Below are 57671 nucleotides of genomic sequence, written 5' to 3'. Positions count from 1 at the left end.
GACCCGTCAACCTGATCCTGGCGTTCGCCCTCGGCGCCGCCCTGCCCCGAGCGGGAGGCATCGCCGCGGCCCTGGTCGTCGGGTTCTTCGCCTACGGTGTCAGCCTCGCCCTGTTCATCATCGGCATGCGGCACGTGGGAACCGCCCGTGCCGGCGCGTATTTCTCCGTCGCGCCCTTCTTCGGCGCGGTGCTCGCGATCCTGCTCGGCGAGGCCGTCACCTTGCAGCTCGTCGTCGCGGGACTCCTGATGGTACTCGGCGTCTGGCTGCATCTGACCGAACACCACGGCCACGAACACACCCACGAGGCCGTCGTGCACGACCACTGGCACACCCACGACGACGAACACCACACCCACGAGCACGCGGAACCCCTCCCGGCCGGCACTCGCCACAAGCACGAGCACGCCCACGAACGACTCACCCACACCCACGAGCATTACCCCGACTCCCACCACCGCCACACGCACTAGCCGGGCACCGCTCCCGTGCTCACGGTCTGGCGCCGGCCAGTTCCTCATGACGATGGAAGAAGCCGGCGAGCGAGACGCGGGCGTGGCTGCCGGCGTTCTGGTCGACGCGCGTGATGAGGTGCGGGGCGCGAGGGCTGATGAACACGATTCGGTTGGGTGCAGGCAGGATCGCGGTCGCGATGCTGGACTCCCTCACCAGCGGCGCTTCGAGCGCATTCGACAGCCATGGCAGGGACACGGTGGGCTGAGCCGGAAATCGAGTACAACCTCACCGCCCTCGCGCGCGGTCGGCTCTCTGAACCGATCGTTAAACCTGTTCGACATGACGCTCCGTGCATGGGGTCAGTGTCGGCCGAAGTGCGCCGGATGGCTCACGTGAGTCAGCATGCGCCGTCTTCGTCGGAAAGTCAAGTAACCGATTAGATCTTCGATGAACATCGGGTACTGATCCGACCTTGATGCTCCAAATCTGTGAGCTTTTCGATTGTTTTCGGTGGCGACCTCGCCTCGTAATCGGTTACACTGAGAGCCATACGACACGTTTGCGCTCGCCTGCGACGCACACATCGACTGTATGAACGGAGGACTCTTGGGAGTCACTGTCAAAGACCTGGCGCGCGTCGCGGGAGTGTCGACCGCTACAGTCTCGCGCGCGCTCCGCGGCTTCGATTCGGTCGACCCGGAGACACGTCAGCTCGTGCTCGACGTGGCGAAACGGCTCGACTACGTCGGCTCGCCTGCCGCTGCCGCCCTTTCAACGGGCAAGGCCGGAAGCATCGGAATCATCACGCCATTCGTCGATCGGCTCGCGTTCCTGCGCATGCTCGGTGGGATCGAGCGCGAGATGCGCGCCGCCAACATGGACCTGCTCCTGTACCGCACCGGCGATCCCAGCGACCCCCACCCCGTTCCTCCTCGCAAACGCCTCGCCCGGCGAGTGGACGGCTTCTTGATCCTCTCGGTGGCAGCCGAAAGCCCGGACCTCGAGGAGATCTTGAAACTCGGGATGCCCGTGACGATGTTCGGCACCACCGGGCCAGGCGCGTCCAGCGTTTACATCGACGATCGCGCAGGGGCCGCCGCGGCGATGGACCATCTGCTCGAACGCGGCCATCGGCGGATCGCGGTCATCTACGGTCGAGAAATCGACAATCCGATTGTGCTTGAGCACCAACGTTATCTCGGATGCCTCGACGCGATGAGGCGTGCCGGGGTGCCTGTAGAGGATCGCCTTCAAGTCCCCGGCCACTACACGATGGCCGGCGGTGAACGGGCCATGGCGCAGCTTCTTGAACGGGACGAACCACCAAGCGCAGTGTTCGCCTTTTCGGACGAGATGGCCTACGGGGCAATTCAAGCGATGAAGAATCGAGGTGTTCGGCCCGGGCACGACATCGCCATCATCGGTTATGACGGCCACGAGATTTCCGCCGCCCTCGATCTGAGCACGATCAGCGTTCCATTCGAACTGATCGGCGCCACCGCCGCTCGCGAGCTTCTGCACGAGCTCGGCCAGACGTCGGCACCGAGGACCGCAAAGGTCCTCCCGACCGAGCTCATCGCGCGAGCGTCCACTGGAACGGCCAGCTTCCACGCGGAGCTGTGAACACCAGGCACCTGCAGACCAGTTGCGCTTGGCGCCCGCCTCCAACCTCTGGCCCTTGGCACCGGCGACATGCTTCACCTGTCCTCGACCTCAGCCACGCGCAGCATCTGGCGCGCCATCAGTTGCGGATACCTATGGACGACTTCCCCGCATCAGGTCCGGCGTGGTGCGCCGCCTACCGGCAAGCGGAGAAAGCAGACATCCACCCGCCAGTCGAGGAGGAACTCCCCACGAGCGCGGTCGTGGGCACTCCTGGCATGAAATCCACGCGGAACCAGGGTGCGCCCGCGCCATGGTGCGTGCGTCGGAGACCCCTGACAGCGCGTATGTCGATCCCGCAGGGGCTGACCACGGCGGGTCAGCTGACCATGCGGCGCGACGCCGGGACCTCACGATTATGGTTGAACGTGGTGGGCTGGGTGGTGCTGGTTGGTGCTGGTTGGTCGCAGGATTTCGCGGGTGCGGTGCCTCGATGGTCGCAGTTGGTGCTCGTTGGTCTGAGTGGCCCAACCGGCCCAAAACCGGCCCGTGACCAAGCGGCAACTTTGAATCGCCCACAACTCCGACGGCTACGAGCTCGCCCCTGGGAATCGCGGATCGTCGAACTGCCGGCGGCAGCTTTCTCCCCGGCAGCTGACTATCTTTACCCCACCTATCCGTTGCATGCTCGGACTCATGAACCGAACAGCGCGTGTGCTGCCATCGGCCAGAAGCCGGCGATGAGTCGCGGAACCATCTCCGCGGACGAGAGAGAAGCGGGCGCGTTCGCCCCGCTGCGGCAACCAGGATTCCGGTGGCTCTGGCCCGCCGTAGTGGTCAGCTATGTCGGTGTCTGGGGACAGACGGTCGGCGCGCAGTGGTTGCTGGTGAACGGTCCGAACGCGAGCGTCACGGTCGCGTTGATTCAGACCGCGGCGACCCTGCCGATGATGCTGTTCACGTTTCCCGGTGGCGTGCTGGCCGACCGGTTCGACCGGCGCTGGATCCTGCTCGCCACACAGCTGTATGTCGCCGCCACCGCGGTCGTCCTCGCTCTGCTGACTGCCGCGGGGTTGGCGACCCCTCCGGTGGTGCTGTCCTTCACTTTCCTCATCGCCCTCGGTGGCGCGTTCCAGCTGCCGACATGGCAGGCCACGCTGCCGGAGATCGTCCCCCGGAAAGAGCTCGGCTCGGCCACCCGGCTCGAGATGGTCGGGGTCAACTTCGGTCGCTCCGTCGGACCCGCCCTCGCCGGCGTCCTGATCGCACTCGCCGGGGTTCCCTGGGTGTTCATCCTCACCGCAGCGACCGCGCTCGTGCTGGCCGGGTCCGTTCTCACCTGGCGGCGGCAACCGCAGACCGTGGCCCCACGCGCACGGGAACGGTTCCTGCCCGCACTTCGCGCCGGAATCCGCTACGTTCGCCACGACGCATCCGTGCGGCGGATCCTCCTGAAGGCAATGCTGTTCATCGCACCCGCGACCATCCTCTGGGCACTGATTCCGATGGTCGCGCGTGAACAACTCGGAGTGTCCGCGGGCGGCTACGGTGCACTGTTCGGAGCACTCGGGGTCGGAGCGATCCTCGCCGCCCTGACGGTCGGTCGGCTGCGCGCTCTCATGTCGACCAACACTCTGCTCGTCTTCGCAGGCATCGCGTACGCACTCGTTCTCGCGGCCCTCGTGCTGGTCCCCGTATTCGCGGTTGCTCTCGTGGCGCTCGTGATCGCCGGCGCGGCGTGGACGGCGATCATCGCCACGCTGAACGCCGAACTCCAAGTCATCCTGCCCGCCTGGGTCCGTGCACGTGGCCTCGCCGTCTACCTCGTCGTGTTCACCGGGTCCCAGGCCGTGGCATCCATCCTCTGGGGTCAGCTCGCGGCCTACGCGGGCATCACTGTCGCCTTCCTCGCCGCGGCGGCTCTCGTACTGGCCACCACACTCACCGGACTGCTGCTCCGGATGCCGGAAACGCGGGGCGTGAACCCTGACGCAATCGCCTATTGGGCAGACATCAGCGGGTTGATCGAGCTGCAGCCGACCGGCGGACCGATCTTGATCACCGTCGAATACACCGTCGAAAACGCCGAGCACGCCGCCTTCCTCGCCACCACCGCCGACTTGCGACGCTCACGACTACGCAACGGCGCCACCCGATGGGAGCTGTACCGGGTTGCTGAGACACCGGACCTCTTCGTGGAGACCTTCGCCGTCGACTCCTGGGAAGAGCACCAGTCCCAGCACCAGGATCGGCTCACAGCCGCCGACCAGCGGATAGAACAGGCCACTCAGTCCTACATCAGCAAGCCCCCGACCAGCCGGCACCTCATCCCCCCGGACACCACGTAAAGCGTGGGCGGCGGTCAACCTGCCGACTGCGGCGTCGCTTGCTACGCATCCCAACGCGCCGCGGGGCCAACAGCGATCCGAGTTGGTGCCTAGGGTCGTCTACGATGTCGATGCCCTCGGGATCCGTCAAACCACTGGATCTGGAGGCGGTCCATCATCGCCGCAATGGCCCGAGCGGTCCGCGCCGGCAGCGCGCCGGAAGCAAGGAGCCCTGCGTTACCGCATCGCTCCAGGATCTCCGTGAGCCGACCGACGATGAAGTTGCGTCCGCATAGCGGCGACCGCTTGATGTTGATGCCCGGTCCGAGAGTCACGGCGAAGGCCGATGGTGACCTTCCGCGGCGCTACCGCGCGGGCACGGGATCCGCCGCGCAGGTGGCATCCGCGTCAGTGGATTCGCCCGGACCTGCTGCGCACACTCTCTGATCCGGCCCGCCTGCCGTGACGGTGAGCCGGCGATCGGGATCGAGCCTGCTCAGGATTCCGTAGGTGAGGGTCGCGAGCTGGTCGACACCGGCGTCATCCAACCCGTCGAGAACCATGCGCTGAACAGCATCGGCGTACAGCCCGGTGCTTTCCAGAAACACGGTCTCCCCGGCGTCGGTGAGAATCGCGTTGGTCGCACGGCCGTCTTCTTCGCACGGTGCTCGCACCACCAGATGCTTCCGCTCGAGGGACAGACGCGCGAACGTCGCATTCGTCCGTGCCGCGAGAGCACTCAGACGCAGTCGATGGTGGTCCGCCTCGTGCAGCGCTTCCAGCCGGGTGAATTCGAACGAGGTGATGCCTGCCGACGCCAGCTCCTTATCGAGTGCAGTCGGAAGCAGTTCGAGCAGCGCGTGCAGGCGCGCAACCGCCACACGCTGGTCCCGGGTCAGTACCGCTGAGCCACTGGCCACCGTAGGCGTGCAACTGGCCGTTCTGATGTTCACCGGACGCGCGGGATCCCCCAGCACCCGCGCCGTCTGCTTCACCCGCATCCGCGAGGCTGACGCTGACCTTGCCGCCGGAGTGGACGACCTGGCCCGAGGCGCCTGCAGCTTCGTCGGGGTAGAGCCAGATGACGATCGGCGCACCGGGTATGGTCGGACCGTGGGCACGATGCGCTTCCAGGGCAAGGTTGTCCTCCTCTTCGGCGGTGGAATGGCAGGGGGCGCCCACTCCAACGGCAGCGCGGCGGCGGTCTCGTATGCTCGCGAGGGAGCGCACGTGGTCGTGGTCGATCGAATCGAAGCGAGCGCGCGTAGCGCCGTTGAGCAGATCCTCGCTGATGGTGGCACGGCACTCGCAATCTGCAGCGATGTGACGTCCGAGGACGACGTTCGCCGAGTCGTGACGAGCACTGTTGCGCAGTTCGGAACGATTGATGTGCTCCACAACAATGTCGGCACCACCCAGATGGGCCTCCCGCCCGATCTCGAGCTGGATGACTGGAACTCCTCGATGGCGATCAATCTGGGGTCGGTGTTCCTCAGTTGCAAGTACGTCCTGCCCGTCATGGTGGAGCAAGGTCATGGGGCGATCGTCAACATCTCTTCCCTGGCAGCGTTGCGCGACACCGGCTATCCCTATCCCGCCTACAGCGCTGCGAAGGCCGCAGTGAATCAGCTGACCGTGACATTGGCGCTTCAGTACGCGCGTCACGGCATCCGCGTGAACGCCGTCGCGCCCGGCATCATCGACTCGCCGTTCATCTATCGAGAGATCTCTTCGCAGTACGAGACAGTCGAGGAGATGGTTCGCGCGCGCAACGAGATGACGCCGAACGGCAAGATGGGAACGCCGTGGGATGTCGCCGAGGCGAGTCTGTTCTTGGCGTCCGACGCCGCGGGCTTCATCAGCGGGGTGATCCTTCCCGTCGACGGCGGACAGCACATGCGTGCCCGCTGAATCTGATCACATCTGCGAGGAGACGCACCGATGAGCACGTCACCACCAACGACGAGCTGAACTACCGAGACAGAGGCGGCATAGGCGTTCCGCTCGTCATGCTGCACTGCTGGGAGCAGACGCAGTCGATGTTCAAGCATCAGTTCGATGAACTGGGCAAATCGCGCCGGATCATCACTCTCGATCAGCGCGGGCACGGCCTTTCCGAGAAGCGCGCTAGGCGCCTCTGACGTCACCCGGCTTAGGATGGCGAGGTTGAGTATCGCGCTCTCAGGTCGGCCTTGCGGATCTTCCCGGATGCCGTTCGCGGCAGTTCGTCGACGATGACGACGTTGCGGGGGAGTTTGTAGCGGGCGAGTTGCCCATTGAGCAGCGCGCGAACGGACTCAGTGGTAACCGACGCCGTGTCATTGACTGTGATGACTGCCCACGGGACTTCGCCCCATTGATCGTCGGCGATGCCGATGACGGCGACGCCGGTGACGCCATCGACGGCGCTGATCAGGTTCTCGACCTCGGCAGGGTAGATGTTCTCGCCGCCGGAGATGATCATGTCCTTGAGCCGGTCGGAGATGTAGAGGTAGCCGTCGGGGTCGAGGTAGCCGAGGTCGCCCGAGCGGAACCACCCGTCGGGCGAGAACGCTTCGGCGGTCGCATCGGGCAGGTTGTGGTACCCGAGGAAGACATTGGGGCCCGTGATGTGGATCTCTCCCACCGTCCCGCGCGTGACCATCGCGCCGGTCTCGTCAGCGATGCGGACGTCGGTGAAGAAGTGAGCGAGACCGACGCTGCCCTGCTTGGCACGCGTCATCGTCGGCGACAACGACGTCGCGCCCGGCGAGGTCTCGGTCATGCCGTAGCCCTGCGAGAACGCCAAACCTCGCTCCTCGTAGGCATTCAGGATGCGGGTGGGCACCGCGGACCCACCGCATGTCAGCTTGCTGAGGCTGGAGATGTCGGTGGCGGCCCAGTCCGGGTGGTCCGCGAGCAGCTGGTAGGTCGTCGGCACACCGCTGAGCATGGTGACACCGTGCTGTTCGATCAGTCGGAGTGCGCGGCCGGCGTCGAACCCTCTCTCGAGCACGACGGTGCCGCCTTTGAGGATGACCGGCAGCAGCCCCATCCCGAGCGACGCGACGTGGAAGAGGGGTGAGATCATCAGTGCCACGTCGGTGGAGACGACGTCGTAGTCGACCAGGCAGTTGAGGGCGACCCAGGTGAGGTTCTCGTGGGAGAGGACGGCTCCCTTCGCACGACCGGTGGTGCCGGACGTGTAGATGATCGCCGCAGGATCGGTCAGCACCGCCTCGGCGTCGCTGTGGCCCGCGCGCGCGGTGCGCGTCCGCCGCGCGAGCCCGGGGTTTGTGTCATCCCCCTCGCCCGTGCGGATGACGTGATCGATGCGCACCGCGGAGACGCCGGGTGCGACGCGGTCGGTGAACTCGGGGTCGTGGATGAGCACGCGCGCGCCGGAGTCGGTGAGGACGTGGGTGATCTCGGGCGGCGCGAGGCGCGTGTTGATCGGCACGAACACCGCGCCGAGCTGCACCGTCCCGAACAGCACCTCAATGAACTCGGGGCTGTTCTCGCCGATGTAGGCAACGCGGTCGCCCTTGCGGATGCCGCGATGCCAGAGCATCGCCGAGACGCTGTCGGCACCGTCGGCGAGTTGCCGGTAGGTCATGGCCTCGCCATCGCCGGAGATCAGCGCCGTCTTCTCGGGCGTCTTCAGACGGCGCTTGGCCATCCAGGCGCCGAGGCCCTGCTGATGCATCATGGTCCTCCCCGTCGAGGTGCGTGTTACGCGGAACGCCGGCCCGGCGCCCCGGATGCGGGATCAGGCGTAGAAGCGGTAGAGACCGCGGGCGACGACGGCAGGCTTGGTTCCCCCCTCGATCTCGATCGTCTGATCGACCGCGAACTGGTACCCGCCGGGAACCTCGGCCACCTCGGCGATGGTCGCCGTCATGCGCACGCGGGAGCCGACCTTGACGGGAGAGATGAAGCGCACCTTGTCGAGTCCATAGTTGACCTTCGTCGTGACGCCGTCGAGATCGAACAGCTCGGACCAGAACTTCACGGCCAGTGAGAGGGTGAGGAAGCCGTGCGCGATCGGTGCGCCGAACGGGCCGTCGTTGGCGCGCTCCGGATCGACATGGATCCACTGGTGGTCGTCGGTCGCATCCGCGAACAGATCGACGCGATCCTGCGTGACCTCAAGCCAGTCGGTGAATCCGAGGTCGGTGCCGGCGAGACCGGCAGCGTCGGCGTACGGGCGGGTGATGGTCATGATCTGCCTTTCTTGCGATCGTGAGAAGAGGGTGGATGCTGCGGCTCAGCGGGTGAGTCCGAGCAGCCGTGTGGCGTTGTCGCGCATGATGCCGGGCATCACGTCGGGCTTGAGGGCGGTGCTTTCCGCGTCGCGGATCCAGCGGTCCGGGGTGAGCAGGGGGAAGTCGGATCCGAAGAGCACTCGGTTCTTCAGCACCGAGTTGGCGTAGCGGACCAGCTCGGCGGGGAAGTACTTCGGGCTCCACCCGGACAAGTCGATCCAGGTGTTGTGCTTGTGTGTCGCGACCGCAAGAGCCTCGTCCTGCCACGGCACCGACGGGTGGGCCATGATGATCTGCAGCCTGGGGAAATCAGCCGCCACCGGGTCGAGCAGCATCGGGTTCGACAGCCCGAGCCTGAATCCGTACCCACCGGGAAGGCCCGCCCCGATGCCGGTCTGACCGGTGTGGAACAGCGCGACCGCACCGAGCTCTTCGATCGCCGCGTACAGCGGGTAGTAGCGCTCGTCACTCGGATCGAATCCCTGCACGGTCGGGTGGAATTTGAAGCCCCGCACCCCGTTCTCCTCGACCAGTCGGCGTGCGGCGTCAACCGCCGCAGCGCCTTGCAGCGGGTCGACCGACCCGAACGGGATCAGCACGTCGTTGTGGCGTGCCGCGCCCTCCGCGATCTCGGCGCTCGAGATGGCAGGATGCCCCAGCCGGGTGGTCGCATCGACCGTGAACACGACGGCCGCCATCCTCCGCTCCCGGTAGTAAGCGGCGACGCTATCCAGATCCGGGCGCGGACCATCGGTGCTGAAGTAGGTCGAGGCGGCCTCCACCAACGCCGGCGGCAGCGACGAGTGCCCATGGACGTCGACCTCGATGTGCACGTGCACGTCGATCGCCGTGAGCGCGTCGACATCGATCGCGGGTTCGTAGCGCGTCATGTTTTGTCCGGTCGTCGGGTGCGCAAAGTGGAACGATCTCAGGCGTTAGCGGAGGCGCCCTGGAGTTCCTCCGGCAGCGGCGGGAACCGCTCCCCGACCGGCTGCAACTCCGCGCCGAACACGTCACCGAACGACTCCTCGAGGGCTTCATACGTCCAGCCACCTTCGCGGTAGCCGGTCACGACCGGTTCGGGGTGCGACCAGAGCTGAATCCGGTCGCCACCCACCCCGATCGCCTGACCAGTCACGCCGGCTGCGGCATCCGACGCCAGATACGCGACCAACCCGGCCACGTCGTCGGACGTGCCGAAACCGAGATCGTGGCGGAAGAACGCGGGCATCGGCTCGCCGGCCGCTTCGGCCTCGACGGCTGCGGCGAAGTATGGGACAGTGGCGGTCATCGCGGTCGCGGCGACCGGTATGACGGCATTCGCGGTGATGCCCGCGCGTTTGAGCTCCAGCGCCCACGTGCGCACCATCCCGACGATGCCCGCCTTGGCCGCGGCGTAATTGGTCTGACCGAAATTGCCCCGCTGTCCGGTGGGCGAGCCGATGCAAATGATGCGGCCACCCTCGCTCTGCTCCCGCAGGTGCAGCACCGCCTCGCGGACCGTGGTGAAGGTGCCGCGTAGGTGCACGCCGATCACGGTGTCGAAGTCGTCGTCGCTCATTTTCCACAGCACGGTGTCGCGCAGGACCCCGGCGTTGGTGACGAGGATGTCGAGCCGGCCGAAGTTCTCGACCGCGGCCGCGACGAGCAGCTTCGCCGTCTCGGTGGGCCCGACAGGCGCGACAACGGCCACCGCCCGCCCGCCTGCAGTCTCAATGGACGCGACCGCGTCTGCGGCGGTCTGCGCGTCTACATCGTTGACCACGACCGCCGCGCCGAGACGAGCCAGCTCGGCGGCATAGGCCAAGCCGAGCCCGCGACCCGATCCGGTGACGATTGCTACCTTGCCGTTCAACGACATGACCACTCCTTAGTCTGGGCGCGACATGAACTCGAACGAACCGTCGACCGCTCGACCATTACAGCGCATTATGATTGAATATGTCAATGATCGTGCACTGTACAATTTGGTATGCTGGCTGATGTGAGGAGCACTGCGGAATCGACAGCCGAACCCGTTGCGCCGCCAGATGATCGCATGCGGGGGTCTGGTCTGACGCGTGATCTCAGCTTTCTCCTTGCCCGAGCGAATGCGTTATCGCTGGCCGCAGGCAATGCGGCCCTCGCCGAACACGGTCTGCGCGTGCGTTCCTACTCCGTCCTCGCGCTTGCAATGGACGACATCCGCCCGTCTCAGCGCGATCTCGCAGCCTTCCTCCGACTCAACCCCAGCCAGGTTGTCGCGCTTGTCGACGACCTGGAGGACCGCGGTCTGGTCCGACGCGAAGCGGACCCGGCAGATAGGCGCAACAATGTCGTCGTCGCGACAGCCGAAGGCCGAGATTGCTTCGTGTCAGCACAGCTCGCCGCCCGGGCCGCTGAGCGAGAGTTGCACGGTCAGATCAGTTCACGTCAGCGGGACCAGCTGGCCGAACTCCTCCAAACGCTCGCCTTCCCGGGGTGACCAAGATCGCCAGTGCTCAGCTCGCCACCGGGGCCGGCGAGGCTTCCGCCTTCCGCGTCGGATAGCCGTCGCAGTTGCCCCTCCGGCAGGTGCTCACGGGTATAGGGCGACACCCGTGCGACACTCAAGATTGCACAGTGTGGAGCCAGAGGAGAGCACCGGATTGGCGGATGAAAAGTCTTCGCCGCGTCTCGCGGACACGGACCTGGCGGACGAGATCGAATTCCTGCTGGCCCGGGCACGGTCTATCGGAACATCCCGCGCGAACGCAGCTCTTGGTGCGTTCAATCTGAAGGTTCGGGAGTACTCGGTGCTTTCGCTCGCGTGCAGCGGTCTGGATCCGTCGCAGACGGAACTGGCGAGCTTCTTGCGTCTCGACGCGAGCCAAGTCGTCTCGATCGTCGATGCGCTTGAAGATCGCGGGTTGGTTGTTCGGGCGAGGGCTGAGGGAGACAGGCGGGCGAAGACGATAGCGGCCACCGCAGCCGGGCGTGATCTGTACACACTGGCCTACGAGGCTGCGCGGACGGAGGAAGCTCGGTCTCTAGCGCCGCTGACCGCGACCGAGCGTTCGCAACTTCGTTCACTGCTCCGTAAGGTCGCGTTAGGCGGCTGAGCGAGTGCCCTTAGCCTTGGCGGGCGACGCTCGTGGCCCGGATGCGAGGGGGGCCATCAAGTCGATAGGCGTCCGCCGCCGCCCGCAGCCTGCTGTGAGCTCCCCCGAAGGCCTGGGCATCCTTCAGCGTCCATTTCGGAAGCTTGGCGACCATGGTGTAGTTCGGGTCGCACACGTTCGCTGCCGGGGCGAGGCCCATCTGACTCACCAGTTGATAGGCATCGAGAACGTCCATCCCTGTGAGATCGGACGTCCAACCAACGAGGTCGCGCTGGCTTATGCGGTAGGCGTCCTCGAGGGGCCTCACGGAGCCGGTGCTGATGATGAACTCGTCATTCTCGATTCGCGGCCACGAGAGTGAAACATCCTTGATCAGGTCGATGGCGATGACCGTGTCCATGGCGGATTCCAGCCCGGTGCCGCAGAGTTCGCCCTCCCCTTGTCTGGCGTGTCCGTCGCCGATCGAGAGCATCCCACCGGGCACGTTGACCGGGAGATACAGGGTTGCGCCCGCCCGGATTTCTGGGGTGTCCATGTTCCCGCCGTGCGTTGAGGGCGTGACCACGAGCCGGACCTCGCCGTTGGCCGGGGCGACGCCGACTGTCCCGTGCATCGGGTCGAGAGGGAGCTCCACCGTGTATTCGGACCGATTGGCGCGGAAGGTGGCCGTGAACGCGTCCAGGTCGATGTCGTAGAACCAAACCCGCTCTTCCAGCGCATCGTGCAGCATCGCGGTCTCGCGCGTCGAGGTCAGCGCGCCGAAGTGCGGAAACGTGCTCGAGACCGCGTGCGAGCGCGCCGGAAGGATAGAGATGAAATGCACCGCAAGGACATCGCCGGCTTCTGCTCCGATGACCTCAATCGGACCGGTCACAGGGTTGAGTTCGCCGAAGGGGACGACCTTGCTGGGAAGGTCATCGGGTGTGGTCACCCTGCCACCGAAGCAGTCCTCGGTGCTGAGTTCGACGATGTCACCGGCGGCGACGCGCAGCAGCGGATCGACACCGCCGAACCAGTAGGAGTACTGACTCGGGCCGGGATGGAGGACGTGCGTGGCCATCAGCTTTATCGCTCCTCGGAGGGCATCGGCGCAACGACTTCGTGGGCGCTGGGGTCCTTCACGGGCTCCGTGGGCGAGGACATGCCGTCAATCGCGCTGACCGTGCGTGTAGACGGGCTCGAGGTCGTACCTTCTGAAGTCTGCGTGAGCGCCTGTCGAACGATGTGGCGCGGGTCGTACTGGCGCGGGTCGAGCCTCTTCCAGTCGATCGCGTCGTAGTCGTCGCCGAGTTCTTCGCGCGCGCGGGCTTTCGCAGTCTCAGTGAATCCTCGAATTGCACCGATCGCGCGGCCCAGGTGGGCCGCAAGCGTGGGCAATCGGTCGGGTCCGAAGATCAGCGCGGCGATGACGCCGAGAAGCAGGAGTTTTTCAAATGTCAACCCGAACATCGTCGTCCACCTCCCGGGACGGATCGGCTGAGAGCGAGGCCAGAGGATCCCCCACTGTCAGCGATCGGGTTCGTTTCGCTTGGCGCCGGTCGTGGATTTCGGCTACGACCGCAGCCGTCACGTAGAGCATGACGATCGGCAGTGCCAGCAGGAACATCGATAGGACGTCAGCGGCGGGCGTCGCGATGGCCGTGAACACGAAGATCAGCAGCAACGCGGAACGCCAGGAGCGTCGGATCGTCACGGCGGGGACCACTCCCATCGCGTTGAGCAGCACGAGGAAGACGGGCAACTCGAAAGCGATACCCAGCGCGAGCATCAGCTTCATGATGAAGGCGAAATACAACCCCGCGTCCATGATCGACGCGTCCTCCGTGGGGGCGAAGCTTGTCAGCACTGCGACAACCTGCGGGACGACGAACCAGCCTGTCACGCAGCCTGCCGCGAAGACCGGAACTGCAGCCGCGAAGAATCCAAAGGTGTAGCGCCGCTCTCGCCTCGTCAGTCCAGGCACGAAGAACGCAAAGATCTGATACAGCCACACCGGACTTGAGATGACGACCGCGACGAGCATGGCGAGTTGCATCTTCAGGTCGAACGCGGCCGTCAGGTTGGGAAAGTTCAGCGTTGCGTTCCGGTTTTGAGCAAGCGCGATGTCCGTGATGGGCTGGCGCATCCAGGTCCAGATGATCCCGCTGACACACCAGCCAACGACGAGTCCGATCACGACCGCGCCGGCTGAGATCAGCAGACGTCTCCGAAACTCGCGGAGGTGTGCAGCGAGCGTCATGCGGTCACGGGGACCCTGGCGGCGAGCCATCTCTACTCGTCGAGAGTGCGCGCCGGGGTCGCAGATGCGGCCGCCAGCACCGCAGGCTCGACGGCCGCAGCGGGCTCGACCGTCGCGGTGCTCTCGACCTTCTCGGGTCGAGCCTCCTTCTGCAGGATCTTCACGGACTGGCCGACGCTCTTGGCGAGCGCAGGAAGCTTCGCGGCGCCGAACAGGAGGATGACGATGGCAAGGATGATCAGGGCATGCCACCCTGTGAGGTTTCCGAGCATGTGCGAGTTCCTTTCTAGTGGTATGCGGACGGACTTCTGTGGACCGGGGCGGTTGACACCGCATCAAGATTCCCGTTGGCGACTCGCTCCGCGATCGGCCGCTTCTTCTTGTCTGATGTGAACGTCAAGACGGGTGTGTCGTGCATCAGCTACCGGGTGTACTCCTCAGTGGGGCTGTCGAGCAATGAGCCGGTCGTGGCCAGCTCGATGATCTCCCCCGACTTCATGACGGCGATACGATCCGCGATCGTTCGCACAAGCGCGAGGTTGTGGGTCACGAACACGAGGGAGAGACCGTCGCTGCGAAGCTCCTGAAGGAGATTCACAACAGCCGCTTGAACGGAGACGTCCAGCGCGGACGTGATCTCATCACAGATCAGAACCCGTGGCTCGCAGCCGATGGCTCGAGCGATGGCTACCCGCTGGCGTTCGCCGCCCGAGAGCTGATTGGGCAGCATTGAGAGCACCCGTGCGGGCAGGCCGACACGAGAGATGGCTCGCTCCACGCGCTCCCGCACCTGTCGTGACGATTCCCGCGGAAAGTTCTGGCGAATGTGGTCGCGCACGATCTGCCTGATCGTTCGACGCGGGTTCAAGGATGCGTAGGGGCTCTGGAAGATGTATTGGATGTCCTTGCGGACCAGCGGGCTTCGCTGGGCTGGCCGCAGTTCCAGCGCGCGGCCTTCGTACAGGATGTCGCCATCACGCTCGCCGATCAGTCCGACGATCGCTCGCGCGAGCGTCGTCTTCCCGCTTCCCGACTCGCCGACCAGGGCGAGGCATTCACCGGGATAGACGCCGAGATTGACGTTCTTCACCACTGTCCTCCCGCCGTATCCGCAGGAGACATCGTTGAGGGTGAGCAGCTGCGGCGCCGTTGACGGTTCCATTGCCTGACCCGCGACCGTGACAGACAGTGTGCGCGGTACGACATCCAGCCTCAGACACCGCGCCGAGTGCCCCGGGCCGACCTGGATCGATTCTGGTTCGATCGTGTTGCACTCCTCCGCCGCGTACGGGCAGCGAGACGCGAATGCGCACCCCACGGTCTTGCCCGGTCCCGGTGCCGTCCCCGGAATCGCGGACAGCACCCGTGACTGCCGAGCGTCCGGAATCGCGGCGATCAACCCCTGCGTGTACGGGTGCCGGGCCGACCCGAGCACCGCGGCCTGATCTCCCAGTTCCACGTCCAGACCGGCATACATCACCATGACGTGATCCGCGAGTTCGGAGACGACGGCAAGGTCGTGTGAGACATACACCGCGGACACGCCGCGCTGCACACACAGATCCTTCACGGTCTTCAGCACGTGTGCTTGCGTCGTGACATCGAGGCCGGTCGTTGGTTCATCGAGGATGATCGCGGCGGGCCGCAGCAGGAAGGCCATCGCGATGCAGACCCTCTGCTGCTGTCCCCCGGAGAGTTGATGCGGGAAGCGTCGCAGGAACGACTCGTCGGCGGGTAGACGGACATCCTGCATCGCTTCGACGATGATCGGCCGGCGCTCGCTCTTCCGCAGGTCCGGCCGGTGGTACTTCAACAACTCGACGATCTGTGTCCCGATCCGTAGCGCCGGGTTCAATGCGGTTCCGGGATCCTGTGGGACGTACGCGACGACGCGGCCGCGAATCTGAGCGAGTTCGCTTTGGGTGGCGGTGAGGACGTCCTTCCCCGCGATCCGGACCGAGCCGCCGACGATCTTCGCCCCGCGGCGTGCGTGGCCGAGCATCGCTGTTGCGACGGTGGTCTTGCCGCTGCCGGATTCGCCGACGAGGCCGAGGATTTCGCCGGCTTCGAGCGTGAAGTCGACGCCACGGACAATCTCCGCGCCGGTTGCCTCGACCACCACGCGCAGATCGCGCACTTCGATGTTCGCCATCACGCCCCGCCTTGTCGTCGATCGATGCCGCCGAGCATGCGGCTGAGGCCCTCCGCGATGAAGCTGGTTCCGATCGTGAACAGGGCCACCATCGATGCGGGGGCGATGACTCCCAGGGGTTGAACAGTCAATCCGTCACGATTCTCATTGATCATGACTCCCCAATCCGCCGTCGGCGGTTGCACGCCGAGCCCTAGAAAGCTGAGCGCGGCGATCAGTGAAATCGACCAGGTGAGACGCAATCCGACTTCGACCATCAGTGGTGAGGTCAGATTGGGCAGCACCTCTGTCCGCATGATTCGCCACCACGGAACCCCGTTGACCTGTGCGGCGAGGACATAATCCTGGTTGCGAACCTCGGAGGTCGCGCCCCGCATCACACGTGCGGAGCTTGGTAGCCACGCGAGAGCGACGAGAAGAGTGATCACGAACGGTGACGGGCCGATCAGCGAGGTCACCAGCATGACGAGGATCAGTGCAGGGAAGGCGAGCAGAATGTCGACGACGCGCATGATGGTGACGTCGGTCGCTCCGCCGCAGTAGCCTGCCGTGACTCCGACGATGAGTCCTGCCCCGACACCGAGAAGCGTCGCCGCCGTTGCCATCCACAGCACATTGAAGCCGCCGACCAGAACTCGTGACAACACGTCGCGCCCCAGCACATCGGTCCCCAGCAAGGCGGTACTGGTCGGCTCGCTGAACGGCGCACCGACGATGTCGTACGGTCCGTACGGCGCTACGAAGGGACCCACGATGACGATCGCCACGACGGCAAATGTGATGACCAACCCGACACGGGTGTAGCCGTAGCTGAGGAACGTGCGGAGACTGAAACCCTGCCTCCGCACACGCGGCTGATTGCGCTCGATTGTGGTCATGACCGCGCCGTCCGAAGTTTCGGTGTCGCCAGGATCGTTGCGATGTCGGCGAGCAGGTTGAAGAGCACGACTGCCAGCGCGTAGATCAGGACGATTGCCTGTATCACGGGCAGGTCCCGGATGTTGATCGCCTGTGTCAGCGCGGTGCCGAGTCCGGGGTAGCGGAACACATATTCGACGATGACAATGCCAGCCAGCATCCCGCTGAGCAGCAGTCCGGTGGCCTGGATCCCCGGTACCAGGGCATTCGGAAGCGCGTGCTTCACGATGATCACTCGCTCCGGGATGCCTTTGAGTCGAGCCATCTGGACGTACTCAGATTCGAGCACATCGATCATCGACGCACGGAACAGCCGATACAGATAGGGAACGGATACCAGGACCATCGTTGCCACCGGCAGGACGAGTTCGTTGGGGTACCAGGTGGGCCAGTCGCCGGCGGGAAAGGCTGACACGGCGGGCAGCAGTCTGGTCACTGTCGTCGCGAACAGCACGACAAGCGCCAGAGCGATCACGAAGTCCGGAAGCGAGGTCAGGACCATGCCCGCCGACAGGACGGTCCGGTCCATCCGTCGGTCGCGTCGGACCGCGGTGACCACTCCGAGAAAGACGGCAAGCGGGATCGCGATGACCGCCGCGATCAGCATCAGGACGACCGAGTTGAAGAATCGATATCCGATGACCGCGGTGACCGGCTGCTTGGTTCCCAGTGAGATTCCGAAGTCTCCGTGCAGCAGCCCGCCCAGCCAGGCCGCGTACTGTTCATACGCCGGGCGGTCCAGCCCCAGCTGACGGGTGAGCGCGTCGATCGATTCCTGAGTCGCCTGAATACCGAGAATGGCGTGCGCGGGGTCGTTGGGAAGAAGTTGCGTCGACACGAAGATGAAGACCGTCACTCCCCACACCACGAGTAGCCCCGCGCCAAGCCTTCGCGTCAGCCACCACGCCCACCCGACCGTCGCCGAACTGCGCACCGGAGTGGTGCGGGCGGCGGGGAGGCTCACTGTCGACATCAGCGGGGATCCGTGATCTCTAGTTGACCGAGATCTGGTTGAAGATGAAGTTGTTGAGCGGAATCATCGCCGCGCTGTTCTGCTTGAACCCCGTGACGTGGCTCCCGATCCCGCTGACGAGGTCGCTGAAGCCCCAGTTGATGTAGCCGCCCTCGTGGTACTGGATGGTCTGCATGTCGCGGACGATTGCGTCGCGCGCGGTGATGTCGATGGTCTGCATCGCCTTGTTGAACAGCTGCGTGGTGCGTTCGTCGTTCCAGTGTGTTCCGTTGAGGCGGGGGTTGAATAGCGTCGAGGAGATGCCGATCAGGCCATTCTGGCGCGGGCTTTGGCCGTTGCTGAACGGGGCCTTGAGGTACTCGTTGGCGAAGAAGGCATTGCCGTCGACCGCGTCAACCTGCACTGTCACCCCGCCGGCCTTGAACTGCTCGGGAGCGAGCTGTACCCAGGACAGGTTGTTCGGTGCGGAGGGGAGGCGGACCGTCATGCCCGACTGGCCGGCTGCGGCGAGGAGAGACTTCGCCTTCTCGGGATCGTAGACGCGCTGCGGGAGGTCCGCCGGGTAGTCGTTCCCGCTCGGGATCAGCATGTCGTTTCCGATCGCGCCGTAGCCGTTGAGGGCCTGCTTGACCATCTGATCGCGGTCCACGAGAAGTCGGAACGCCTCGCGCACCCGATTGTCATTGAACGGGGCCGTGTCGGTGCGCATCACGAACCCGGGAAGCTGTGCGTTCTTCGCGACGAGCAGCGACGCGCCAGCGCCCTCCACCGCTTTGAACTGACCGGAGGGGACACTGCCGATCGCGTCGAGTTGGCCCGAGATGAGTGCGTTGACGGCGGCTGTGGCATCCGCGAAGTCGATGATCTCCAGCCGATCGACGATCGCCTTTTCGCCCCAGTAGTTATTGAAGCGCTCGTACACGCTCCGGTCGCCCGGAACCATGCTGACGAACTTGAACGCTCCGGTGCCGACGGGGGCGTTCGGATTGAAGTCGGCGGGCACGATGCTCATTCCCCAGTTCGACATGCGGTCGGGGAAGAAGGAGGCTGGACCGGTCAGGGTGAACCGGATCGTGTTGTCGTCAACCTTGGTGATCTGTGCGGGGTCGACGTAGGGCAGCAGGCTGCCGGCCATGATCGCCGGATCGCTCGGATCGACCGCGCGCTGCACCGAGAAGATGACGTCGGCGGCGGTGAGGGTCTTGCCGTTGTGGAACTCGACGCCCTTCTTGATCCGAACCGTCCAGACAGATGCGTCGGCGTTCGGCTCGAAGGACTCGGCGAGCTGGTTCTCCAGTTTGAACTCCGTGCTGTTTCGCCCCAGTGCGTCGTACAGGGCTTGCATGCGGGCAAATCCGATGTCGGTCTGTGCCAGCTTCGGGTCGCTGATGTCGTCGAACTGACCGCCGCCGACAAGCCCGACCCGCAGGACACCGCCTGAGCCTCCCGCGCCGGATCCGCTCGAGGCCGGCGGGGCGCAGGCGGTGAGCAGGCCTCCCGCGCCGATGAGAAGCGCCCCACCGAGGGCTCCCTGCAGGACGGTGCGGCGGCTGATTTCGTGCTGGCTCATGGTGTGCCTCCATTGGCTGGGCAGATGCGGGTGCTCGAACGTGACGGGTGTTGCTGACGCTTCTTCGCGCTGCGGGGGTCTACTGGCTGTGGCTCTGAGTATGCGTATATGCGGTCATGAGTGATGCGATTTCCACCAAGGTAGCCCTCGAAACCACAAAGGTCAAGACCTGAACCATTCAGATCTAGATCGTTATTTTTCTCATCGTTTATGGCAGACTGGATCGGAGGAGACCAGCTCCGGCGTTTCGTCTCAGGTGGCGGGAGTCATCCATCGCGAGCACCCCAGCGCAGTGTCTTCCGGCAAATGTGTGAGACGATCTGCGCGGGCACTGCACAGCCCACCGGGCTGTGCAGACCCCCAACATTCGAGGTGACGACGTGCAAGAGAATCGGACCGAAGACGCTGGTGGCGTCGTCGAGGCGGCGAGCTCAGCCTCGACCACATCTCACTCGCTGATCGACGATGCGACCGAGTACATCTCCCTGAACTTCTCCGACGCGAACGCACTGGCGATGCGGGTGTGGATGTCTCTTCGGCGAACGAGCAACATCGTCTTCTATGATCTGCAGGCGTCGCTGCGAGAGCACCGATCGGTGACGCCGCCGACACTCATCCTGCTGCTGATCCTCGACATGTTCTCGCCGCTCGAGTACCGCGAACTGACGCGTATCTCGGGCATGAACCGCGCGGCGATCTCTCCACACATCGAGAACCTCAGCAAACGCAAGCTGATTCGCCGCAAGCCGTCTCCTCGCGATCGACGGACGGAGATCATCGAGATGACCGAGGCCGGCCGCGCCGCGTTCGCTGAGGCTTTCACCGTCTACAACGAACGTGCCGAGTACTGGGCCGACAATCTGACGGTCGAGGAGCGGTCGGAGCTCAGCCGGCTCCTGGAGAAGCTGGTGAGCAACGTGCCCCCCGACGAGGACACGCGCTCGGGCGAGATCGAGCTCTAGGAATTCTGCGGCCTACGGTGGATCTGGCCCAGCCGGCGCGAGACCAGATCCACTTTCGGCTTCCAGGTGCGGGGACTGCTACCTCGTGGCTTCGGCGACTTCGGGGCGCGGCGGGTAGCTGGAGATGTCGATGAAGGGCTCCCCCGTGGTGATGACCTGCTCCGGGTCCTGAGGGACTGAGCTGACGACTTCGCGAATGCGGTCGGCTCCTTCACGGACGAACAGGTCGACCGCGCCGAGGTCCTCCTCAAGCTGAGCGGTGCTGCTCGCACCGAAGAGCACAGACAGGGTCTGCGGGTTCGCCAGCGCGAATGCGATCGCCAGCTGTGCGGGTGTGGCGTTGACGGATTCCGCCGCGGCCGCGACCTGGGCGGACACCAGCTCGGCGTGCTCTGTCAGGTGCGTCGGACCCATCGGGCGACCGCTGTTGCTGGCGTCCTTCCCCGCGAGCAGACCGAATCCCAGCACATTGTTGGGCTGCAGGGGCACGTTCCACTTCGTCAGGACATCGACCATTTCCGTTCCTTCGACCCACTCACGAGCGACCAAGGAATAGGGCGTCTGCAGGAACGCCGGCAGCGGCAGGCCCTCCTTGTCGGCGAACGAGCACAGCTCGTCCAGCTCGGAAGCCGTGATCACATCGATTGCCCAGAACTTGGTCAGGCCGCTCTGCACCAGGCCCGCCATCTGGGTCGCGATGTCTTTCAGATCAACGAACTCACGGAAGTAGTACGCCCCGCTCGCGTTGTAGACCACGCAGTCGGCGGCATCGACGCCCGCGCGGGGCAGCGAGATGGCGAGCTGGTCGACAAATCGCGGCGCGGTCGGGCCGTACCAGAGCTTCTGCGAGTGGAAGTATTCGTCGCGTCGAATTCCGGCCTCGACGCGGGCGGCTGCGAATCGGACGTCCGTGTCGGATCCCGGGTAGTCCCTGATCGCGGCGGGGGCGTAGTACCCGACGTCGTAGAAGGTCACGCCACTGTCGACCGCCGAACGCAGGAACTCGACGATCTGATCGTGTTCCATCCGATCGTAGGTGTGGTACGAACCGAGGCTCAGGGCAGAGACTTCGACACCTGGGGCGATTTGACGTTGCAGCATTGCACGGCTCCTAGCGGGCTGTTTCGATCGAGCGACCTGCTCGTTGCAGTCAACATATCCATAGGGATTGCAATTGTCAAGATCTGAACAATTGCGATCCTGAGGAATATGTTTGAGCGTCGCCTCTTGCGCCGCAGGCGGTCACCGGCCGCGGCTCGTGGAGGCGCGCGACGGGGTAAGTCGCCCCCAGGGGAGGCCGATCGCCTCCAGCGCGCCGCTGGCGGTGACGATCTCGCGCGGGCTGCACCGCAGCGCCCCTGCGTCATTGGGCCGCGGACGATGCACCTTGCCGGTCGGCACGTCCGAGACTGATAGCCAAGAACTCCGAGTGCTCGCCCCTTCGTGCGCGGCCGGTCTACCCGGTTGCCTGCAGATCGAGGGCGATGTCGGTGATCATGTCTTCCTGGCCGCCGACGAGCTTCCGGCGACCCACTTCGAGAAGAATGTCCCGCGCGTCGACATGGTACGTCCGCGCAGCGCGCTCGGCGTGCCGCAGAAAGCTCGAGTAGGCGCCGGCGTACCCCACCGACAGGGTTTCTCGATCAACTTGCACCGGGCGGTCCTGAAGGGGTCGGACAAGGTCGTCTGCGGCGTCTTGCAACGGGTACAGTTCCGCGCGGATGTCCCAGTCCAGCAGTTTCGCGACCGCGACGAACGGTTCGATGGGTGTGTTCCCGGCGCCCGCTCCCAAGCCGGCGAGAGACGCATCCACGCGGTAGGCGCCTTCTTCGACTGCGGTGATCGAGTTGGCAACGGCGAGGGAGAGGTTCTGGTGCGCGTGGATGCCGATCTGCGTGTTCGGGTCAAGCACGGCGCGGTAGGCGCGCACCCTCTCCTTGACGCCGTCCATCGTCAAGCGGCCCGCAGAGTCCGTGACATAGACGCAATGTGCGCCGTAGGACTCCATCAGCTTCGCCTGCTGGGCGAGTGACGTGGGGTCGCTCAGGTGCGACATCATCAGGAATCCGGAGACATCCATTCCCCACTCTCGGGCCGTCGAGATGTGCTGCGCGGAGACGTCGGCCTCGGTGCAGTGAGTGGCGATCCGCACGGACCGGACCCCGAGCTCGAAGGCATGCTTCAGCTCGTGCAGAGTTCCGATTCCGGGTAGCAGCAGCGTGGTGAGGATCGAGTTCTTCACGACCCCGGCGACGGCTTCGATCCATTCCCAATCGGTGTGGGATCCGGGTCCGTAGATGAGCGACGATCCTGCGAGCCCGTCGCCGTGCGACACCTCGATCGCGTCGACTCCGGCAGCGTCGAGTGCGGCGGCTATCTGCGCGGCCTTCGCGGGAGTGATGCGGTGTCGGAGTGCGTGCATCCCGTCGCGGAGGGTGACGTCTTGGAGGTAGACCTTGCGGGCGATCATGCGACCGCCGCCTTCATGCGTGTGTTGAGAACGAGTCGCTCGGCGGCGCGGACGGCGGCCGATGTCATGATGTCGAGGTTGCCGGCATAGCTCGGCAGGTACATGGCCGCACCTTCAACTTCCAGGAACACGGCGACGAGCGTGTATTCGGATCGTTGCCGTTCCGGGGGCACGAGACCGTCGGCTTCTTGGCCGCGCTCGAGGAATTGCACCTGTTGTTTCAGGCGGTAGCCGGGGACGAACTCGGCGACCGCGGCGATCTGTGCGGCGACCGCGTCGACGACCTGCGCCTGGGTTGCGGCGTCCAGGCGATCGGTCAGCACTTGGACGGTGTCCCGCATGATCAAGGGGGGTTCGGCGGGGTTCAGCACGATGATGGCTTTCCCGCGCGCCGCGCCGCCGACTTTCTCGATTGCGGCAGCGGTCGTCTCGGTGAACTCGTCGATATTGGCGCGAGTGCCGGGGCCGGCCGACTTGGATGCGATCGAGGCGACGATCTCCCCGTAGTGGACATTGGTGACCGTGTTGATCGCCGCGACGATGGGGATGGTGGCCTGGCCGCCGCACGTGACCATGTTGAGATCCGGCGCGTCGAGGTGCTCGTCGAGATTGACTGAGGGCACCACGTAGGGTCCGATAGCCGCGGGCGTGAGATCGATCAGCTTCTTGCCCAGTGGCAGCAGCTTGGCGGCATTCGCCTGGTGCGCACCCGCGCTGGTGGCATCGAAGACGACTTCGATGTGTTCGAACAGCGGGCTGGCGATCAGTCCGTCGACGCCGTCCGCGGTCACCTCCACACCGAGCCGCGCGGCGCGAGCGAGACCGTCCGATGCCGGGTCGATGCCGACCATCACACCCATCTCGAGAACCTCGGAGAGGCGCATTACCTTGAACATCAGGTCGGTGCCGATGTTGCCGGATCCGATGATGGCGACCTTCGTCTTGGTCATCGACTACCCCTTCGTTGTTATGGTCACAGGCTCGAATCCGTCTGCGACTGCTGTCCAGTCGTGGTCGCCTGTCAGTGGGACGCTGGCGTGAACGGCGCCGGCGAGGATGACGTCGCCTTCTTCGAGGGTGGCGCCGAAGTTGCCGAGAGCATCGACGAGCCACCGCACGGCTTCCAATGGGTCACCCAGAACCGCATCGCCTCGCCCTGATGCGACTTGTTCGTCGTCGAGGCGAAGGGAGAGCGTGGCCGCGATGATCTCATTCAGGATGTCATCGGTGGCTTGTCGCCAAGGACCGACGACGATGCGCGCAGAGGAGGCGTTGTCGGCGACCGTGTCGAGCAGCCCGATCCTCCAGTCGGCGATGCGCGAATCGATGATTTCGAGGGCGACGGCGACACTGTCGATAGCAGCCCTGACCTCGTCGAGGGTTGGATTCGCGCCGATCTCCCGGGCGAGGGTGAAGGCGAACTCCGCCTCGATGCGGGGGGCGATCAGCTCGTGAAGATGGAGTGTGCCGCCGCTCCCGATCGTCATGCGATCGGTGATGACTCCGAAGTCCGGTTGGTCCACCCCGAGCTGCTGCTGCATCGCGAGAGATGTCAATCCGACCTTGTGGCCGATGATTCGCTCCCCCGCGGCCAGGCGACGCGCCACATTCGCGGTCTGGATCGCGTAGGCATCCGCAAGCGTGCGGATCTCGCCCACGCCCGCGATCGGAGGTACCGGCTGACGCTCCTGGTCTGCTTGCCAGAGGCGGTCGGCCAGGTCAGCGATGGAACTCATCGGGGTCAGATCAGCTTCGACGTCGAAGAAGTCGTCTCGGACATGGCGTGATTCGCGAGGGGGAACGGCTCGCCATACCAGGTCAGTCCGTCAGCGAAGTTCTCCGCTTTCCAGTTGATCGGTTCCCAGTCCGGCGCGAAGATCAGGTATCCGCCGGCGTAGATCTCGATGCGGTGGCCGGACCCGGGGTCACGAACGTAAAGGAACATTGCCTGACCGATGCCGTGCTTGCCGGGGCCGAGGTCGATCTGCACGTCGTGGTCGCGGAGCACGTCAGCGGCGGTGAGCGAGTCGGAGTAGCTCTCCACATTGAAGGCGACGTGGTGCAGCTGCCCGACGGCGTTGCCCGGATTGGCGACGACGGCGACGTCGTGAACCTGCGGGGTTACCGAGGTCCAAGTCGCCACCAGCGGGCCACCGCCTGGTGCGCTGAACGACTCCCGTCGCTTGAAGCCCAGTCCGTCTCTGAGGAACGCCTCCGTCGGTCCGACCGCGTCCGCGGCGGTGTGCAGATTGACGTGGTCGATGCGGCGCACGCCGAGTCCGCGGCGGGTGCTGCTGTTGCTGGGCAGCTTGGACCGGATCGCTTCGGGCGCTTGCGGCTTGTCGATGTCGTAGTACAACTCGAACGGGTGACCGCCGTGCGGAGTGAAGAACCGGATGGAATCGCCCTGGCCCTTCTTGGTTCCGGCAGGTGCCTCGACCGTCTCAATGCCCGAGTCGTGCAGCTGCCGGGCGAACTGTTCCACATCCTCGGGGCGCTTGGTCCGCCACGAGACACTTTCGAGCTGGTTGACGTTCGAATCCTTGAGGATCAGCGAGTGGTGCTCGAGCTCCTGAAATGCGCGGAGGTAGACACTGTCGCCATCCCGGGCCACTTCCTCCATGCCGAGCAGGTCGCGGAAGAACCAGAGCGACTTGTCGATGTCTGCCGTGGACAGGGTCGTGCTGCCGAGGTGGGCGATTTCGGGGCGGTCGGTCATTGTTCATTCCTCCTGATGAACTCTCCAGCGAGTTCGTTGAATCGGTCCTTGAGTTCGTATTGGAACCAGTGCCCGCAGTGCGGGAGTACGTGCAGTTCGACGTCCGAGAGTCTGTCGAGCCAGTAGGTCGACCAGGCGGGGAGCACGAACTTGTCCTCTTTGCCCCAGAGCAGCTGGATAGGCGCCTGGATCAGCGGTACGACCTCGCTGAGGTCGCCGACGATCGGCCGGCCTTCCCACTCGGGGTTGTTTCGCTGCGCCGCGGCGAGGCGGGCGTCGATCAGTTCGGGGGTGGCGAGGGACTTGTCGAACACCATGGTGTTGATGAAGGTTTCCATGAGCGGTCGGTCGACGCCGTCGCGCATGGCCTTGAAGATCAGTTGCAGACCGTAGGGAAGATCCTCGATCGCGATTCCCGGGGGCTGCAGACCTGCTGGTGCCATCAGCACCGCGGAGCGCACTCGTGCAGGCGCGGTGGCGGCGAGCCACGCGGCGACGCCACCGCCGAAGCTGTTTCCGACAACGGCGAAGGTGTCGACGCCGAGGGTGTCCAGCGCGGCGAGGATGTGTTCGCCGCTGTGAGGGATCAGCGGGCCATTGATGGTGGGGCGATCGGACAGACCGTAGCGGGGGTGGTCGAACACCAGGTTGCGGTGGTCGGCGAACGCGGGCAGGTTGGCTCGGAAGTTGGACAGTCCGCTCGCCCCCGGGCCACTGCCGTGCAGCCAGACAATGGCCGGTCCGGCGCCGACATCGGTCACCGACAGTGCGATGTCGCCAGCGGAAACCAAGCGGGCGTCGGGCAGGGTCACTTCAGTCATCGGGTTCTCCATCGAAGGACGGCAGGGGCGGGAGGTCGGGGGGCCGAGCCGAGACGGGCTGGCCCCCACTGGGCTACGCGGGGATCGGCTGCCAGCCGGCTACGCGGGCGTGCAGGATCTTGTCGGCGTCCGTCTTGTAGAACGCGAACATTCGGCAGTTGTATGTGCCTTTCATCATCGGTCCGGCCGGCAGGTCGGGCAGGTCCTGCAGGGCGGTGATGACGGAGTTGGCCTCCATCGCGATGGTGTCGCCTTCGATGACCACGGTGAGGGGCTCGAACTTGTCGGTGATGACGTGGTGGAGCTGCCCCATGAAGGCGAGCACGTCGGCACCCTCATGGCGGTCGCCGAAGTTCTCGAAGATCATGTCGTCGGCATAGAACTCCGCGAGGGCGGCGACGTCGCCGCTGTTGTAGGTGCTGATGTAGCTGTCGAATCGTGAGCGGTCCATCGGAATCTCCTCATTGAAATTGGCTGTGTCCGGCACGCCGGGTACGTGCTGCCATGAGTCTGGCGGCGACCTTGGGCGAGTTCTTGCGCCGCGACAACAGCAAATCTCGCGGGGTTTGTCGCGTGAGCCCGAACCGGGTGAGCGGTCGTGTTCACGCGGGCACGCCGCTGAACGAGTACTCGGCGATCCACCCCTGTGAACCGTCATGACCGACGATGAACATGCCGTCGAGCTGGTCTGCCACGACGCAGTCGACGGGACCGGGCGGCGTCGTGACGTGCTCGACGAGCCTTCCCGCGGCGTCGTACCGATCGATGACGTCCGATCGCGCGCGGCAGACCCAGACCGCGCCATCCGTGTCGACGCTCATCCCGGAGCTGTCGGGGACAGCGGAGGAGACGAAGGGGTACAGACGCCCCAGTCCGCCACCGGCCAGAACGCGCGCTTGCTGAACGACCCCGGATTGGTCGCGAACATACAGAGTGCCCCCCGATGGTGAGAGAGCGAGCGCGGTCACCGGCAGCGGATGGCTAAGCACCGGTGTCAAAGCGTCGTCGGCGTTCGACACGAAACAGATCTGGGCACCAGCACCGGCATCGACGGCGACGTACGACGGGGGTTGGGCGCCGTCCCGCGCCGTCGACGGATGTGGCGTCGGCGGCGGAGTTGCGTCGTCGTTGCCGCGAACATAGCGGGTCCACTCGCGGGTGGTCGGATCGAACCCGGCAAGGCCGTCGGCGAACGCTGTGACGAGGACGCCTCCCTCCCACGCGATGGCCGTGGGCGAGTCGGTGCGCGTCGCGAGCGTGTGGGATCGGCGTTCCGGGATGTCCGGGACAGGCATCGCGTGAGCGGTCAGCGTATCCAGCACGGCTGCGGGATCGGTGGGCTCACCTTTCGATCGCCATGCGATGTACTGATCGGGACGAACCACCACGAGGCCGTACGCCCCATACTTGGCGACCGCCTCCGGTTCGGGGACATCCAGCACCGTGAGCGGGATGCGCCGCTCCGACGCGAGGGCGATGATCTGGGCTCCCGTCGGCGGGTTCGGTCCAAGCCTCAGCAGCGTGAAGCCGAGCCCGAAATCGTCGAACAGCGACCGACCGCCCTGGGCCCGCCAGATGTGAGGGGCCCGCACCCCGGGGACTGAGGACTCGCGGTAGTCCTCGACCGAGAAGGGTGGTGCGCTTTCGCCATCGGGCACGATGATCGGCGAGTGTTCGTAGGCGAACCCCAACTGGATGCCGACGCTCTCCCACTCCGACAGGTTCGCCTGCTGGATGCGGTCGCCGAAAGCGTCGCGCAGCTCGCGGTTGGCGGGATCTCGCAACTCCGACCACGTCGCGGCAGGGGCCTGCATGATCGGCTGGATGGCCGCGCGCCACTTCGGGGCTTGCGCAGCAACCTGGACGCCGAGGGATGCGCGCTCCATTTCGTAGGAGCGCAGCACCTGCGCCGATAGCCAGCCCTGGATGAGGCCGGCAAGTCGCCAGCCGAGGGCGTCCGCGTCGCCGATCCCGGCATTCATGCCGAATCCCCCCATCGGGATCCAGATGTGGGCGGCATCCCCCGCGAGGACTGCGCGTCCCTCGACGAACTTGTTGGACACCATGGCCCGTGCCGTCCAGCGAGAGATGCTGATGACCTCGTACTCGACGCGTTCGCCCAGGGATTGGAACATCTGTGGTTCGTAGTCGAAGGTCGTCGGGTCCTCACCGCGGGGAACCTGGGTGTGAATGAGCCACTCGTCCGTGCTGATGGCAACGAGCATGGCGCCGCCCGGGAACCGGTACATCCATCCGGGAGTGCGTTCGTAGAGTTCGTTGACCCGTGCGGATCTGAAGAAGACGGAGGTCGTGTTCTCCAGGGCGGGCATCCCCTCGAGGCTCGCCCCGATGGTGTGCCGGACAAGGCTTGTGGATCCATCCGCGCCGACGATGTAGTCCGCGATGATCTGCACCCTGTTGCCCGTCTGGATGTCTTCGGCGACGGCGAGAATCGCATCCTCGGTCTGAGCGAATTCCAGCAGCCGCCACCCGAGACGTAGGTCGATGTTCGGCTGTTGTGCCGCGTGCTCGCGCAGTACCGGCTCCATGTACAGCTGGGAGATGAAGTGCTGTGGCTCGGGTGTGGGCCAAGAGGCGCCGATGCCCTCTGCCGTGCCGGCTCGGACTTCACCGGTGGTTGGGCGAACGAAGCGGGTCAGCTCGGCTCCGGCGAGATCTGTCATGTACACCACGTCGGTGCTGTGGTCTGCCGGCAGCCCCGCGTCGCGGATCGCGTCGGCGCAACCCAGTAGTCGAAAGATCTCCATCGATCGAGCATTGGTCGTGTTGCACCGCGGATTCGGTGGAATATCCGCGCGGCTCTCAAGGACGATGCAACGGATGTCGCGCTTCGCGAGACTCATTGCAAGCGTGAGGCCGACTGGGCCACCTCCTGCGATGAGAACGGGTGTGTGCAGAATCTTCGAGGGATCATCGTTGGTCACGTTGTTCTCCTTCGAACGCGGTAGTGGGCAGATCGGAGATCTGTGTCGCAGCTTTCGCCCCGATCACATTCAAGGCAGTGCGGGATGGGAAGTTCTATCGTCCCGACGACAAGAACAGCCGATCACGCTGTTGCGGCATGCCAATAGGTGATGCACATCGTTGGGGTTGTCGTACTCTTCTTGCGCGGCCGGGATGCGTGGCAGGGCCGGCAGCTGTCGAGGAGGATGGCGCGAATGAACAACTGGGTCGAGCAACTGGCGCCGCATTCAGCGGTTGTGGTGGCCGACGCTGCCTCCGATCCCAAGCTCGTCGGGGCGGCGATCGCGGAGATCGGCGTCTCGGCGAGCGAGTGGGCCATCGAGACCGCACAGGAGATCATCTCCGCCGTCCAACGGGAGTTCGCGGCCAGCGAGTCGCCGGGAGTGATGACCGGCCGAGAACGAGAGGCGTTCGAAGCCAGTCTCTTCACCACATTGATGGCACTGCACAATGACACTCCTGCGGGCGAGATCGTGCGACCCCGTGGAGCTGAAGAGAACGTCCGCGAGTCCGCACGCCAAGGTGTGCCGATGGGTACGCTTCTCCGGACCGTATGGGCATGCCACACCCGAACCCAGGATGCGCTGCTTCGAGAGCTGGAGGAGCTGTTCGACCCTGCCGAGCTGATGCCGCAGGTTCGCACGCTGAACGCCGCGCTCTACTCATACGTGGACCTTTACGTAAAGGGGCTCACCACCGAATACCAGAACGAACTCATCGCCTGGTCCGGTCACGTCCCCGCTGAGCGTCTTCACATCATGAGATCTCTGCTCGAGGGCGAGCAGCCTACGTCAACAACCGAACGCGCCCTCGGGCTCCGTCTGACGGACCATCACCTCATCGGCGTGGCCTGGCAATGGTCCACCCGTCACATTCCCGACCGCCAGGCGGAGCTCTCGCGGTTCGGCGCGCAAATCGGGCAAGCTCTCGGAGCCTCGAACACCCTCGTGCTGCATCACGACGGCCTCGCCGAGTACTGGTGGACATTCTCGAGGCTTCCCGACGTCAACCTCGACCAAGTGGCCAACGACGTCACCAACCCACCGTGGGCCAGACTCGCAATCGGAGAACTCGGAGCCGGGCTGGAGGGATTTCGCTCGAGCTACGCCACCGCGCAACAAGCCGCGAAAGTCGGCCGCAAAGCGGCCGAAGGAGACTTCTGGTCCTACTCCGATGTGCGGCTGATCGCCTTGCTCTCGGCCGACGAGGCTGCAGCGCGCCGATTTGTGCGAGACGAACTCCAAGGTCTCGACGGAGACGAACCGAAGATCGCCGAACTTCGGAATACCCTCAGGCTCTTCCTCAAGACCGGCAACAGCCGGATCCTGGCGGCACGCGAACTGCACTTGGCCGCGAACACCGTCGCTTATCGGGTTGGGCGCGCCAGCGAGCTACTCGGTCGACCGGCTACCGAGCGGCCCGTCGAAACACTGCTCGCGCTAGAGCTCGCACACCACTTTCCGGCCTACTTGACCGACTCAATGCCCTAAGGCCGTCGTTGTGATGCCGGGAGACTGCCAAACCGGCCGCAGGCTCCACAAACGCGCTTCAACCCTGACCAACCGCACCACCGAGATGCGAGCGACTTACCGGTGGATCCCAGACCTACGCAATGGCCTGCTCGCGACCACCGCGGAGCCGCGAAATCCCGAGTGGTCGCTCTGCTCCGGGCGATCCTTGAGAGTCATGAGCAATAAATGAGTGGACCGCGATTTCAGAACATTCAAGTTGAGGCTGGCCCCACCGGCCTACGGTGGGCGAATGCCCCACGGTAGGTGTTCGCGGCAAAACAACAAATACCTCGACGAGCACTTGGCCCAGCGTCGTTGAGTCGGTGTGAGTTTCCTCACCTCACATCCGGCTGCTCGACCTGGTGATCGGGCGCGATCAACTCGCGCGTGAAATGCCGGGTAGCGAAATTGTCCGCATCATCGTGCAACCCACGAGGCGCGTCGATACCCCCACGCAGGACGGGGTGACCTCACGATTACGGTTGAATCGGCTGGCCCGGGTGGTGCCTAAGTTGCCTCGAGCCATGACGATAGCGCGGACATCGCCCGTTCACGATCAACATTCAGTTCCCACCCGTGCGGTGCCGCCGACGTTTCTATCAGCGTCACGGTCGCGTGCCCAGACGCGAAGTCGTCGGTGAGCTCGAACGGAATCTCCTCATCGCCCTTTGAATGAATCACGAGCGTGGGCACAGCCAGCTCAAAAGAGTTGACCCAGTCCAGCTGGTCGAAGTCGATCGGCGCCGGCAACCCGATCAGGCGACTCGCCACCGGCGACCCCAGTGCCCATGTGATCGCCCGCGTGAGGAACCCGGGCAAGCCCGCGTTCTTCACACCGCGCCGGACGATCTCGCGCCAATTTGTCGCTGGTGCAATGAGCGCGAGCCGGTCGAAAGCGTCGGGCTCACGGCGCAGCAGTTCGAGCGCGAGTCCGGCTCCCATTGACCAGGCCACGACGTAGATCGCGACCGCCCCCTGTGCTCGCGCATACGCAACCGCATCCGCGAGGTCGCTCCACTCCCGCTGGCCAAGGCTCGACACTGTGGCTGGAGGTCCGTCGCCAGCTCCCCGGTATGTGATCACGAGCGATGTGAGACCCGCTCGCTGCGCCACTTCGACTGAGCGAAGCGTGACGAGCCGCGATGTGCGGATGCCCTGGACGTGGATCACCCAAGGCTTGTCCGGGCTTTCCGACCGGAACAGCCACGCCGGTGCCGACGTGCCATCACGAAGCGGGACATCGACGTTCTCCCACGCGCTGTCGATCTCCGCGGGGCCGTTCATCACGTGAGCCGTCAGTTGAGCCTCGAAGGGCTCAGTGGGCACAGGCGCTGTCGACTTGATGAACCGTCGCACAACCAATCCTTGGTCGGAGCTCAGCACCTCCCCAACCAAAGCGTGGTGCTCGAAGTTCGGCCCGAACCACAGCCCGTACTGGCCAGCCGCCAGTGACGCCGTACTCACTGGAAGCACCATCGTCTGGTCATCGCGACGAGCAGTCACCGTCTTCCGGCGCGGTTCGACCCCGACGACGCGACGCGCAAGCATCCGGATGAACCATGCCGCCGGCGCTAACAGCGCAACGAGGCAGGCAACCGCAACCAGAGCGGGCATTACGCAACCACTCTTCGAGGGTCCACGCTGGTCATTCGCACAACCGCCGGCGCCCTCATCTGCCGGTCGAGCAGCTCGGCGGCGGCGCGCAGCAGAATCCGCTCTCGTCGGGTCAACTCCTCGCTGTTCGCGATGTCTGTGAGTCGAACCGCTAGTCGGTAGGTCTCGTGCACGGGATCTTCGTCAGGGATCGGGGCCAGCGTCATTCCGCGATTCACATTCGCCTGCGAGAGGAGCTTGCTCAGCGCAGCGTTGATCGAAGCGCGGCCCGCCCGAGCGAAGGAGAAGATGGCGATGCCCGAGCACACCAGCACGACGCCGCCGTAGAACGGAATAGTGAACAGGTTGCCGACGAACTCCACAGGCGCGGTGCGTCCCTGGCCGGCGACACGAAGGCTCAGGTACGCAATCTCGACAATGCTCGCAATGGCGATCGCCCACGCCCCGACGCGGATGAGGATGTACGGCCGAGGAGTTCTCCCCCGGATTCCGATCAGCATCCGGACCATGATGAACACGACGCAGGCCATGTAGATCGACGCGTATGCCCAGAGCCCGACCTGGTCGGCGGTCACCTTGATGAAGTCATTCGAGGTCGTGCCGCGATCCGCAATCAGGAAGAACGGGATCGTGAACGCGAGGAACATGGCAGGGAGCTCCCAGAGGCTTCGCGGACGGAACCGAGTGCCATCGAGCGTGCGTGCGGCCTGCATCACGAACCAGAACGCAGTCACGGCGAGAACGTTCTGCAGGAGGTTGGCGATGTTCGAGCCACCGAGCCATCCGTCGACCACCTCAAGTGGAACCGCAACTCCGACCATGAAGATGGCGGCAAGGCCAGTGATCGTCGCGATCCAGGTGAGGCGACTCGATGGCTGACGGATCGCCGAAGGAAGCCGAAGCAGAGTGAGGATCAGCAGCGCGACAAACGCGACCGTTTCGAGCCGGACCATCATCAGCCGAACACTGCCTCGTCGCGACCGTGGCGTGGGCGAAGCACAAGCCGAGACAGCAGCTGCGACAGCTTCTCGGCTTCAGCCTCCATCACAAGATCCTTGTCGCCGAAATCCAGGTCTACCTCGAAGTCGGGAGTGACGATCCCCCGGGCAAGAACCGTCTGTCCGGCACGAACGTGCCGAGTCCCGGGATGCTTCACGGGCAGCGTCACGCAACCGTGGTGCCCGAACAGCACATGTGAGAGTTCGTGGAGCACCGTATGGAACTGGTACCACCGCGGGTCAGACTTCCGAACGAGGATTCGCGCCGAGTCGGCGGTCATGAGTACGAGACCGGTCACGTTCTCCCAGTCGCTGTCACCCACCGGCTCGACGTCGATTCGCTTGCCCGTGGCGACGGCGACCTGCCTCACGATGTCAGAGAGCTCGACATCCGCCGGCAGGTTCAGCCGCTCGAGTTCCGCCTCTGCGCGATGGCGCAACTCATCGTGATTCTGGGAAGCCCGGTAGTTCATGGCAGTCCGTCCTCGATAGAGACACCCGCGTCACGACCATCCGACCGTTCCCACTGTACGCGCATACGCAGTCAATCATCGGGTCAGTACCTTATTGAGCACCAATGGAGCGAAGGGACTGAGCGATAGCTCGCAGGGCAGCAGGAGACACCTCTCCAACCGCGCGGGCAGAGATCGAGTCCGCCCCTGAGGCCTTTAGAGCGTCGCGAAAATCGAGGTTCGCCTCGACGGCCTCCACTGCCTCAGCGTCGTTCAGATCGACGAGGTACGCGGGAGCAATCCCCGCATAGTCGGCGACACCCTCGAGCACCCGAAGGCGCACAACAGGCCCGGCGGTCCCCGCGACGAGCGTCGACCACTCCGGCGTTCGAAGAAGAACGCCTCGCTCGGCGAGGTAGCCGATCAGTCCGCCAACCTCGAAGTCCGAGCCATCGACTCCCGGTGATTGCGAAAGAGCAGTGAGTCGACGGCCGAGTTCGCGAGGATCGGTGGTCACCTTGGGCTCGAACTCGTCGACGTCGGTTGTGGATGCCGCAACACGCGAGATCTCGTGAGGATGTGTTCCCAGGGCTCGGGCGAGCTTCTCGATGTCGTTCATGTCGAACGGAGCAGCGCCACGCATTCGCGCGTAATAGTAAGTCGCTGACATTCCGGAACGCTCGATGAGCTCCTGATTTGTCAGCCCGGTCGCTTGACGGAGAGCGGACACCGCCTGCATCACGTCAACCGCCCAAGTGCCGGCTTCACCCACTGACCCTCTACCCACAGGGCAAGACTATCTCGGAAGCATCGTGCCGGGCTACCTATTTACGGAAGAAGAAGAGAACGCTTGTGTATTTGAGTATTGCAAGAGTTAGATGCATCGTATGCGCGCAGCATGTCGAACCCTCGGCTCAAAACTCGCCCAGGACCTGGTTCAGCCTCATGACCATCTCCGTGACCTGGGCGTCGTCGACGGTGTATCGGACCCGCTGCCCGCGGATCGCGACATCTCGCGGGGGGTCCGCGATGATCAAGCCGACATCGAGCAGCTTCTCGAGCCCGTTCGAGACGGTCATCTTTGGGATCTCGAGTGCGTCGGCAATCTCAGCCCTGGTCTGGGCCGGGTTCTTCCGCAGGTAACCGATGATGGTCGCCTGCATCATGTTCCCGAAAGCCTTGATGGGATCCTCCGCGTACTCACTGTTCGCGGGTCGGGTGTAGCGGGGCACGATCTCAGTCTGTCCCACGCCCAGCGCGCTCGTCCAGATAACAGAAGCAAAAAGTGCTTCACTAATCCGAGTGTAGTGTTATATGCTTCCCTCATGTCAACCGCAGCCGCCCTTCTTCGCGATGCACACAGCATCGCCGTGGCTGGTAGACGGGGACCTGAGCTCCTTAGGATTCAGAAGGCCTGATCATGGCGACTCCACGTAGCAGCCGTCGGGGCCTGGTCTGGGCGATCATCGGAGCCGCAGTTCTTCTGGTGGCGATCATCGCCATAGTCGCGAGCTCGATGCTCGGCAAGACACCGGTCGCCAGCCCGACCGTCAACCAATCACCCCGTCCCAACGCGTCGCAGGCGCCCACCGATCCGCCACCCGAGTCTGTCGTCGATGAGTCCGTGATCCAACGCGGATGGATCGCGGAGCCCATCACCAAAGACTCCGACCTCTACATTCAGGCGGCGCTGGCCGCGGCATCCACTTTCGACACGCAGCAAAGCACGCGCGCCGAGTGGCTCTCGTACCTCGACACATGGTTCACACCTGACACCCGATATGCGACGGAGCAGGAGCGCGAGGACGACATGCGCGCGTCTCAGCTCGAGCTGCGCCAGGGAGTTGTGTTGCCCGAAGCGGACTGGAACTCCCTCGCGAACGAAAACGGACGGGTAACAGCCGATGCAGCCGGCGAGATCGCCTACACCGACGTTCCAGAGGACTCATCTGGCAACATGCGGATCGGCACCACGGATGTCGTGCTGACGTTTACTCGGTCCGACAGCGGCGGGAAGGAGTCCAGCTACGACGAAAAGGTGCGCGTGAGCGTGCAGGTGCTGTGCGGCGACGGATCGGTTCCGGCTCCGAACAGCGATCAACAGCCCGGAGACTGCAAAGTCGTCCGCTACTTCTCGGGGTCATTGGAGCCCTGACATGGGAGCCCCGGTCGCCGTCGTAGCAACCCTCGCAAACACGAGGATCGGCCGCCGGATCGGAATAGCCGCACTGCTCATCGTCGCGCTCGCGCTTCTCTTCGTCCTCTCCCCTCTGATCGCGATACCGTTCGCCGTCGCGGGCCAATCGGTTACGACGACAGGCAACGAGGCCGCGCCACCAGCCGTAGCCGGCGACTGGGGATACCCGCTGGCGGGCGGGTACAGCAAGGGTCGCGGCTTCGGGTACAACCCGGTGGTCGGGTGCAGCTACTGCACAACCGATCACAAGGGCTACGACATGGCTCAAGGATGCGGTGCAACCGTCTATGCCGCCGGCTCGGGTGTCGTCATCACTGCTGGCAACTACCAGGGCTACGGAAATGCCGTGCGCATAGACCATGGCCAAGGCATCGTCACGCTGTACGGCCACATGCAGTGGGGATCGCTCCGCGTTCGGGTCGGCCAAACACTGCAGGCAGGAACAGCCGTCGGAGCCGAGGGCAATACAGGCAAGTCCTACGGCTGCCACTTGCACTTCGAGGTGCGCCGCGATGGCACGCCCATAGACCCACAGCCATTCATGGCTGCACTCGGCCTTCCACTCAAGTGAAGGCGCGCAATGGAGGAGCACATCATGCGATTCACCCAAATCATCTCCGCGGATGTCGAAGTACCCGACATCCAGCCCGACTTCTCGGCACCCTTCTTCCAGGGACTGCAGGTGGTCGCCTCATACATCCTTGGCGGAGCACTGATCGTCGTGCTCATCATGCTGATTGTCGCTGCGTCCGCGCTTGCCTTTCGCGGGCTCGCCTCGGACCACGTCCGAAGCTGGGCGGGCGCGAACATCGTCTGGATCTTCGTGGCCGCGGCGTGTCTTGGTGCAGTCAGCGGGCTCTTCAACTGGTTCGTCAACTTCGACTTCGGCTTCTGATGCGCACCCCCCTCCTGCTGCTGTTGGGGGCCGCCATCGGTGCCGGCCTGGCGGTCGGCGCGCTCAGCCCCGCGAGTGCGTCGACGCTCGTGACCCCGGCGATCACCGCCCCGGGCGCGACGGCCGTCACCGGCCAGCCTTGGTCCTCCCCCGCCTATCCCGTCGACTGCTTCCAGTCGGCATCGCAAGTCACTTGTGCGCCCCAGAACACCGCCGACACCAAGCCGCAGCAGTGCTTCATCAACGTCTTCGTCGGTGGGTCGAAAGCCACGGTGTGCACGACCTACGAGGATCACATCTCTGCCATCAAGGTGAGTGGCGGAAAGCCGCTGCTGGTCGAGTACGGCTGTTCGCTGGGCGATGTCGCGTGTCTGACATTTGAGAACGCCGGCCGCGGGATGGCGCTATCAGCCACAGCATCCATGTTCGCCATCTCTCAGAACATGAGGTTCGACACGTCGTCGTTGCTGTGGACCGCGGCGATTCACGAGTGGTCGTTCTGGCAGTGGGCGATCCTCGCTGTGCTCTTGGGGGCGATGGTGTGGTCCATCGGCGCCGCCGTCGTATCTGGCGACCGATCGGAACTCGTCGGCGCTTTGGTACGAAGCTTTGTCGCCTTTCCGGCAACCGCGCTCAGCCTGTGGGCGACCGGACACCTCCTGAACGCGGTGGACGACCTCTCCTGGTATGTACTCAACCGCGACGGCAGCGACGCGCTCTTCGCCACTCTGCAGTCGGCCATGTGGGCAGGCGGACAGGCGAACTATTTCTTCGCGTTCCTCATTCACGGTCTGCTGATGTTCGGGATGCTGCTGCTCATGCTGGTGTTTGCCTTCCGGAATATCGTTCTCGCTGCGCTCATTGCGGTCGGCCCGATTGCATGGATGCTCTACCCGGTTCGAGCCGTCGGACCCCAATGGGTGGTGCGCTACGTCTCGGCTGTTGTGGTGCTTCTTCTGACCGGCCCATTGACGATCGGATTCGTGACGTTGATCGTCAATGGCCTAGCTAGCGTGAAGACAATCTGGGATCCGCAGTCGTGGCCACTTCTCATCGGTCTCGTCCTCGTTGCTTTCGCACCCTTCGCCCTGTTCGGCCTGTTCAGCTTTGTCGGAGCCGTGGCGGCCGACTCGATGGGGTCGCGGATGGGGTCCAACGCAACGAGGGCCGGAACGAACGCCGCACGATCCGCGGCGCGAATCCCCAGCCGCATCGGAGCGACCCCGGCTGGCGTGAAGGCTGGCGCTTCCCGTCCAGGCTCGTCGCCCGCGTCCAGCACCGGAGGCTCGACACCGGGCAGTCCTCCCCGCGGTCCGTCCGGCCCTTCGGGTCCGGCTGCTGGCCCTTCGGGTCCGGCTGGTTCGTCCGGCCCCTCGCGCCCGTCGCCCAAGGGGTCCTCAACGCCCTCAGCGCAGACACCCCGTCCGTCCTCAACCGGCAACCCGCCTGGCCCGCGAACTGAAAGGACCGTGTGATGTCTACGCATGACTTGGCGCGTCCCGTGCGACTGCCACGCCGCTCTCGGCAGGGCGTCGTGATGGGTATGGACGCGTGGCAACTTACGTGCGTTGCGACCGCTGCAGTGGTGATCCTCATCTCCGTGAACCGATTCGGCCCTCCAGGACTGCTCTACGCGGCGCCCATCTACCTTCCGATCGGGGCGGTGGCATTCATCACTGTTCACGGAGACTCCGCGCCCCGACAGGCAGGTCTCTGGGTGATGAAGCAAATCCGCCACGCGATGGGAGCAACCAAGCACGTCTTCCGCCCCGAGAAGCCACCGATCGCGGGGACCCTCAACCTTCCCGGCATCCGGGCGTCGGTGCAGATATGGGATGTCGACGGTGCCGCGTGCATCTATAACCCGCACGATCGCTCCGTCTCAGTGACCGCCGAAGTCGAGGTCGGCGGGTTTCTCATGAAGGACATTCCCGAGCGATACGACCTCGCCCAACAGTGGTCACCCGTGCTCGCGTCTTTCACACAACGGCCCGGCATCAAACGCGCCGTGCTCCAAGAGCGCACCATCCCGACCACGATTCGCGCGGCGCGGGAGCACTACGAGGCGGCAACTGGTCACGGCGATCTGGATGCCCCATCGCCGGTAAACCAGAACTACGAGCAGGTCATGAACGGTTCCGAACGGTTCGCGGTATCGCACCGCAACTATCTGACGTTCACGCTTGACTTGATCGCCCTCGGACGTCAACTGAAGTCTTTGGGCGGTGGTGAGAGCGCGATCAAGTCACTCGCCGCACTCGAAGCACGCAACCTTGCCGATGCCCTCCGTGCTGCTCGCATCACCGTTCGCCGTTGGCTGTCACCGCGCGAGATCGCCGCACTCACCCGGGTGGCATTCGACACCGAGTTCGCTGCGAACGTGCAGAACCGTCCCGACGACCGGACGGGTGTCGACTTGAGCGCGATCGGGCCTATGTACCTCGAAGAGCCCCGAGGCAGGAACGGCGTCGTTCTCACTGATTCGGGTGTCCACACCACCATGTGGATCCACGAGTGGCCGCGCTCGGATGCGGCAATCGGCTTCGTAGAGCCGATCGTGTTCGCCCGGATGCCCGCCACCGGTGAGGCCATCACGCACATCTTTTCCATCGTGGTTACCCCGATATCAGTGAAGAAGGCGATGAAGCGCATCGAAGACGACAAGAAGATCTGGCGCGGCAACGAGAAGCTCCGAGCAAAGCGTGGGGTAGATGGGTCCGCTGCCGACGCGGCGGACTGGGATGCACTGGAACGACAGGAGGAGGAGATCGTGGCGGGCCACGGCGAGTTCCGATACGGCGCGTACCTCACCGTCACAGCGCCTGATGAAGAACTCCTCGATCAAGCTCTTGCTGGCATGCGAAACGCACTCGCTCGAGCTGGCATGGAGCCTCAGATTCTCTACTGCCAGCAGGCCGAGGCACTCATGGTCAACGCCTTCCCGATCGGACTGGGGATGAACTGATGGTGCGTCACATCGCGGTGTTCGAGCCCAACGATCTATCCCGGCGCCAACGGCGCAAGTTCAACCAGGATGCCGCCCGATCCGGTCGCGAGATCGAACCGGCGAAGCCGCGCCGTCGCGATCGTACTCTCCCTGACGCGGCGGTGACCGGGCCCTTCGGCCCCGGTATGGGTCGGGGTTCCTATTGGAATCTGGCGCGACCGTCCATCCCGTCACACCAGGCGACGTCTCGCCAGATCGCCGGGATCTATCCGTTCATCGCAGATGGCGGGCTGGGGCATCGGGGACCGATCCTCGGTGTGGATCTCAACGCCGACGCACTCTGGCATTTCTCACCATGGGAGGCGTACGCGGACGTCAGTGAGCGAGGAACGTTCTCCACCAACCTGTTGGTGCTCGGCGCTTATCGGGCGGGCAAGAGCGGCACGGTCAAGACCCTGGTGACGAGGTCCATCGCCTTCGGCCATCAGGCGGTGGTTCCTTCCGACCCCAAAGGTGAGTGGGTTGCCGTCGCAGAGGCGGTCCCCCGAGGTGTCGTCATCCGGATCGGCGGTGGAAGCAGTGCGCGATTGAATCCACTCGATCGTGGACCACGCCGCGCCGATGCCGACGATGAGCAGCACGAGAAGATGGTGAACCAGCGGCGCATTACGACTCTCATATCCCTCGTCGAGATGGCTCTAGGCAGCACTCGCCTCACAGCCGTCGAGCACGCAGCCATTCATGACGCGCTCGAGCAATGCATCGCCGCCACAGCCGATCGTCCGACGCTGAGGGGCGTCTACGAGAAACTGGGCGCGATCGTGGAGGACGCGGGCTCGGATTTCCGATTGTCGGACGGCGCCGTGCAACCCAGATTCGTGCTGCGTCGGTTCGTCGAGGGTGACCTGTCGGGCCTCTTCGAGGACGAGTCGACGGTTGCCTTCGACGCGGATGCGCCCATCGTCGTGGTCGACACATCGGAGCTGTTCGCACGCAGCGAGCTGGTGGCGCAGCTCACTCAGGTGTGCACGACCGCGTGGATACAAGCCGTGGTTTCGGATCGATCCGCTCGGCGCACGCGATACCTTATCCGCGAGGAGGGCTGGCGCGACATGACCAGCCTCGCCTCGCTACAGATGTTCCAGCAGTGGCTGAAGCTCTCCCGTCACTACGGCATCAGCAACATCGTCATCCTCCACAAACTCAGCGACCTCGACGCCGTGGGGGACACCGACTCGAAGGAACGCAATCTGGCGTACTCGATCGTCGGCGATATCGAGAACAAGTTCGTCTTTCGTGTGAATCATCAAGAGGCCGCCAGCCTCCGCGAGCGCCTCAACATCCCATCCACTCACGTGGAGGATGCGCGCCGCTTGCGAATGGGTGTCTTCCTCGCGTATGTCGGCCAGTACGCATACGCGGTCGACTGCTTCGCCACCTCAACTGAGTGGGAGTACGAGCTCTTCAAGACCGACGACGCGATGCAGCAACGTGATCAGTCCACACCGGAGCTCATCAAGGCTGACGAACTCGACCGGCTCTGGTATTCGCCCGCAGCCGCCGACACGAGTATCGAAGGCTGGCGGACCCCCTCCGGAAAGGAGACTCCGCAATGAGCCTCGACATGATGCCGCGCGTCTATGCGACCGTGGCTGGCTCCGATGCGACCTTCACGACGCCAGACGGACACCGCGAATCTCTCATGGCCGCGCCAGGCGAAGACATCCGACAGAAGATCCTCGAGCGCACCGCCGCCGAGGCGCAACGCCGGGGAAACGCCGTCGAGCTCGTTACCTCTGGCGATAGCGGAGACCATCACCTGGTTGTAGGGACGAACGGCACGATCGCGGCCTCCCCCGTACCCCGCCGCGAGCGAATCCAGCCATCACAACCGAGAGAGGAGGTGAGTGAACAGGTTCCGGGATACGACCGATCAGACCGTGTCCCGGAGCCTCACACTCGCAAGTCCTTCATCAGCGCCCCCGTAACGGAACGACCGACCGGGGGATGGCGCGCGGCTCTTGCACGGATCGGCATCTTGATTGCGCCCGCCCCTGCTGAAGTCGCCCGAGCGCAGGACGAGCGGAGCGCTTCATTGCAGTGGGCCGGATGCCGCACGATCGCCGTCGTCAACGGCAAGGGTGGCGTGGGGAAGACGATGACCACCGCCATGATCGCGGCCATGTTCGGCCGGCATGGCGGCGGCAACGTGCTCGCCTGGGACAACAACGACACGAGGGGGACGCTGGGGTGGCGAACCGAGCAGGGACTCTACGACACCACCGTTCGCGATCTTCTGCCTTCCGCAAACCAGCTGCTGGAACCGACGGCATCGGTTTCGGACATCGCCCGGTTCGTCCACCACCAAACGGCTGATCGCTACGACGTGCTGCGCTCGAACCCGGAGCTGCTCGCGACGGATCAGAAGATCTCGCAGCCGGAGTTCGATCTGCTGATGCAGGTGGCGGCACGCTACTACCGAATCGTGATCCTCGACTCCGGAAACGACGAGTCCGCGGACAGGTGGCTACGAATGGTCGACTCTTCCTCCCAGCTGGTGGTCCCAACAACGACTTCTCCCGAATCCGCAGAGTCGGCAGCCTTGCTGCTCGATGCTCTGCGCCAGAGGGATGCGCGCTCCCGCAACCTCGCCGACAACACCGTGGTTGTGGTCACGCAGGCTGAGCGCTCCGGGTCCGAGGCGGCCCGAGCGATTGTCGACGGCTTCGTCGATCAGGTGCGGGCTGTCGAGCGAGTCCCGTTCGACCCTGCGCTGAAGTCCGGCCACCTCCGGTTGAACAACCTCCGCCCTGCAACGAACGCCGCGTGGCTCCGGGTCGCCGCTGCCGTCGCGCGCGGACTGTAGGAGAGGAGCTTGCGCATGAACGAAGCAGCCCTCGGCAAGGCAATCGCGATCGGCCTCGCCATCGCCCTGGTGTTGAGCGTCGTGTTCACGTTCGTCGCTGGCACGGTCGCTCAGGTTGTCTGTGGCACGCGGCCTGAGGCGAAGAACATCTTCTCGGGACTATGGCTCGCCATCAGCGGCGATCCGGCAAGCTTCACCGCGCGGAGGGAGTGCGCGCTTCCCGTCATTCCCATCCGGGTCGTAGATCTGGTCTCGATCCTTCTGATCCTCGGCGTGGCCGTCGCCGGGTTCATTGCGTATCGCAGCTATCGACAGTCGGACGCGGCGTTCATCGCGGACCTGCGAGCACGAGCGGGCTTTGCCGAGGCGTCCGAGATCCGCGCGCATCTCTCCGCACGGGCGGTGTGGCGGCGGGCACGCCAGCTCCGGCCCGACATCGCGCGTCCTCGTGCCACCGACGTCGGGTGGCGCGTAGGTCGCGCGCGAGGTCAGGACGTCTACGTCTCTATCGAAGACTCGGTCGCCCTCGAGGGACCGCCCCGCTCTGGCAAGGGTTACCGGGTTTTGATCTCGGCAATCCTCGACTGGTCCGGTCCGCTCGTGACCACCTCAACGACCAACGACAACCTGACAGCGACGATGCGCATGCGTGAGCGACGCGGAGACGTGCATGTCTTCGACCCTCAGGGCCTTTCGGGCGTCAGGCATCCGCTCCGGGTTTCGCCGATCGCAGGCTGCGAGGATCCTCTCGTCGCGATGCAGCGCGGGGCAGCGATCATCACCGGTACTGCGCTGGGCGCCTCGAGCACGAATGGCGAATGGGCGCAGGCATCCGGTGTCGTACTGGGTCGACTCCTCCATGCGGCCGCTGTCGGAGATCGCACCATCGCTGATCTCTACAACTGGGGAACCAGCCCCGTCGTTGCGCGCAAAGCGGTCGAGGTTCTTCGCGCTGATGGCGCAGAGGGATGGGGCGACAACCTCGAGGCGACGCTTGCTGGTGACGACAAACTCGTCTCGTCGATCTGGTTCGGTGTGCAGAACGCTGTGGCCCCCCTCGCCGTGCCCAAGATCCGCGAGGCGCTCATGCCTCGCCCCGGCGACCGGGTACTCGATCCACGCGAGTTCCTAGATGCACCAAACACGCTCTATTTGATCGGATCCGCGTCCGGAGCATCGGCGATGGGCGGATTCCTCGGCGCCTTGCTCGACGACATCGTCGAAGTCGCTCGTAACCGCGCGCTCGCCTCCCAAGGATCGCGCCTTCCCCACCCCCTCGGACTGATCCTGGATGAAATCGCCAATATGTTCCGGTGGGGCAATCTGCCGCGCATCATGGCGGACGGTGGCGGTCGCGGGATCTGTACCTTCGTCGTCCTACAGGCACTCTCACAAGCCGAGACGTCGTGGTCCCGCGCGGAAGCCGACACGATCTGGGCGGCCGCTACCGCCAAGGTCCTCCTCGGCGGCGCGTCACACGTCGACCACCTTCGCGACGTAGAGGCACTCCTCGGAACACGCCAGACGAGGCGCACCCAGCGATCATGGTCGACCCGGGATGCGGGCCACTCGACCAGCGAGCAGCATGAACGCCTTCCACTGATGTCGGTCGACGAGATCCGCCGTATGCCGCCGACAGTGGGCCTCCTCGCGTACAGGAACCGGCGAGCCGTACTGCTCGACGTGACCGGCTGGGACCAGCGCCGCGACGCGATGACGATCCAGCGTGGCAAGCGGGACACGGAGATCGACCAGCGAGCGGTGTTCGACGAGGCCTACCACCCTGCGCCGGCCCCCGTCGAAGCTTCCGACGCCGAAATGAATACCGAGGTGGTGAGCGAGGAGTGAACAACCGTCGCAAGCCAGGCAGGCTCAATCGCTACAGGTCGGAGTTCCTCCACTCAGCGGCGTGGTTCGCACGGCGAGACCGGTGGTTCAAGAAGCAGCAGAGACTGGGACGCAACCTTTCGTGCGCGGCGTGCGGGCGACCAGCCAGCGAGCGTGAACTGGAGCTTCACCACCTCGACTACACCGGTGTTCGGTTCGCGGACGGCTCGTGGCGCGCATTCGAGCGCCACGCTGATCTCGTTCCGCTCCATCCCTTCTGCCACGACCTGCTGCACCGCCTGATCGACCGCGACGCCGTGCTCGCTCGGCATCGATCGAGGAGGGACGCTTCGGCGCTGGCCCTCGAAAGACTGCGGATCAAGATCACCGCCTTCGAGGAGTCCCTGTGAAAGAGCGTGACGAGAAGGATGTCGAGCGGCTCGCCTCCGCCGAGCTGACCGGGTACCACCCCGATGCCCGCGCAGGGTCGTCGGAGCCACTCGGTATTAAGGTCGTCGACTGGCGTCGGCTGCCTGACGATGAGGCTCGCCACCACTGGGTCATCCTTCGTCGATGGGTGGAGTGGTTCACGGTTCGCTACGGCATCCCTGTCAGCGTCGTTCCGACCTGCTGGTGGAGGCACGGAGCGCTGGTAGAGGAACTGTCCGCATTGCATGTCGCCCACGTCGTTAGCTTCGACTCGGCCGATACCGGTCTTGGCCCGATCACATGGCACGAACACCTCTCACTCGCGATTCCGCGGCTCACACGAGCCGGCGCGGGTTGCGCGAGCTCGCACAGCGAGACGAGGCCCCGCTCGTGGTCGAGGGCGACCGACGAGCAGGAGTGGGACGCGTGGACCAGACAGGCCCACGCTCATTGAGGCATCCACGGCTGCCTCTCAACGGAAGGAAGAAGGATGACGACAAGAATCCCCGTCACCATCGAGGGCAATCTCACTGGTGACCCTGAGCACGGCGCTTCGGAGTCGGGCAACGAGTACGCCCGATTCACGGTTGCCGTGAACGACCGCCGTCTCAATGACACGACGCAGCGGTGGGAGGATGCCGGCACGGTGTTCCACCGCGTGGTGGTGTTCAACCAGCAGTCACGCCACGTGGCTGACTCACTCCGAAAGGGCGACAGCGTGATCGTCGCCGGCGATCTCCGGTTCGGCACGTACGCCGATAAGGAGACCGGCCAGACGCGCGAGACGCGCGACATTGTCGCAGACAACGTCGGTGCCTCGCTCAAGTTCGCGAGCGTCGACATCGAGCGCGCCCCAAAAGCCACGAGCCCCGGAGCTGACGCTTCGGGGCCGGTGGCGACGCCGGTTTCGTACACCGGTGCCGGAGTTGCTCGCTGACCCATCGCAACAGGAGAGCGGGCAGGAGTCACACTACTCCTGCCCGCTTCGTCTGAATGTGAGATTGAGCAGTCGCGCTACACATATGAGCGGTGGACATACCAGTCAGTCTCGGTCCTGTAGACGTCGAACACGAATGACTCTCCTCCCTCATCGGTTGCCTGGAACCGCCATCCGTATAGGCCGCCCGGCGGGGTCAGTGGCGCTGTCCAGATCGACTCCCGCAACCGGGTCGGAGTGTCCGTGATCCGCCAGCGGCGCCCGACATAGAACATGCGCACAGGGACGTTGTCGACTAGCCACACCGTTGCTTCATGTTCTACATCGACATCCGTCATGGAGATCAAGAATAGAACTTATCTTCGAATCCGGCTACCCTCAGATCCAGGATCGGATGAGGGGATGCCGGTCGTGGGCACGAGCAAGCGCTACGCAGCGCACTACGACGGACTTATGGACGCTCGGGTGCTGCAACGCATCGCGGCCGACTTCCCACTGCAGACGCTCACCGCGAAAGAACTGCAGCGCGACGAACTCCCAGAGACTCGTGACCCGCGGCCAAAGGCATGTCGAGCATGGGTGCGGTTCGGCCCGCATGCGATGCTCGTCGATGCGGCAGTGGTTGTCTGGAATGACCGGGCTTGCGGCATCCAATTCAATGTCGGCGACAAGCAGTTCCGGTGTTGGGTCTGGGCCAATGCCGTGACGCTTGTGTAGGTCCCTTGCCCCGCAGGCAAGACACGGGCGGTGTCGAGGCCATCTAGATTCCTCGGGTTGGCCCCTGACGGGGCGTGATGGGCAGCGGAGCCGCAGCCGCCGGTGATGCGGCTCGAACGCGGTGGTCGCGTTCTCGTTCAGCATCCGACATGGCATCCCGAATAAACCGCTCGACAATGGCACCGTCGTGCGACTGCGAGGCCATCGCGAATTGAGCGCTTAGTTCCCGATACTCTGGCTGCGCCGCGGCGAGCTTCGCCTCGAGCACGTCGACCGGAGCAGACGGCCCGTCCGACCACTGAGCCGAGTTGTGTCGACCATGCGACCTGGCCTCCGCCGAGCGCGTACGAGCGCCGTTCGCTCCTAGCGCCGCCCGGCTCGCTTCGATCCAAGCTTTCAGTTCGGTAAGAAACTGAGCCAACGCTGTGGTGTCGCGTGACCACGTCGCGATTGCGTGCTCGATGTCTGCCACCATTCCAAACGGCCGCCTCGCACGATCGTTCGGAGGCGGGACCCGATCGCCAACGTGAGGCGCAAGCGCAGCCCGTCCGAGCTCCACTCGAGCGGCACGCGTCGAGTCCTCGATGCTCACCTCGAGCGTGCCACGCATCATCGAATCCGCCACCTTGTCACGTGCGCTTGCAGACGTGTGGGCGATCGCGATGGTCTCATTGTGTACCCGTCCGCGCGTCATTCCGACGTACAACCCCGACGCGTCGACGCCGGGTCCGACGATCGAAGCGTCCGTCGTCTCGCCTTGGATTCCGTGCACGGTGGAGGCGTAGGCGAGGTGAATGTGTCCCGCCGTGTACTCGAGATTCACGTGTCGGACGTCGCCACTGTCGCTGATGCTCGCGAGTTCGAGCGCGTCAGGGAGAATGCGTTGGATCACCCAGAGAGCGCGGTTCTCCACATCCGCATTCGTGTCGTTCAGCCGGGTTTGTACAACGTCGCCCTCGAGCAGGCGTTGCTCCCCTTGTCCGATTGCAAGCCGAGTCTGCATCAACTGGCCGAGATCGATGCGCCGCTGCTGGATCGCCTCATTGATCGCGTCGGCCTCCTCGTTGGTACCGGTTACGAGGGCGACTCGCTTCCTGTCGCTTGCCCACCTGAAGTACGCCTCGACCATCGCATCACGGGCTTGGTTCGCATCCGCGACCCGGTGTATGAGTCCGCGCTGGTCCAGTTCGTCCGCGACCGCCAGCGCGTGTTCTTTGGATGCCGGCTCCCGCATACGCAGGGTGAGCGCGGCATATTCGGGATCACGGAATCGGTGTACGACGGCAAGCTCCACGACGGCGGTTGCGCGTCGCGTCATGCATGCCATCGCCCCGGCGTGACCAACCGGCATCGCTTGGAGATGATCGCCGACCATTGCTACGCCAGCTCCGGTCTCTGCTGCGAGAGTCGCAAGTGCGAGGGCGGTGTGCAGATCGACCATCCCCGCCTCGTCGACCACAATCCGATCGCCCTGCCGCAGGATGAAGCGACGCGCACCCTCGTAGCTGTACCCGGTCTGCGGATCTGTCTGACCAAGGGAGAGCCGAGTCCACAACTCGGCGCCCGACTCGTCACGGCCCCACCGCCAACCGTGGTCTGCTAGGAGGGCGTGGACGCTCGAAGCCGTCGCGCCGATCTCTCGGCCCGCCACTGTGGCCGCCTTCTTCGTGGGTGCGACCACGACAAGTCGCCGACCCTGCCTGGCCAAGGCGACACGCGCGACCCGGAGCATGGTGGTCTTGCCAGCGCCGGCGGGACCGGTCACGGAAACCAGGCGGTCAGTCCCCGAGATTGCCGCAGCCGCGCTCATCTGCGCGTCGTCGAGAGTTAGGTGCTCGGCGAGGATCGCGCCGGCGATCCTCACGATCTCTGTCTGCACAGCCCACTCTCCAGTACACGTGAGGCCTGCGAACCTCGCTGCGAGTTCGACCTTCAGCGCGGCCGTCGATGCAGCCATGTAGCCCTTGATGTGCGACGGCCGACTCGACTCTTCGAGGAGGTCTACGGTGTGCTGACCCGCGCGTCGGACGACATCGTCGATCAGTTCCTGCAGATCTACCCGCGACGCAACAAGTCCGGATGCCGCCGCCGCACGTGTGGCGCCGGCCCGAATGTCGTACGAGCTGAATCGTCCTCCGCAGGCAGACGATCGAGTGTCCGCGTCGACGATCGCCTTCGCCGCGAGCAGTTCTCGGTCGATTGCCTCCATACCAACTTGGGAGATTTGTGTTGCCCGCCTCGTCCGCAGGAGCGTCGGATCGACGGCAAGCAGTTCGTCTGCGATGAGCTGCTCCCACTCCGATTCATCGATCACTCCTGGCTTGTTGGGACGGTTCTTCGCCCATGACAAGCGATCGATGTGCTGAAGCACCTCGTGGCTCGGTTCCTGCCCCGGGTGATCTGCCCTCCATGTGATCAGGAGCGTGGCCCGGTTCGCTTCGATCTGATTCGATCGCCGCGACAGCGGGCGGACCGCGTCGACAAGTTCAGCGATCTCACCATCGGAGTTCAGCGAGTACCCATGCCGCGCGAGCGCTGCCATCCAAGTCGGATCCGTCCGGGCAGCAAGCTCGCCCTCGGCGTTGATCAGCGTGTGCATCTTCATCGCTACTCGCGAGTCGACGTTCGACCACTTGCCGTCTTCGCCTTGGACTTTGACATTCAGCCAGAGATGGCGATGAATGTGCGGGTCGAGCGCCCGTGACCGGCGGTGCCGGAGTTCGACGACTTCGATCCGGCCGAGCGCCTCGCGGACCCTGCCTCCTGCACCCCGACGCGCGTTCAACTCCTCTTGCCAGAGGGTGATGATGCGATCGCGCAGACGATCCTGCAGCGCTTCGAACTCGAACGCGAGATCGGAGTTGATGAGCGTGGCAATGCTGTAGGACTTTGGCGCGTTGATCGTGCCATCCAGGATGAGGTCCGCGGTCGGTGAGGTGAGTTCGCGGCCTCGGTGAGCGTCAGTGAGAGGGTCGTGCCCATCAACCCACCGGCGCAGCTCTTCGGGACGGAGCCCGTCGACCGTGATCGCACCGTCCTCCACAGTGAAGCGCGTGGCTCGCGTCGCATCTACGTTGCTGTAGCCGGCGAGCGCCTCGACACCCGTGACGCTGCGAAGGTGAGAATCGCATGTTCCCTTGAATGCGTACGCCATTGCTTGCCGAACCCCTTGTGATTCGACACCCCGCTTCCAGCGCTCGAGGCCGCCACGCATGCGACCAGGGTACGCCGGTTGTGTCTAAGTATCGAGTGCTTACACAGAAGTGCCTGCGTGCATTGCGTTTTTCTTGGTCGTCGTGGTCGTGGTCGTGGTCTCGTCTTCGTCGTGGTCGTGGTCGTCGTCTTCGTCGTGGTCGTGGTCGTGGTCTTCGTCGTGGTCTTCGTCGTGGTCTTGGGGTGGCGGGTCTGGGTCGTGATCGGCCCGATGCTTGCTCGCTGGAGGTCGTTGGTGGAGAGGACTCACAGGGCCCCCATGCTGCGATGGCGCGCGACACGTGGCCTTCGCGTCGGTTCCGTCGAGCGTTCTGAATCTCAGCGCCAAAGTCGTGGTACGTCGCCCGCATAGCGCGCCGCCAGCGGGCCATTCAGCGGGCCGGTCCTACGCGCCTCGCCGGCCGATGAGGACTCGGCGCCAGAGCACCTCGTCCCTGTTCCATGATCGACCGTCACCGTCCACTCCCTTGACGGCGCTCACTGAAGTTCCCCAGTCTGCTCATCGAAGTTCCCCACCCTGGGTCGTTCCGCCGCGTGCGGCGGGCCTCCCTCGATGCTGATGGTCTCTGACCACACCAGCTCGAGAGAGGCCCGGTTCTCATGCTCTCGGAGGAGGCCGACGTGGATATCCACGCGCTCAGACGGCAGGGGATGACGATCAGCGAGATCGCCCGCCGTACCGACAATGACCGCAGGACGATCCGGGGCTACCTGAACGGTGACCGCGTCCCTGGTCGGCGTGAACGGGCCGCGCCAGACGCGTTCGACGGCACACTGTTTGGACGGGGCGCTCCTCCACGGCCCGGAGACGGTCGTGGCCGGAAGCCGCCGCATCCCTGGCGTCCCGGACACCCTGTTGCGTGGTTCCACGTCGCTCCATGAGGATTGCCACGTGGATGACCCATCAGTCGTACCGGGCCGTGCCGAAGTCCCCGATTCCGCCGACACCCCTCAGGTCCGTCTGGCAGAGCCGGTCAGGCACTCGCCGTCGCGCAACTCGTGGATAGGTGCGGCGGTCGGCGTCGTCGCTGCCGCTGTGCTCGGCGGACTCGTCGGCGGGCTCGTCGTCAAGGCTGCCGTTTCCGAAACGGCGTGCGACGCCGTCCGCGTCGCCCGTGACGTGCTGCCGTCGGTGGTGACCGTCACAGCGGTCGGTCGCGATGGCTCGGCGGGCGGTACCGGGACGGGTGAGATCATCAAGTCCGGCGGCTACATCCTGACCAACGAGCATGTGATCGCTGCCGCGCTCGACGGCGGCAGTCTGAGCGTTCGCTACACGGACGGGTCCACATCAGCCGCTTCGCTGGTCGGAGCCGACGCCGCGACCGACCTCGCCGTCCTGAAGGCAGACGACGGAGCGGACGGGCGGCCGCTTATCACCCAAGGATCGTCGACCAACTTGGAAATCGGCCAACCGGTCGTCGCGCTCGGCGCGCCGCTCGGTCTGTACAGCACGGTGACCAAAGGCATCGTGAGCGCGCTGGGCCGGAGTGTCACCGTCCCCTCCGGCCGGCCGATCAACCATCACCTCCTCGACGCCATTCAGACCGATGCCTCGATCAATCCCGGCAACAGCGGCGGTCCGCTCGTGAACTGCTCCGGCGCTTTCGTCGGGGTCAACTCGGCGATCAGCACGGTCCCTGACGCCGCAGGCAATACTGGCGGAGGAAGCGTCGGAATCGGATTCGCCATCCCCGCGGCGATCGCGATGCCGATTGCAGAGCAGATGATCGAAACCGGCAGCGCAGGACACGCGAGCTTGGGCATTGAGGCGCGCACGGTGCCGGCTGTCGGCGCCTCGCCGCTCCGCGGCGTGTTCGTCGCCGGCGTCGAGCCTGGCGGGCCGGCGACGCAAGCAGGGTTGCAAACCGGGGACGTGATCACCGAGATCGACCACGCGACGATTCGAAGCGTCGACGACATGGTCTTGACGTTGCTCAGAAAGCATGCCGGCGACAGGGTGGAGGTGACGTTCGTTCGCGCCGGCGAGGTCATGAATGCCACCGTCACGCTTACGACGTCCTGAGCGAACTCGCAGCGAATGCCAATAATCAGGTGAGCGCCGACGCGGAACGCAATCGGATCCGCAGTGCGACCATCACTGGCGGACTCGCCACACTCGAGTTCGCGGCTCATGCTGTTGCAGTGAACGACCGGCTACCGCACGCGCTTTGCTGGGCCGACTTCCACGCGCGACGAGTCCAGACAACCGCCGACGCGCACGCTGCCGCATCGATGGGTCCGAACTGCCGGTCACGCTGATTCGCCTCCTGGGTCCTGCAGACGGGGCAGAGTGATTCCTCGTTCGGGTGAACGTCAGGCAGGAAGATTTCGAATAGCGGTGAAGTTTTGCGCCTCGATCGACGAAACCCGCACGATCACCGGCTCCGATGAACCTTCGAACGCGGTCTGCACGTGCGCGGCGTCCCAAGCTTCGATATAGCCGAACGGTTGCTCCTCGATCCATACCTGAACCGCACTCGGGTCCGCTGAGTTGACCGGCGCCCGCCGCAGTCACCGCTTCAACCGGTCCCGCCTCAGCCGCTGCGATGTCCGAGGCGACGTGCGGCGGCTTCCAGGTCAGCACCCGTTGCCATGACCCATCGGGGCGATGACGGGGTACGCGAGCTTGCGCTAGAGCGGCCCGCAATTCGCGGCCTAGCTGCTCTCGCGTGATTGTGCGAGGCACTCCTCCGCCGTTGTTCGTCTGTGGCACGCGCTCAGCATCCGACGCACGCGTTGATGCTTGTCCTGGCTTGCCGCACCGACCCCGTTGGCACTCTCTCCAGTGAGGTCTGCAATGGACCTTCGCGTTGCGCGGCTGACGAGCGCCCAAGCACAGTTGTTACGCCAAGGCGAGGGCGGGTGTGGACGTCGCGGGAATGTATGCGAAGGACTGGGGAACCGCGGGCCGCGGCTCAAGCTCATCAAGTCCGACCGGGTCCGGGAGACGTTCAGCACCGCCGACCACGATGGCCACCGCAGTATCGCGCCCTTCGTAGTACTCGAAGAACGACGCCTCGTCGATGACACCGATCTTGCCGAAGCGCGCCCAGATGTCGGCAGGCGTGCCCGATACGACCTCGTGAACGGTGAAGCTCCCAATGACCTTGCTGACGGGTGCGGTGGCGTAGACGAGCACTGTCTCGATGTCATCCGCGAGGCGACGCTTGCGGAACTCAACGCGCTTGATGCCGTCCATGATGGCGTCTGCGTAGCGCTCGTGAATCGCCATCAGGGCCACGCGTTCAGTTGATGCTCTACCCATGCGATTCCTTCCTGGTCTCTCACCCGAGTTATCGATTGCGGCCAGGTTGTTACGACCTTATGCGCCACGAGGACCTCCCGCGGCCAAGGGGGCACGATGAATCGGTCGTGTCGAAACAGGATGGTGAGGACGCCCGTGCCATCTTGGTGCAGGTCTGCGACGTCCTCCTCCGAGTAGACCGTCCGCTTGAACGAGAGCTCGATGGTCTCGATGGGGTCGGTCGACTTGTGAGACATCTCGGCGACACCGGCGGCGACCACTCCGCCATCACCGGTTCTGCCGCCCTGGCTTCGGTAGAACAGCAACGTCGACCCCTCAGGGATGCTCTTCGTCTGGCTGCGACATAGGTAAGCCTTCCGAATCGCGTTGCCGTGCGCCCGCGGCTCGGGATCAGTGCCTGGCAGCGGGATGGCTCCGGACGGACCGAAAACCTCCGCGTCGGGGAACAGGTCTTCGTACCATTTCGGGATGATGGGGATGACGAAGATTGGCTGGCCCGCGCGGATGGCCGGTGGCCCATATGCGATGTGGTGCGCCAGCCCATCGAGGTCGGCGCCGGCGGGCGGGTCGAGCACCTTGACCCAGGCCTGTTCGTCAAGGTGCGTAGCATCCTTTGCGCCGACCATGGTGAAGCCGAACTCGGGAAGGAAGTCGAGAAGGCGCTCGTGAGTCGACTCCACGAAGAGCTCGCTCGGACGGCCAGGCTCTTCGGCCGCCCAGCGGAGAACTGCCTTCAGCAGCAGCTCACCGAGACGTCGTCCGGCAGCGAAGTCGGCGACCTTGAACGTCGAGAGCTTGATGGCGTCCTTGCCCACCGTGACCGGATGGGTGTCGCGCATCTTGACAATGGCGAGGGCTTCGTACCTTCCGTCTGCCGCACGGACGACCCAGGCACGGCGAGATGCCGACTCAGTCTTGACCTTGGCGATCCAGCCGTCGAAGTCGGCGTACGTGTCGCGGAGGCTCTCGAAGATAGGCTGGCGGGCGTCGAGTTCGTAGGTCTTGACAGCCTCCACGGACGGCGGCGGGGGTGGTGCGCCGGGATGCCAGGTCGCCAGCTGAGCGGCGGCATCGTCGGGTCGCAGCACTCTGGACTCGTGCCCGAGCCGAGCTGCTCTCTGGCGGAGTTTCGAGTCGTTGGTTACGAGGAAGTGCACCGCGCCGATGTCGAGTGCGGCGAGGATTCGCGAGTCCCGGTCATCGTTGGGGGACCGCGGGGTGGGAAAGACTTCGAGGACGTGTTGCGGGACGGTGACCTCGTGAAGTGCCGGGTACTTCGCGTACGCCGCGAGGTTCTGCTCGCGATGCACCCGGTCGGCGGTCTCCTTGAAGTCGTCGAGGGTCGCGGGGTGGACGTAGACCTTGTGTCCATGTTCGCCTGCGATACGAAGGAATGTGCTGACGACCGGTTGGAGTTCTTCAAGTTGCCCATTGAAAGGCTCGGCGGCGATGACGACATTCGAGTCGATGAGAAACGACATCTCCGTCTGCATCAGCGCCCCCTTGCGAAGATGCTATTGGCGAGCGGTCATCGTTCCCCGACTTGACGCGAAAAGGGCGTCGTGCCGGTATACGGGGGCGCCGAATTCGGTGTCTCGAAGAGCTCTGATGTGGGCTCGCGGCCGCCCACCCAGGGACCGGCTTACGCACGGTCACGGTAACGGACGAAGGAAGTCAGGGATCGGCTCTGCGAGCGCGGGCACCATGCCCGGCTACTCGACGTCGTCCATATTCCCGGACGCCCGAGCAATGGTGCGATACCTTCGCGGAATGGTAGATGACAGCGTTCCGGGCCAGGTACGCATTGATCGGACCGCCAATCTCTGGGGCGCTCAGGAGAGCGGTGGGGCATACCGTCGGCGGCACGTGTATCACTACACCGACGCGGCGGGCATGAGCGGGATACTGCAGAGCAACCAGCTGTGGGCCACATCGGCGACTGCGCTGAATGATTCATCCGAGGTCAAGCACGGGTTCGAGGTCTGCCGTGTTGCACTACAAATGTGGGACGAGCCCGATCCGCTGATCAGAGCCGTCGTCGGCCACCTCATCGACCAGGCCTCAGCAACGCAGGATCTCGTTGATAACACGTACATCGTGAGTGCCAGCTCGTCGTCCTACCTGATGAATCAGTGGACCGGGTACGCCCAGTCCTCTGGTTACTGCTTGACGATCCGAGCAGACGTCGCGTTTGCCCCCGCTGGATCCGAAGGGCGGCTCGCTTCGTCCGAGTGGGTACGCGTTTTGTACGACAGTAGGTCTCAACATCGGATGGCTCAACGTCTATTTGGGCAACTACCAGGACTGGCGTCGAAGGATGCGCTTCGCGCGATCACCTCTCTCGCCGCCGTGCTGAAGCACCACGCTTTCGCTGCCGAGGATGAGTGGCGACTCATCGCCAGTCTCGAATCGAGAGGTCACCCAAACTTTCGGATTCGCGGAAATCAAATCGTCCCGTACGTCGAGTTGCGGCCGGCGGCGAGGGAAACGGGCGAAGCACTGTTTCCTTCCGACGAGGTGGCTCCGGTGCCTGTTGACCAGATCACGGTGGGCCCGCCAACAGGCATGTCCGCCGAGCGCCGGATGAACGGTCTCCGCCGCTATCTAGCCGCACGAGGTCTTGGCACCATCCCGATCGAGAACTCCGAGATCCCGTACGTGAGTGACTGAGCTTGGCAGCTCCCCTTCCTGTTATAGACGCCTCCGAGCCACAGCACTGGGCCTCTCGTCAGGCAAAGCTGCGGTTGTTCGCTGAACCACCGTCAGGGGGCGGCGGCTGACTCTTCTGGGACAACCGCCGTATTCAACCCTGCACGGCGATGAAGCCTGAGTTGGCGGCAGATGAAGACTGACATTGCGGCGCCTCCACGGGAGAGCCAGACTTGCTGCGCGATGCGGATCAGTGAGGGGATGGTCATGGTCGACGAAGGGCTGATGGCCAGCGCGGTGTGCCCGATCCGGCGAGCGTCGCCGTTCATGGCTGACCAGCTGGGGCGTCACGGTGCCCGGTTCCTGTTGGCGATGATCGACGGCGGCGGGACCGTCCCGCCCGCCATCGGTCTCGCCACCGAACTCGTCCGGCGCGGCCATGCGGTGCACCTGCTGGCGGATCCGACGATCGAAGCGTCGGCCAGATCGGCGGGTTGCGGTTTCAGCCCATGGCGGGATGCGCCCCATTTCGACTCCCGAGCCGAGCAGACGGCAATGATCGCCGCGATGGAGGGGCGCAATCCGCTGCGCGCCTTCCGGGCGGTCAAAGACTTCGCCGGGAAAGAGATGACCCGGCGCTACGCCGAGGACGTCGTGGCGACCGTTCGCGAGTTCCCCGTGGATGCCGTCCTGGCGGATGGCCTGCCCGGAATTCTGATCGGGGCCCAATCGACCGGCCTGCCTACTGCCGCTCTGCTTGCACAGACCTACTTGCGGCCGACACCGGGCCTGCCGCTGATGGGAACCGGCTGGTCGCCAGGCCCGGGTGTGCTTCGCCGGGCGAGGGACTCGGTGGCGCCGAAGACCGCTTCGTGGCTCCTGGACCTCACCCTGCCACGGCTCAACGTCGTGGTGGCAGGCTACGGACAGCCGCCGCTGCGCGACGTGTTCGAGTTGTTCGACCGATGCATGAAGGTGCTGGTCATGACCAGTCCGTCGTTCGACTTCGTCGCCCCGCGACTGCCGGCCAATGTCAGATACGTCGGGCCACAGCTCGACGACCCGGGTTGGGCAGCCGTCGAGTGGCATTCTCGGGGGCCCGACCCGCTCGTGCTCGTCGCCACCAGTTCGATCTTCCAACACCAGGTCGACCTGCTGCAGCGCATCGCTCGGGCAGTGGGCCAACTGCCCGTCCGGGGCCTCATCACCACCGGCACTGCCGTAAACCCGGACGAAATCGCGGCGCCGCCTAATGTCGAGGTCGTCCAGGCGGCCCCGCACAGCCGGATTCTCCCTGAGGCATCGGCCGTCATCACTCACGCCGGCCACGGCACCCTCATCAAGGCTCTCGCAGCCGGTGTCCCGCTGGTGTGCATACCGATGGGCCGCGACCAGAAGGACAACACGGTGCGAGCTCTTCGGCACGGTGCCGGCGTACGCCTGAGCGCAAAGTCGACGCCGGACAAGATCGCGGCAGCTGTCGCCGACATCTTGGACAATCCTCACTACACGGCAGCGGCTCGCCGTTTCGCGCACATCCTCGCGCAGGAAGCCGCAACGACGCCCAGCGCGGCTGACGAAGCTGAAGCCATGCTGCGAAGCTGACGGCATGGTGTAACGAACGCCCTCACGA

53 protein-coding genes (1 of these 53 running past the window's edge) are annotated in these 57671 nt (G+C 64.7%); 23 read left to right on the top strand and 30 right to left on the bottom strand.

Annotated elements, in window-relative coordinates:
- Positions 1-473, top strand: the final stretch of a protein-coding gene (locus tag ABD212_RS17790; RefSeq protein WP_344097250.1) for a DMT family transporter. 580 nt of this gene lie to the left of the window's left edge; 473 of the gene's 1053 nt are visible here — the last part of the coding sequence; its start codon lies beyond the left edge, outside the window; it ends in the stop codon at positions 471-473.
- Positions 474-492: 19 nt separating this feature from the next.
- Here the strand turns inward: ABD212_RS17790 and ABD212_RS17785 are convergent, their stop codons facing one another.
- Positions 493-711, bottom strand: coding sequence for a 2OG-Fe(II) oxygenase (locus ABD212_RS17785; RefSeq protein ID WP_344097248.1), 219 nt, complete (start codon positions 709-711; stop codon positions 493-495).
- A gap of 351 nt (positions 712-1062) precedes the next feature.
- Between ABD212_RS17785 and ABD212_RS17780 the strand changes: the two genes are divergently transcribed.
- On the top strand, positions 1063-2079 hold the full coding sequence (locus tag ABD212_RS17780) for a LacI family DNA-binding transcriptional regulator (protein WP_344097246.1): 1017 nt from the start codon (positions 1063-1065) through the stop codon (positions 2077-2079).
- Between the two features lie 719 nt (positions 2080-2798).
- Positions 2799-4406, top strand: a complete 1608-nt coding sequence (locus ABD212_RS17775; RefSeq protein WP_344097243.1) for an MFS transporter — start codon at positions 2799-2801, stop codon at positions 4404-4406.
- Positions 4407-4750: 344 nt separating this feature from the next.
- On the opposite strand, the gene ABD212_RS17770 is transcribed toward ABD212_RS17775, so the two are convergent.
- Positions 4751-5380, bottom strand: a complete 630-nt coding sequence (locus ABD212_RS17770; protein ID WP_344097241.1) for a MarR family winged helix-turn-helix transcriptional regulator — start codon at positions 5378-5380, stop codon at positions 4751-4753.
- 127 nt (positions 5381-5507) lie between these two features.
- On the opposite strand from ABD212_RS17770, the gene ABD212_RS17765 reads away from it, so the two are divergent.
- Positions 5508-6296: an SDR family NAD(P)-dependent oxidoreductase gene (locus tag ABD212_RS17765; protein ID WP_344097312.1), complete on the top strand. Its 789-nt coding sequence runs from the start codon at positions 5508-5510 to the stop codon at positions 6294-6296.
- Positions 6297-6537: 241 nt separating this feature from the next.
- On the opposite strand, the gene ABD212_RS17760 is transcribed toward ABD212_RS17765, so the two are convergent.
- From ABD212_RS17760 to ABD212_RS17745, 4 genes are all read right to left on the bottom strand, one after another.
- Entirely contained in the window at positions 6538-8070 is a 1533-nt protein-coding gene (locus ABD212_RS17760; protein ID WP_344097310.1) for an acyl-CoA synthetase, read from the bottom strand.
- A 63-nt stretch (positions 8071-8133) separates the two neighbouring features.
- Positions 8134-8586, bottom strand: coding sequence for a MaoC family dehydratase (locus ABD212_RS17755; protein WP_344097239.1), 453 nt, complete (start codon positions 8584-8586; stop codon positions 8134-8136).
- Between the two features lie 45 nt (positions 8587-8631).
- On the bottom strand, positions 8632-9519 hold the full coding sequence (locus ABD212_RS17750; RefSeq protein WP_344097238.1) for an amidohydrolase family protein: 888 nt from the start codon (positions 9517-9519) through the stop codon (positions 8632-8634).
- A 38-nt stretch (positions 9520-9557) separates the two neighbouring features.
- On the bottom strand, positions 9558-10490 hold the full coding sequence (locus ABD212_RS17745; RefSeq protein WP_344097237.1) for an SDR family oxidoreductase: 933 nt from the start codon (positions 10488-10490) through the stop codon (positions 9558-9560).
- 111 nt (positions 10491-10601) lie between these two features.
- Between ABD212_RS17745 and ABD212_RS17740 the strand changes: the two genes are divergently transcribed.
- Both ABD212_RS17740 and ABD212_RS17735 read left to right on the top strand, forming a co-directional pair.
- Positions 10602-11093 (top strand): MarR family winged helix-turn-helix transcriptional regulator, encoded by a 492-nt coding sequence (locus ABD212_RS17740; protein ID WP_344097236.1) that lies wholly within the window; start codon positions 10602-10604, stop codon positions 11091-11093.
- Between the two features lie 163 nt (positions 11094-11256).
- On the top strand, positions 11257-11709 hold the full coding sequence (locus ABD212_RS17735) for a MarR family winged helix-turn-helix transcriptional regulator (RefSeq protein WP_344097234.1): 453 nt from the start codon (positions 11257-11259) through the stop codon (positions 11707-11709).
- Positions 11710-11719: 10 nt separating this feature from the next.
- On the opposite strand, the gene ABD212_RS17730 is transcribed toward ABD212_RS17735, so the two are convergent.
- From ABD212_RS17730 to ABD212_RS17695, 8 genes are all read right to left on the bottom strand, one after another.
- Entirely contained in the window at positions 11720-12769 is a 1050-nt protein-coding gene (locus ABD212_RS17730; protein WP_344097232.1) for an acetamidase/formamidase family protein, read from the bottom strand.
- 5 nt (positions 12770-12774) lie between these two features.
- The gene (locus ABD212_RS17725; protein ID WP_344097229.1) at positions 12775-13149 is read right to left on the bottom strand and encodes a twin-arginine translocase TatA/TatE family subunit; all 375 of its coding nucleotides are present in this window, start codon (positions 13147-13149) and stop codon (positions 12775-12777) included.
- Positions 13139-13948: a twin-arginine translocase subunit TatC gene (tatC, locus tag ABD212_RS17720; RefSeq protein ID WP_344097227.1), complete on the bottom strand. Its 810-nt coding sequence runs from the start codon at positions 13946-13948 to the stop codon at positions 13139-13141. Before tatC ends, ABD212_RS17725 begins: the two co-directional genes overlap by 11 nt.
- Before the next feature lie 32 nt (positions 13949-13980).
- On the bottom strand, positions 13981-14220 hold the full coding sequence (locus ABD212_RS17715; protein ID WP_344097224.1) for a twin-arginine translocase TatA/TatE family subunit: 240 nt from the start codon (positions 14218-14220) through the stop codon (positions 13981-13983).
- Between the two features lie 149 nt (positions 14221-14369).
- Positions 14370-16100 (bottom strand): dipeptide ABC transporter ATP-binding protein, encoded by a 1731-nt coding sequence (locus ABD212_RS17710; protein ID WP_344097222.1) that lies wholly within the window; start codon positions 16098-16100, stop codon positions 14370-14372.
- Positions 16100-16978, bottom strand: a complete 879-nt coding sequence (locus ABD212_RS17705) for an ABC transporter permease (RefSeq protein WP_344097219.1) — start codon at positions 16976-16978, stop codon at positions 16100-16102. The genes ABD212_RS17710 and ABD212_RS17705 overlap by 1 nt, the downstream gene beginning before the upstream one ends.
- Positions 16975-17991, bottom strand: coding sequence for an ABC transporter permease (locus ABD212_RS17700; protein WP_344097217.1), 1017 nt, complete (start codon positions 17989-17991; stop codon positions 16975-16977). Before ABD212_RS17700 ends, ABD212_RS17705 begins: the two co-directional genes overlap by 4 nt.
- Before the next feature lie 19 nt (positions 17992-18010).
- Positions 18011-19561: an ABC transporter substrate-binding protein gene (locus ABD212_RS17695; RefSeq protein WP_344097215.1), complete on the bottom strand. Its 1551-nt coding sequence runs from the start codon at positions 19559-19561 to the stop codon at positions 18011-18013.
- A 380-nt stretch (positions 19562-19941) separates the two neighbouring features.
- On the opposite strand from ABD212_RS17695, the gene ABD212_RS17690 reads away from it, so the two are divergent.
- Positions 19942-20523, top strand: a complete 582-nt coding sequence (locus tag ABD212_RS17690) for a MarR family winged helix-turn-helix transcriptional regulator (RefSeq protein WP_344097213.1) — start codon at positions 19942-19944, stop codon at positions 20521-20523.
- 78 nt (positions 20524-20601) lie between these two features.
- On the opposite strand, the gene ABD212_RS17685 is transcribed toward ABD212_RS17690, so the two are convergent.
- From ABD212_RS17685 to ABD212_RS17650, 8 genes are all read right to left on the bottom strand, one after another.
- Positions 20602-21624: an aldo/keto reductase gene (locus ABD212_RS17685; RefSeq protein ID WP_344097211.1), complete on the bottom strand. Its 1023-nt coding sequence runs from the start codon at positions 21622-21624 to the stop codon at positions 20602-20604.
- Between the two features lie 355 nt (positions 21625-21979).
- The gene (dmpG, locus tag ABD212_RS17680; protein WP_344097209.1) at positions 21980-22993 is read right to left on the bottom strand and encodes a 4-hydroxy-2-oxovalerate aldolase; all 1014 of its coding nucleotides are present in this window, start codon (positions 22991-22993) and stop codon (positions 21980-21982) included.
- Positions 22990-23943, bottom strand: a complete 954-nt coding sequence (locus ABD212_RS17675) for an acetaldehyde dehydrogenase (acetylating) (protein WP_344097207.1) — start codon at positions 23941-23943, stop codon at positions 22990-22992. The genes dmpG and ABD212_RS17675 overlap by 4 nt, the downstream gene beginning before the upstream one ends.
- 3 nt (positions 23944-23946) lie before the next feature.
- The gene (locus ABD212_RS17670) at positions 23947-24729 is read right to left on the bottom strand and encodes a 2-keto-4-pentenoate hydratase (RefSeq protein WP_344097204.1); all 783 of its coding nucleotides are present in this window, start codon (positions 24727-24729) and stop codon (positions 23947-23949) included.
- A 5-nt stretch (positions 24730-24734) separates the two neighbouring features.
- Positions 24735-25712, bottom strand: a complete 978-nt coding sequence (locus ABD212_RS17665) for a VOC family protein (RefSeq protein WP_344097202.1) — start codon at positions 25710-25712, stop codon at positions 24735-24737.
- The gene (locus tag ABD212_RS17660; RefSeq protein ID WP_344097200.1) at positions 25709-26545 is read right to left on the bottom strand and encodes an alpha/beta fold hydrolase; all 837 of its coding nucleotides are present in this window, start codon (positions 26543-26545) and stop codon (positions 25709-25711) included. Before ABD212_RS17660 ends, ABD212_RS17665 begins: the two co-directional genes overlap by 4 nt.
- Positions 26546-26606: 61 nt before the next feature.
- Positions 26607-26984: a nuclear transport factor 2 family protein gene (locus ABD212_RS17655; protein ID WP_344097197.1), complete on the bottom strand. Its 378-nt coding sequence runs from the start codon at positions 26982-26984 to the stop codon at positions 26607-26609.
- 151 nt (positions 26985-27135) lie between these two features.
- Entirely contained in the window at positions 27136-29478 is a 2343-nt protein-coding gene (locus tag ABD212_RS17650) for an FAD-dependent monooxygenase (protein ID WP_344097195.1), read from the bottom strand.
- 234 nt (positions 29479-29712) lie between these two features.
- On the opposite strand from ABD212_RS17650, the gene ABD212_RS17645 reads away from it, so the two are divergent.
- A complete protein-coding gene (locus ABD212_RS17645) occupies positions 29713-31008 on the top strand; it encodes a PucR family transcriptional regulator (protein ID WP_344097193.1) in 1296 nt (431 codons plus the stop codon).
- A 528-nt stretch (positions 31009-31536) separates the two neighbouring features.
- Here the strand turns inward: ABD212_RS17645 and ABD212_RS17640 are convergent.
- From ABD212_RS17640 to ABD212_RS17620, 5 genes are all read right to left on the bottom strand, one after another.
- A complete protein-coding gene (locus ABD212_RS17640; RefSeq protein ID WP_344097308.1) occupies positions 31537-32313 on the bottom strand; it encodes an alpha/beta hydrolase family protein in 777 nt (258 codons plus the stop codon).
- 329 nt (positions 32314-32642) lie between these two features.
- Positions 32643-33599 (bottom strand): hypothetical protein, encoded by a 957-nt coding sequence (locus ABD212_RS17635; protein WP_344097191.1) that lies wholly within the window; start codon positions 33597-33599, stop codon positions 32643-32645.
- Entirely contained in the window at positions 33599-34114 is a 516-nt protein-coding gene (locus tag ABD212_RS17630) for a hypothetical protein (protein WP_344097189.1), read from the bottom strand. The genes ABD212_RS17635 and ABD212_RS17630 overlap by 1 nt, the downstream gene beginning before the upstream one ends.
- Positions 34115-34205: 91 nt before the next feature.
- Positions 34206-34832 carry a helix-turn-helix transcriptional regulator gene (locus ABD212_RS17625; protein ID WP_344097306.1) on the bottom strand — a complete coding sequence of 209 codons (627 nt, stop codon included), beginning with the start codon at positions 34830-34832 and terminating at the stop codon, positions 34206-34208.
- Positions 34833-35007: 175 nt separating this feature from the next.
- Positions 35008-35325, bottom strand: a complete 318-nt coding sequence (locus ABD212_RS17620; RefSeq protein WP_344097186.1) for a MarR family transcriptional regulator — start codon at positions 35323-35325, stop codon at positions 35008-35010.
- 188 nt (positions 35326-35513) lie between these two features.
- Between ABD212_RS17620 and ABD212_RS17615 the strand changes: the two genes are divergently transcribed.
- The 12 genes from ABD212_RS17615 to ABD212_RS17560 all read left to right on the top strand — a co-directional run bounded on the left by ABD212_RS17615 (position 35514) and on the right by ABD212_RS17560 (position 46908).
- Complete coding sequence (locus ABD212_RS17615; RefSeq protein WP_344097184.1) at positions 35514-36248, top strand: hypothetical protein; 735 nt, start codon at positions 35514-35516, stop codon at positions 36246-36248.
- 1 nt (position 36249) lies between these two features.
- Positions 36250-36861, top strand: a complete 612-nt coding sequence (locus tag ABD212_RS17610) for a M23 family metallopeptidase (RefSeq protein WP_344097181.1) — start codon at positions 36250-36252, stop codon at positions 36859-36861.
- Between the two features lie 24 nt (positions 36862-36885).
- Positions 36886-37185 carry a hypothetical protein gene (locus ABD212_RS17605; RefSeq protein WP_344097179.1) on the top strand — a complete coding sequence of 100 codons (300 nt, stop codon included), beginning with the start codon at positions 36886-36888 and terminating at the stop codon, positions 37183-37185.
- Positions 37185-38660 (top strand): hypothetical protein, encoded by a 1476-nt coding sequence (locus ABD212_RS17600; RefSeq protein ID WP_344097176.1) that lies wholly within the window; start codon positions 37185-37187, stop codon positions 38658-38660. The genes ABD212_RS17605 and ABD212_RS17600 overlap by 1 nt, the downstream gene beginning before the upstream one ends.
- Complete coding sequence (locus ABD212_RS17595; RefSeq protein ID WP_344097174.1) at positions 38660-40150, top strand: SCO6880 family protein; 1491 nt, start codon at positions 38660-38662, stop codon at positions 40148-40150. The genes ABD212_RS17600 and ABD212_RS17595 overlap by 1 nt, the downstream gene beginning before the upstream one ends.
- The gene (locus tag ABD212_RS17590; RefSeq protein ID WP_344097172.1) at positions 40150-41748 is read left to right on the top strand and encodes a hypothetical protein; all 1599 of its coding nucleotides are present in this window, start codon (positions 40150-40152) and stop codon (positions 41746-41748) included. Before ABD212_RS17595 ends, ABD212_RS17590 begins: the two co-directional genes overlap by 1 nt.
- A gap of 422 nt (positions 41749-42170) precedes the next feature.
- Entirely contained in the window at positions 42171-42998 is an 828-nt protein-coding gene (locus ABD212_RS17585; protein WP_344097169.1) for a MinD/ParA family ATP-binding protein, read from the top strand.
- A gap of 15 nt (positions 42999-43013) precedes the next feature.
- Positions 43014-44846, top strand: a complete 1833-nt coding sequence (locus ABD212_RS17580; protein ID WP_344097167.1) for a type IV secretory system conjugative DNA transfer family protein — start codon at positions 43014-43016, stop codon at positions 44844-44846.
- A complete protein-coding gene (locus tag ABD212_RS17575) occupies positions 44843-45235 on the top strand; it encodes a hypothetical protein (protein ID WP_344097164.1) in 393 nt (130 codons plus the stop codon). The genes ABD212_RS17580 and ABD212_RS17575 overlap by 4 nt, the downstream gene beginning before the upstream one ends.
- Positions 45232-45708, top strand: coding sequence for a hypothetical protein (locus ABD212_RS17570; RefSeq protein WP_344097162.1), 477 nt, complete (start codon positions 45232-45234; stop codon positions 45706-45708). The genes ABD212_RS17575 and ABD212_RS17570 overlap by 4 nt, the downstream gene beginning before the upstream one ends.
- 36 nt (positions 45709-45744) lie before the next feature.
- Positions 45745-46191: a single-stranded DNA-binding protein gene (locus ABD212_RS17565; protein WP_344097159.1), complete on the top strand. Its 447-nt coding sequence runs from the start codon at positions 45745-45747 to the stop codon at positions 46189-46191.
- A 411-nt stretch (positions 46192-46602) separates the two neighbouring features.
- Positions 46603-46908 (top strand): hypothetical protein, encoded by a 306-nt coding sequence (locus ABD212_RS17560; RefSeq protein ID WP_344097157.1) that lies wholly within the window; start codon positions 46603-46605, stop codon positions 46906-46908.
- Between the two features lie 43 nt (positions 46909-46951).
- On the opposite strand, the gene ABD212_RS17555 is transcribed toward ABD212_RS17560, so the two are convergent.
- Complete coding sequence (locus ABD212_RS17555; protein WP_344097155.1) at positions 46952-50122, bottom strand: AAA family ATPase; 3171 nt, start codon at positions 50120-50122, stop codon at positions 46952-46954.
- Between the two features lie 1035 nt (positions 50123-51157).
- Between ABD212_RS17555 and ABD212_RS17550 the strand changes: the two genes are divergently transcribed.
- Positions 51158-52147 carry a S1C family serine protease gene (locus ABD212_RS17550; RefSeq protein ID WP_344097153.1) on the top strand — a complete coding sequence of 330 codons (990 nt, stop codon included), beginning with the start codon at positions 51158-51160 and terminating at the stop codon, positions 52145-52147.
- Positions 52148-52966: 819 nt separating this feature from the next.
- Here ABD212_RS17550 and ABD212_RS17545 read toward each other — a convergent pair.
- Together ABD212_RS17545 and ABD212_RS17540 are read right to left on the bottom strand one after the other, a co-directional pair.
- Complete coding sequence (locus ABD212_RS17545) at positions 52967-53356, bottom strand: ASCH domain-containing protein (RefSeq protein WP_344097304.1); 390 nt, start codon at positions 53354-53356, stop codon at positions 52967-52969.
- Entirely contained in the window at positions 53356-54882 is a 1527-nt protein-coding gene (locus ABD212_RS17540) for a PIN domain-containing protein (RefSeq protein WP_344097151.1), read from the bottom strand. The genes ABD212_RS17545 and ABD212_RS17540 overlap by 1 nt, the downstream gene beginning before the upstream one ends.
- Positions 54883-55255: 373 nt before the next feature.
- Between ABD212_RS17540 and ABD212_RS17535 the strand changes: the two genes are divergently transcribed.
- Both ABD212_RS17535 and ABD212_RS17530 read left to right on the top strand, forming a co-directional pair.
- Positions 55256-56059 (top strand): DUF2971 domain-containing protein, encoded by an 804-nt coding sequence (locus ABD212_RS17535; protein WP_344097148.1) that lies wholly within the window; start codon positions 55256-55258, stop codon positions 56057-56059.
- A gap of 222 nt (positions 56060-56281) precedes the next feature.
- Positions 56282-57643 (top strand): glycosyltransferase, encoded by a 1362-nt coding sequence (locus ABD212_RS17530; protein WP_344097145.1) that lies wholly within the window; start codon positions 56282-56284, stop codon positions 57641-57643.
- Positions 57644-57671 lie beyond the last annotated feature (28 nt).

Source organism: Microbacterium deminutum, from assembly GCF_039530205.1.
Lineage (GTDB): Bacteria > Actinomycetota > Actinomycetes > Actinomycetales > Microbacteriaceae > Microbacterium > Microbacterium deminutum.
This window is presented reverse-complemented; position numbering and strand designations above follow the sequence as displayed.

Excerpts from the sequence above, each read along its gene's own strand:
- ABD212_RS17775 (WP_344097243.1), top strand. The coding sequence starts at position 2,799 with ATGAGTCGCGGAACCATCTCCGCGGACGAGAGAGAAGCGGGCGCGTTC.
- ABD212_RS17765 (WP_344097312.1), top strand. The coding sequence starts at position 5,508 with ATGCGCTTCCAGGGCAAGGTTGTCCTCCTCTTCGGCGGTGGAATGGCA.
- ABD212_RS17760 (WP_344097310.1), bottom strand. The coding sequence starts at position 8,070 with ATGCATCAGCAGGGCCTCGGCGCCTGGATGGCCAAGCGCCGTCTGAAG.
- ABD212_RS17755 (WP_344097239.1), bottom strand. The coding sequence starts at position 8,586 with ATGACCATCACCCGCCCGTACGCCGACGCTGCCGGTCTCGCCGGCACC.
- ABD212_RS17750 (WP_344097238.1), bottom strand. The coding sequence starts at position 9,519 with ATGACGCGCTACGAACCCGCGATCGATGTCGACGCGCTCACGGCGATC.
- ABD212_RS17745 (WP_344097237.1), bottom strand. The coding sequence starts at position 10,490 with ATGTCGTTGAACGGCAAGGTAGCAATCGTCACCGGATCGGGTCGCGGG.
- ABD212_RS17740 (WP_344097236.1), top strand. The coding sequence starts at position 10,602 with ATGCTGGCTGATGTGAGGAGCACTGCGGAATCGACAGCCGAACCCGTT.
- ABD212_RS17730 (WP_344097232.1), bottom strand. The coding sequence starts at position 12,769 with ATGGCCACGCACGTCCTCCATCCCGGCCCGAGTCAGTACTCCTACTGG.
- tatC (WP_344097227.1), bottom strand. The coding sequence starts at position 13,948 with ATGACGCTCGCTGCACACCTCCGCGAGTTTCGGAGACGTCTGCTGATC.
- ABD212_RS17715 (WP_344097224.1), bottom strand. The coding sequence starts at position 14,220 with ATGCTCGGAAACCTCACAGGGTGGCATGCCCTGATCATCCTTGCCATC.
- ABD212_RS17710 (WP_344097222.1), bottom strand. The coding sequence starts at position 16,100 with ATGGCGAACATCGAAGTGCGCGATCTGCGCGTGGTGGTCGAGGCAACC.
- ABD212_RS17705 (WP_344097219.1), bottom strand. The coding sequence starts at position 16,978 with ATGACCACAATCGAGCGCAATCAGCCGCGTGTGCGGAGGCAGGGTTTC.
- ABD212_RS17700 (WP_344097217.1), bottom strand. The coding sequence starts at position 17,991 with ATGTCGACAGTGAGCCTCCCCGCCGCCCGCACCACTCCGGTGCGCAGT.
- ABD212_RS17695 (WP_344097215.1), bottom strand. The coding sequence starts at position 19,561 with ATGAGCCAGCACGAAATCAGCCGCCGCACCGTCCTGCAGGGAGCCCTC.
- ABD212_RS17685 (WP_344097211.1), bottom strand. The coding sequence starts at position 21,624 with ATGCTGCAACGTCAAATCGCCCCAGGTGTCGAAGTCTCTGCCCTGAGC.
- dmpG (WP_344097209.1), bottom strand. The coding sequence starts at position 22,993 with ATGATCGCCCGCAAGGTCTACCTCCAAGACGTCACCCTCCGCGACGGG.
- ABD212_RS17675 (WP_344097207.1), bottom strand. The coding sequence starts at position 23,943 with ATGACCAAGACGAAGGTCGCCATCATCGGATCCGGCAACATCGGCACC.
- ABD212_RS17670 (WP_344097204.1), bottom strand. The coding sequence starts at position 24,729 with ATGAGTTCCATCGCTGACCTGGCCGACCGCCTCTGGCAAGCAGACCAG.
- ABD212_RS17665 (WP_344097202.1), bottom strand. The coding sequence starts at position 25,712 with ATGACCGACCGCCCCGAAATCGCCCACCTCGGCAGCACGACCCTGTCC.
- ABD212_RS17660 (WP_344097200.1), bottom strand. The coding sequence starts at position 26,545 with ATGGAGAACCCGATGACTGAAGTGACCCTGCCCGACGCCCGCTTGGTT.
- ABD212_RS17655 (WP_344097197.1), bottom strand. The coding sequence starts at position 26,984 with ATGGACCGCTCACGATTCGACAGCTACATCAGCACCTACAACAGCGGC.
- ABD212_RS17645 (WP_344097193.1), top strand. The coding sequence starts at position 29,713 with ATGAACAACTGGGTCGAGCAACTGGCGCCGCATTCAGCGGTTGTGGTG.
- ABD212_RS17640 (WP_344097308.1), bottom strand. The coding sequence starts at position 32,313 with ATGAACGGCCCCGCGGAGATCGACAGCGCGTGGGAGAACGTCGATGTC.
- ABD212_RS17635 (WP_344097191.1), bottom strand. The coding sequence starts at position 33,599 with ATGATGGTCCGGCTCGAAACGGTCGCGTTTGTCGCGCTGCTGATCCTC.
- ABD212_RS17630 (WP_344097189.1), bottom strand. The coding sequence starts at position 34,114 with ATGAACTACCGGGCTTCCCAGAATCACGATGAGTTGCGCCATCGCGCA.
- ABD212_RS17625 (WP_344097306.1), bottom strand. The coding sequence starts at position 34,832 with ATGCAGGCGGTGTCCGCTCTCCGTCAAGCGACCGGGCTGACAAATCAG.
- ABD212_RS17615 (WP_344097184.1), top strand. The coding sequence starts at position 35,514 with ATGGCGACTCCACGTAGCAGCCGTCGGGGCCTGGTCTGGGCGATCATC.
- ABD212_RS17610 (WP_344097181.1), top strand. The coding sequence starts at position 36,250 with ATGGGAGCCCCGGTCGCCGTCGTAGCAACCCTCGCAAACACGAGGATC.
- ABD212_RS17605 (WP_344097179.1), top strand. The coding sequence starts at position 36,886 with ATGCGATTCACCCAAATCATCTCCGCGGATGTCGAAGTACCCGACATC.
- ABD212_RS17600 (WP_344097176.1), top strand. The coding sequence starts at position 37,185 with ATGCGCACCCCCCTCCTGCTGCTGTTGGGGGCCGCCATCGGTGCCGGC.
- ABD212_RS17595 (WP_344097174.1), top strand. The coding sequence starts at position 38,660 with ATGTCTACGCATGACTTGGCGCGTCCCGTGCGACTGCCACGCCGCTCT.
- ABD212_RS17590 (WP_344097172.1), top strand. The coding sequence starts at position 40,150 with ATGGTGCGTCACATCGCGGTGTTCGAGCCCAACGATCTATCCCGGCGC.
- ABD212_RS17580 (WP_344097167.1), top strand. The coding sequence starts at position 43,014 with ATGAACGAAGCAGCCCTCGGCAAGGCAATCGCGATCGGCCTCGCCATC.
- ABD212_RS17565 (WP_344097159.1), top strand. The coding sequence starts at position 45,745 with ATGACGACAAGAATCCCCGTCACCATCGAGGGCAATCTCACTGGTGAC.
- ABD212_RS17555 (WP_344097155.1), bottom strand. The coding sequence starts at position 50,122 with ATGCGTGGCGGCCTCGAGCGCTGGAAGCGGGGTGTCGAATCACAAGGG.
- ABD212_RS17545 (WP_344097304.1), bottom strand. The coding sequence starts at position 53,356 with ATGGCGATTCACGAGCGCTACGCAGACGCCATCATGGACGGCATCAAG.
- ABD212_RS17540 (WP_344097151.1), bottom strand. The coding sequence starts at position 54,882 with ATGCAGACGGAGATGTCGTTTCTCATCGACTCGAATGTCGTCATCGCC.
- ABD212_RS17530 (WP_344097145.1), top strand. The coding sequence starts at position 56,282 with ATGCGGATCAGTGAGGGGATGGTCATGGTCGACGAAGGGCTGATGGCC.